This is a genomic window from Arthrobacter sp. Soil762 (genome assembly GCF_001428335.1).
Taxonomy (GTDB): Bacteria; Actinomycetota; Actinomycetes; order Actinomycetales; family Micrococcaceae; genus Arthrobacter.
Window position 1 is genome coordinate 55,395 of record NZ_LMSG01000002.1, and the last position, 57,671, is coordinate 113,065.

A 57,671-nucleotide genomic window follows, 5' to 3' on the forward strand; every position below is an offset into this window, starting at 1 on the left:
CACCTTGGTAGGGCTGAAGGACGCGCCGTCCGCGATGGCGCAGGACGCGTCCCGCCTGTATGCCAAGAACGTGGCCAACCTGCTCGCCCTGATGGTCCGGGACGGTGTTGTTGCCCCCGATTTCGACGACGACGTGATCGCGGGTGCCTGCCTCACGCACGACGGCGCGGTGCGGCACCTGCCCACGGCCGAGGCCCTAGCGGCACTTGTGCCCGCGCTGCCCGACCACGCGCCCCGGGTCCCCATCCAGAACGAGGGGGGAATCTGATGGACGGCATGAGTCTGCTGACGGTCACCGTGCTGGCGGTGTTTGTGGGCTTCGAGGTGGTTTCCAAGGTCTCCAGTACGCTGCACACTCCGCTGATGTCCGGCGCCAACGCCATCCACGGCATCATCCTGGTAGGCGCCATCATCGTGGCCGGCCAGGCCGCGGACCCGGGGATCCTGGCCGTGGCGCTGCTGGCCGTGGTGCTGGCCACCGCCAACCTGGTGGGCGGCTTTGTGGTGACGGACCGGATGCTGCACATGTTCCGTGCCCGCAAGGACGTCGCCCGCCAGGAAGCCCCGGCTAAGGAAGCCACCGGCAGGGGGGACGCAAAGTGATCCTCCTCGATCCTGTCTGGACCTCCCTCCTTTACCTCGCTGCGGCGGTGTTCTTCATTCTGGCGCTCCGCGGCCTCAGCTCGCCCCGGACGGCCCGGCGCGGCAACCTGATCGGTGCCTTCGGTGCGCTGCTCGCCGTCGTCACGGTCTTCCTTTCCGCCCGGCTGGACAACATCCCCTGGATAATCGGTGCCATCGCAGTGGGGTCCGCCGTGGCCGCGCCGGTGGCCCGGCGGGTGCAGATGACCCAGATGCCGCAGCTCGTGGCCCTGTTCAACGGCGTGGGCGGCGGCGCCGCAGCCCTGGTGGCGCTGCTGGAACTCAGCCACACGGCCGACCCCTGGGTCCGCGTCGCCATCGTGTTCACCCTGCTGGTGGGGGCCGTGTCCTTCGCGGGCTCCGGGGTCACCTTCGCCAAACTCCAGGAGCTCATGACCACCCGGCCCATCGTTTTTCCGGGCCTTCCCGTGGTGATGGCAGCGGTGCTGCTCGCCGCGGTGGGCACCGCCGTCGCCGTCGTCCTGACAGGTTCCCTGGCGTTCGCCGTCCTGCTGATGGTGCTGGGCCTGGCAGCCGGTGCATTGCTGGTGCTGCCGGTGGGCGGCGCGGACGTGCCCATCGTCATCTCGCTCCTGAACGCGTTCACCGGACTGGCCGTCGCCGCGTCCGGCGTGGTGTTGGGCAACGTGCTGCTGGTGGTGGCCGGCACGCTGGTGGGCGCCTCCGGTACCATCCTCACCCGGGCCATGGCCGCCGCGATGGGCCGCAGCGTGGCCGGCATCCTGTTCGGCGCCTTCAAGGGAGGTTCGACGGCGGGATCCACCGCCGTGAGCGAACGTCCCGTCAGGTCCTCCAGCGCGGAGGACGTCGCCGTGCTCCTGGGCTACGCGCAGCGGGTGATCATTGTCCCCGGCTACGGCCTGGCGGTGGCGCAGGGCCAGCACACCGCGGCCGAGCTGGCCCTGGCCCTCGAAGCCCGCGGCATCGAGGTGGACTTCGCCATCCATCCCGTGGCTGGCCGCATGCCCGGGCACATGAACGTGCTCCTGGCTGAGGCGAACGTGCCGTACGAATCGCTCAAGGAGATGGGCGAAATCAACTCCGAGTTCCGCATGGCCGACGTCGCTTTGGTGGTGGGCGCCAACGACGTCGTGAACCCCGCGGCGAAGACGTCCTCCGGTTCGCCGATTTACGGCATGCCCATCCTGGAGGTATCCGACGCCCGGCAGGTGATCTTCCTGAAGCGCTCCATGCGGCCAGGATTCGCGGGCATCGAGAACGAGCTCCTGTACGAGCCGCAGACCTCCCTGCTCTTTGGCGACGCCAAGGATTCCCTGGCCAAGGTGCTCGGCGCGGTGAAGGCGCTGTAGCGAAGTACGCTGTCCCCAAGGCCCAATTCCCATGTCAGCGAAGGAAACCATGACAGCCAACAGCCGCACTTCCCTCAAGCGTCCGGCCATCATCATCAATCCAGCCAAGCCGGTGGACATCGATGTGCGGGCCCTGGCGGCCAAGCATTGCTCGGAGAACGGCTGGGGAGATCCCATCTGGCTGGAGACCACCAAGGAGGACCCCGGCGTCGGCCAGGCGAGGGAGGCACTCAAGCAAGGGGCCGACGTCGTTATTGCCGCCGGCGGAGACGGCACCGTGCGGTGTGTGGCCGAGGTCCTTTCCGGCGGGGACGTGCCCATGGGGTTGCTTCCGTTCGGCACGGGAAACCTCCTGGCCCGGAATCTGGGCATGGACGTCACGGATTTTGATGGCGCCATGGCCGGGGCCCTGGCGGGCACGGAGCGGAAGATCGACGTGGTCCGGGCCGCCCGCAATGATCCGGACAAGGAGCAGGTCTTCCTGGTCATGGCCGGAGTGGGCTACGACGCCACCATCATGGCCGACACCAATGAGGACCTCAAGGACAAGGTGGGCTGGCTGGCCTACGTGGACGCCGGGATCCGGAACCTGCCGGGCAAGCCGGTGAAGGCCACCATCGTCCTCGACGGCAAAACGGTAGTGCACCGCGGGGTCCGCAGCGTGATGGTGGGGAACTGCGGCAAGGTCCAGGGCGGGCTGGAGATCTTCCCGGACGGCAAGATGGACGACGGCCTGCTGGACGTGGCCGTGCTGGCCCCGAGGGGGAAATTCGGGTGGTTCTCCGTGGTGGCCGGCATGATCGGCAAGGGGAAAGGCAAGGACACGTCCGTGGAGTACTACCAGGGCAAATCCGTGGAGGTCACCCTCGAGCACAACGATGACTACCAGCTCGACGGCGACCACGAAGGCGACGGCAAGCACGTCCTGATGACCATTGAGCCCGGCGCGCTGACCATCCGAATGTAGCCCAACTGGTAGAGCTGACTACATGCGGGGAGCGGACGCCGGCCGGTGGGACAGGATTTCGGCGAGCTCGGCGAGCCGGTGCGCGCGGGCTGACTCGGCGGGCGTAAAGGGTTCGCCGGGACGGGCGAAGGTGATGGGTCCGTGCCAGGCGGTGGGGATCTTCAGGCGCGTGCCGGCGTCGTGCTTTTCCAGGACCGCCTCCGCAGGAGTGAGGATGCGGGCGCGAAGCAGTTCGGCGACTGCCAGCGGCAGCTCGTCCGGGGCGTCGGCGATCCTGGCCGCCAGGGTCAGCGCCTTCGTCTGGCCGTCCGCCATGGCCAGGGCGGTGGTGGGCCAGACCCGCGAACGCGAGCCGCCGCCGTCGTGCAGTGCCTCCAGCAGGTGCCGTTCGCTGAGGTTCCCCGGCGCCGAGAGCACAAACTCGTCCAGAACGCCGCCGGCAACGGGGTGGACGTGGATGCTGAGGATGTTGGTATCCAGACGGGCCAGCGCCCGCGTGATTTTCTGCAGCGAACCCGGGTGGTCCTGGATTACCGTGCGCGCCCGCCACAATGCCGGTGCGCTGCCCAGCTTCCTGTGGTGCCGGAGCGCTGGCGCGTGCAGCCAGCCCCGGAGCATCCGGGCGGCGGAGGGCTCCGCCACCCAGATCACCAGCACGGTGGCCGTGAGCGTGAGGACCAGCACCTTGGCAAGATACGGCAGGTGCGTTCCCACCACGAGGGCGTGGACCAGCAGTTCGATCGGGAGCATAACGGCCACGTTGGCCAAGGTCAGGCGGGTCTTGGTGGGTTCCGGCATCAGGCCGCAGACTTCACAGCTCAAATCAGCCGCGGCAGGGTTCCTTGCGGTGGGCTTCATGCCTCAAGGATCACAGCGGGGTGTTTCGGCGGCGTTGCCCTGCTGTTCCGATTGTGGGAACAGGCTGCGGCGTAGGATCGATGTGGACGTCAGCGCGGCCGCCCGCCAGTGATGTACCGGTTGGACTGCAGGAAGGCGCCATCAGCACGTGAAGATCCTCGCTGAGATGTTCAGCATCGCTCCCGCAAACAAGGATCACCACCCGGCGCTCCGCTGTGCTGTGGGCGTGTTTATTCCGCTCCTCACCCTGGTACTGCTGGGCCGGCTGGACTTGGCGATCTTCGCCTCCTTCGGCGCATTCGCCGGGATCTACGGCCGCGGCGAGCCGCATGGTTCGCGCTTCTCCCTTCAGCTCCGCGCCGGCCTGCTGATGTTAATGGTCATTCTCCTGGCCTCGCTGGCGGCCCGCGCCGGCGGTTCCTGGGGACTGGAGGGGGTCAGCGCCACCTGGCTTCTGGTGCTGGCCACTACCGTGGTGGCGGGCGGCTGTTCCGTGGCCATCTCGTGGCTTCGGCTGCGGCCTGCCGGTTCCCTGTTCCACATCTTCGCTTTCGCGGCCATTGGCTCGATCCCGAATCAGCCGCCGCTCTGGGAAGGCATGCTGGTGGCCATCCTCACCACCGCTCTCTGCCTGCTGATCGGCTTCTCTTCGAGGGTGCTGCCCGGCCACCGCACACCCTGGGTCTGGCCGCGCCCGCTCCGCCGGACTCCGGACGAGCGGCGGACGGCCTGGCTGGAGGGACTGGGCTATTTCGTGGCAGCCGGGCTGGCCGGGTCGTTGGCCACCCTGGCCGGCCAAAGCCTGGGTTTTGGCCACAACTACTGGGCCATGGTGGCCGCGGTGGTGCCGCTGGTGGGGCACACCACGGTGCACCGGGTCCGTCGCGGCGTGCAGAGAATTATCGGCACGGTTCTTGGACTCGTGGTGCTGGCCGGGATCCTGATGCTGAACCTGGAGCCGTGGCAGACCGTACTCGTTATGGCTCTGTGCCAGTTCGGTGCTGAGTTGTTCATTGCTCGCCAGTACCTGCTTGCGCAGGTCTTCGTGACGCCGCTGGCCCTGATCTCCACGCTCCTGGTGGCGCCGGCCTCGCCCAGCAGCCTGCTCCGGGACCGGATCGTCGAGACGGTGATCGGTGCCGCCGTCGGGATCGCCGTAGTGCTGGCACCCGCGCTCTTGCGGCGGGTGCGGCGCGCGGTGCGAGCCGCCAGGCCTCAGGAGCCCAGCCGGCCGCCGGACTCTTCGAGGTAGCAGGAACCGCAGAGGGATTCGTACCAGACGTCCTGGCCGTCGATGGCCACCTGGTCGCCGTCGAACACCACCTCGTTGCCTACGCGCCGCGTGTTGAAGATGGCCTTGCGCCCGCACCGGCAAATGGTTTTGAGCTCTTCCAGCGTGTGGGCAACCTCCAGAAGCCGGCGTGATCCCGGGAACGCATGGGTCAGGAAGTCCGTCCGGATGCCGTAGGCCAGGACCGGGACGTTGTCCAGGACGGCGATGCGGAACAGGTCATCGACCTGTGCCGGGGTCAGGAACTGTGCCTCGTCCACCAGAAAGCAGGCCACCGGCTTCTGGTCCACGTGCTCCAGCAGCGCATCCGGGTCATCGCCCGCCGCATGGGCGGCGAAGAGTTCGCGCACGGGGGTGGTGGCGGAGAGCAGGAATTCCACGGACCGTGTCATGCCCAGCCGGGACACAATGTCCTTATCGCCTTTGGTGTCCACGCCAGGCTTGGCCAGCAGGACGCGCTGTCCGCGCTCCTCGTAGTTGAAGGCGGCCTGCAGGAGTCCGGTGGACTTTCCGGAGTTCATGGCGCCGTAGCGGAAGTAGAGCTTGGCCAAGAGAGTCCTTTCAAGGGGTCCGGCTATCGATCCTATGCCGTACGACGCAGGCACGCGGCTGCCGCCCGTCCCGCGGACCGTCCGCCGCCGCCGTCGGATACTGTTCCGCAGGCCGGTCAGCGCACGGTAGCTGCAGGCTCCTTGTCGTCCGAGACGTTGCCCGAAGAAGCAGCCAACGAGGAACCCGGAACCGGTGCGGCCGGGATCCGGCGGGGGCGCTTCTGCCTGATGCGGCGCCTGCTGGTCCGGCCGTAGACCAAGTACATGGTCAATCCGGTGATGACCATCAGCAGCACTGTGTACACGAATGTGTTTGCCACGCCGACCACGCCTTCAGCGCCATCGGTGTTCGCCTTGATGACCAGGCCAAGGGGCTGGACCAAGGGGTGGGCCAGGAAGATCGCGGTGTCATAGTCGTCCAGCATGCTGTTGAAGTTCAGGGCTGTAATGGCGGCGGCGGCCGGAAGCACCAGAGGCAGTAGGATGCGGCGGAAGACGTAGAGGGTCTTGGCGCCCATGATGGCCGCCGCTTCCTCCATTGACGAGTTCACCGATGCGAATGAGGCCTTGAGCATGCGGAGGGTAAACGGGATCTTGACGGTCACGAACGCGATCAGCAGGATCACTGTGGTGCCGGTGAGCACCGCTCCGCCCACCAGTGGATTGGGGTGGTCGTAGCTGATGATCAGGCCCAGCGCGAGGAGCGCCGACGGCAGGATCCACGGGATGTGGAGCAAATACTCGAACACCGTGGTGACCCAATTCTTGTACTTTTGCAGCAGCCGGGCCACAAACAGCAGCCCGCCCACCGCGATGATGGCGGCGAGGGCGCTGTAAACGACGCTGATGATGAACGGCCGCAGCCCCGACGGCTGCGTCAGGACCCGCGCGTAGTTGTCCAGGGTGAGGCTGCCGAGCGAGATCTCCCCGGTTTGGATGGCGGCGCCGTCGGCAAACGAGTACACCACGATCAGCACCACCGGCAGCGTATACACCGCGAACAGCAGATAGGCGATGGTGTGGACGGCGGCATTGGTCACCGGGTTGGTGATCTGCTGTTTCTGCAGGGCCGAGGAAACCTTGGAGACCGAGAAGTATGTGCCGCCCTTTTCCAACCGTGACATCACCGCGAGCATCAGTATGGTGGCCACGCCAAGGATGACGGCAAGGAGGGCTGCCAGATCCCGGGACGTGGGGCTGTTGGTGAAGGTCAGGATCATGGGGGTGATGGTCTGGAATTCCCTGCCACCCAGCACCTGCGGGGCACTGAGGGCACCCAGGCCGGTGAGGAAGGACAGGATGGTGACGGCGAACAGCGTGGGCTTGAGCATGGGAAGGACGACCCGGCGCAGGATGGTCCAGTCGGACGCGCCGAGGTTCTTGGCCGCTTCAATGGTCTGGTAATCCACGCCTTTGAGCGCGTTGGCCACGAACAGCATGTGGTTGGTGGTTGTGGCGAAGGTCATCACTACCAGGACTGCAAAGAAACCGGAGAACCACGCCGGGTCCATGGTGGGAAACACTTTCATCAGCAGGGACGTGACGATGCCCTTGTCCCCGTAAATGAATTTGTAGCCTGCGGCCAGCACGATCCCCCCGTAGATGAACGTGGAGGCGTAGCCCAGGAACAGGATTCGGGATCCGCGGATCCTGAAGTACTGCGTGACCAGCACGATGAAAATCCCCACCACGTTGACCGTGACGGACAGGGCCACGGCCAGCAGGAAGCTGTTGCCCAGGGACTTCATGGCCCGCTGTGAGGAGAACAGCTTTTCGGCGGCGCGGCCGGAGAAGCTGCCGTCCGGAAAGAAGGTGGCAATCAGGACGTTGAGGTTGGGCCACACCAGGAACGCGGCGATGAACCAGGTGAGGACCACGCCCACGATCAGGACGAACGGGGAGCGGACCATGCTCTTCGCGGACGGGGTGCTCATGGCAGGGACACGGCCTGGTCCTGCCTGTCGAGCGCCTTGCCGCTGTCTGGGTGGTACTGCAGGATGTGGCCGGGCTGGACGTAAAGGGTGGTCGCGGTGCCGGTCTCCGGGTGCACGCCACCGTCCTCCTTGACCAGCAGCCGGATTTCCGCGCCGTGGCTGCGCACAACGTAGCGGCTATGGAGGCCGTGGTACGTGCGTGACACCACTTTCCCGGAAAGGCCGACGGCGGTGCCTCCGTCCGCGGGCGGGGTCAGGGACGCCTTTCCACGCGGAGGTAGGAGTTTGCCGCGGGGCTGAGTCCGGCCCCGGAGATCCGGTTCACTTCGGCCATGAACTCCGGTGTGAGGGCTGAGCTGTCGCCGATGAAGTTGCAGACAAATTCCGTGGCTGCCTGGTCGTAGATGCTCTGGGGTGTGTCCACCTGCTCCACCACACCCTTGTTGAAGACGGCCACCCGGTCGCTCATGGCCAAGGCTTCATCCTGGTCATGCGTTACGTAGACCGTCGTGATCCCGAATTCACTCTGCAGGTCCTTGAGTTGCTGGCGCAACTGGTGCCGGAGCTTCGCGTCCAGGTTGGACAGCGGTTCGTCCAGCAGCAGGATCTTGGGCTTGAGCACCAGGGCGCGGGCCACTGCCACGCGCTGCTGCTGGCCGCCCGAAAGTTCCGCCACGTTCTTGTGGAGCTGTTCATCGCTGAGCTCCACGCGGCGGGCGATATCGCGCACCAGCCGGTCGCTTTCGGCTGATTTCTCCTTCCGGACGCGGAGGCCGAACGCGATGTTTTCCCACACACTCATGCTGGGGAACAGCGCATAGTTCTGGAACACCATGCCCACCTGGCGCTTGTCGCTGGGCAGTTTCGTGACGTTTTTCCCGTCCACCTGCACGGTTCCCCTGGAGGGCTCAATGAACCCTGCCAGGGTGCGCAGCGCCGTCGTTTTGCCGCAGCCGGATGGACCGAGCAGTGTGAAGAATTCCCCGGGCCTGACATGGAGGTCAAGGTTGGGGATGGCAGTGAAATCGCCGAACGTGACTTCGATGTTGTCCAAGCGGATCATGGTAAGACCTGTCTACGTGGGACTGAGGGTGGGGATGACTACTGGATGTATTCCAGCTCGATTTTCTCCACCCACGAACCCATGTTTTCCTGGACGAATTCCCAGTCAATGTCCTGCTGCTTGAGGTCGGAGAAGAAGTCCACCACGTCGGGGTTCGCCTGCGCTGCGGCACTCTTGTTCACCGGCATCGAATTGAACTGCTTGGCCCAGGCACCCTGCACGTCCGCGCTGCCGAACCAGTCGATGAACTTCTGTGCTTCTTCCTTCTGGTCTGTCCCCTTGACGAGGGCCACCTGCTCTACAGCGAGGGGGACGCCGACCGACGGCTTGACGGTCTCCACGTTGACCTTGAAGGTCTTCTCACGTTCGGCGACGATGGACGACGGCATCTGGCCCATGTCCGTTTCGTCGCTGGCGATGCGGGCAAACAGGTCCGTCTTGGGCACAGCCGGGCTGCCGTGCTGGAAGTACTGCTCCGCCTGCTTCCAGCCTTCATCGGAGATACCGAGGTCGCCGGAGTCGTCCTTGTAGCGGGTGAGGATACCGGCGAAAACCAGCTGCGCCGTGGCTGTACCCATGCCCGTGACCCGTTCGTAGCGGTCCTTGAATTCGTCTTTGGTCCAGAGGTCCGTCCAGTCTTTGGGAGCGGCATCGGCGGCCACCTTGTCCGAGTTGTAGCCCAGGAGGATCGCCTGCTTTACCAGCGGCCAATAGGCTTCGCCGTCACCGAGTGCCTGGTCAACTTCGCCCGCCCAGGCCGGTTTGTAGGCCTCAAGGGCGTCCGCGGCCTTGATCTGTGCGAAGTACATGTTGTTCAGTCCAAACGCCACATCAGCAATCGGGTTGTTCTTTTCGGCGATCAGTTTGTTGGTGGCGTCTGCTCCGCCGGCGCCTACAACTTCGACCTTGTAGCCCGCTTTCGCGGCCTCAGCGGTCAGCCACTCACCCCGGCCTTCGCCATTGGAATTGGTGTAGATCACGAGGGTTTCGCCGGAACCTCCCGCCGGTGCGGACGAGGAATCACCGGAGGCTGCAGGGGTGGGTGTTCCTCCGCCGCAACCGGCAAGCAGGGTGATGGCGAGGACGGCGGCGGCCAGGGTTTGGACTTTACGCACGATCAGGACTCATTTCTTCACTGGAACGAACCGGAGCATATTCCGGCAACTCTATAACCGGGCCGGTCAGATGAGGGCTATAAATGCTATCGATTTGATAAACAGCCCGGCTGACTAGTCTTGTCCGGTCAAGGGAACATCCAGCGCACGGTTCATTAACTGGCCGTGAACGTTGAGGGACCTGCTCCTGATGTGTCAGTGACGGAAGACCGACACGTCCTGCCTCAGTCCTGAATGAGGGTTTCCGTCAGGTGATGCGTGGGAATCCGGTCCCGCTCATAGGTGATTTCGGTGTAGCCGTGGGGCTCGGGCTTGCCGGCCGGGCTGAGGTTCACAAAGACGATCTCTTCGATGGTGAGGATGCTTTGGCGCGTGATCATGTTGCGGACTTCGGCGCGCATGGTCAATGACGTCCGTCCGAAGCGCGTCGCCGTCAGGCCCATTTCCACAAGGTCTCCCTGCACCGCGGAGCTCACGAAGTTGATCTCCGAGATGTACTTCGTGACCGCACGGCCGTTGCCAAGCTGGAGGATGGCGTAGATTGCGGCTTCCTCATCGATCCATTTCAGCAGGCTGCCGCCGAAAAGGGTCCCGTTGGCGTTCAGGTCCTCCGGCCGGATCCATTTGCGGGTGCGGAAGGTGATGTCAGTGGATTCCATATGGCGAGGTTAGCGTGCCGCGGCGCAGGTTACGTGGTGGCAGTTGTTGTGTAACGGGCCGGCGCCCGGATTTGGCTCAGGCCATGGCCGTGTGGGCGGCGCTGTGCGAGTCAATCGACTTGGCGTAGCAGTACGAGTGCTCCACTCCCACGTAAGCGCCAAAGTTGGGGACGGAATCGAAGCCGGAGTTCTCGTAGAAGTTCCGGCCGTCCGGCTGGGCCGACCCTGCTTCGGCCTTGATGCGTGTGATGCCCTGCTTGTGCGCCTCCGCTTCGAGGGCCGCCAGGATGGAGCTGGCCACGCCAGAGCCGCGCGTATACGGGAGCACGTAGAGCCGCTTGATTTCGGCCGTGGCGCTGTCCAGGAGCCTGAGTCCGCCGCAGCCCACGGGCTGTCCCGAGCCTTTGTCGTACGCCACCAGGAACACAGCACAGTCAGCGCCCGACGGCGGGGTCCCCGGTTCGTGGTCAGGGGTACCGAAGCGGGCGTCCAGTTCCGCCTGCTGGGCCCTGCGCAGGTCGGCACCCACAGGGTTGGCCCAGGTGACCTGCCTGATGTTGAGCCGTGGGTTGGTCTGCATCGCTGCCTCGTTTCGCCGGAAGGGTGATGCAGATCAAGCCTACGAAGCCCCGGTTACCGTGGTGTTTCCTTGGCGTAAGCGTCCGGAGAACTACGGGCTACCGGCGGACCAGGGTCCGCAGCAGCTTCAGGGCGACGGAGATCGAAGCGATGTCCACGTTCCCTGGTTTGGTCACTTCGGCAAACGTGTCCTTGATCCGGGCCAGCTGCTCCTGGTACCCGCGTTCCCAGGCCACGATCCGCTCCACGGCATCAACTCCTGCGGCTTGCTGCGGAGTGGACGTCATGACGGACGTGGTCATGTCGGCGACGGCCGCATAGACATCGTCGCGCAGCGCCGCCCGGGCCAGGGCTTCCCAGCGTGTCGCCCGGGGCAGGTCCGTGATTCGCAGCAGCAGCCTGATCGCGCTGATGCGCTCCAGGATCGCGCAGTACACGTCAATGACTGCGGTGACGGGTTCGGAGACCTGTTCGGAGATTATGGATGCGTCCAGGATCATGAAGCTTTCCAGCAGGTCCGAGGCCCGTTTGCTGAGCTTCGGCGGCAGCCCGGCGCTGTCCCAGTGCGTCAGCCGCTCCTGCACAAGGTCCAAATCGGCACCCCTCAGGTAGCCCGAGATGCTGCCCTGCAGGGCGTCCAACGCGGGTGTGATCCGCGCCAGCGCTCCAGCGATCGGTTGGTCCCGGTGGTCGTGGGTCACGTACCAGCGGGTGCCCCGGTCCAGAAGCCGGCGCATGTGCAGGACCACGCCGGCGCTTTCCTTGATGGCGAAACCCGGCGGAAGGCCCGCGATGGTCGCCACCATTGAATCCAGCTTGTAGGCCTCACGCAGGACCACGAAGGCCCTGGCCACTGCGGCAGCGCTGGCCGTGGTTTCCTCGATGGCTCGGAATGCGAAGGTGATTCCGCCGATGTTGATCATGTCGTTGGCCACCATGGTGCCCACGATCTCGCGGCGCAGAGGATGCCTGTCCAGCTCGTCGCCGAAGCGTTCCACGATCTGGCGCGGGAAGTAGCTGCGCAGCGTCTGCCTGAACCAGGGGTCATCGGCCAGGTCGCTGGCGTTCAGTTCCCGGGCCAGCTCGATCTTGGCGTACGCGGCCAGCACGGAGAGTTCCGGAGAGGTCAGCCCTTCCCCGCGCTGCAGGCGGGCATGCAGCGCCTCCGTGCTTGGCAGCCCCTCAAGGTTCCGGTCCAGGTCCGTGGTGGATTCCAACCAGTCCATGGTCCGTTCGAAGCCGGGACTCCAGTTCAGCACCAGCTGCCGCTCGGCCACGAGGAGCGCGTTTTGCTCGGTGTTGTCCTTCAGGACGAGCCGGGCCACCTCATCGGTGAGTGAATGCAGGAACCCGGCCCGCTCCTCCCGGCGCATCAGTCCTGCCGCGATCATCGCATCGACGAAGATCTTGATGTTGACCTCGTGGTCCGAGCAGTCCACCCCGGCGGAGTTGTCGATTGCATCGGTGTTCAGGATGACGCCGCCCAGCGCGGCCTCGATCCTTCCCCGCTGGGTGATGCCGAGGTTCCCGCCTTCGGCAATAACCCGGACCCGCAGCTCGTTTCCGTTGATGCGGATGGCGTCGTTGGCCTTGTCGCCCACCTCCGCATGCGTCTCGGTTGAGGCCTTGATGTAGGTGCCGATGCCGCCGTTGTAGATCAGGTCCACCGGCGCGCGGAGGATGGCCTGTAGGAGTTCCTGCGGCGACATGCTGCTCCGGCCCTTTTCGAGGCCCAGCGCGATCCGGACCGTATCGCTGATCGGGACGGCCTTCGCCTGCCGGGAGTAGACGCCGCCGCCCGCACTGATGGCCCGGGCGTCATAGTCGTCCCACGAGGAACGGGGCAGCTCGAACAGCCGCCGGCGTTCGGCGAAGGAGGCGTCCGGATCGGGGTTGGGGTCAAGGAAGATGTGCCGGTGGTCAAAGGCTGCGAGCAGCAGGATGTGATGGGAGAGCAGCATCCCGTTGCCGAACACGTCGCCACTCATGTCGCCGATGCCCGCCACCGTGAATTCCTCGCGCTGCGTGTCCAGGCCCAGTTCGCTGAAATGCTGCTTCACAGACTCCCACGCACCGCGTGCCGTGATGCCCATTTCCTTGTGGTCGTAGCCCACGGACCCGCCGGAAGCGAAGGCGTCGTCGAGCCAGAAGCCGTACTTATGGGCCACCTCGTTGGCGGTGTCTGAAAATGCTGCCGTCCCCTTGTCGGCCGCCACCACCAGGTAGTAATCGTCGCCGTCGTGCCGGACAACATTCTTGGGGGCCACCACCGTGCTGCCGCTTCCGGAACCGAGCAGGTTGTCTGTGAGGTCAAGCATTCCCCGGATGAAGATCCGGTAGCTCTCCTGTCCCTCCGTAAGCCACGCGGTCCGGTCGGCTGCAGGATCCGGAAGCTGCTTGGGGTAGAAACCGCCCTTGGCCCCGGTCGGCACAATCACCGAGTTCTTGACGTTCTGTGCCTTGACCAGCCCCAGGATTTCGGTCCTGAAATCCTCGCTGCGGTCCGACCAGCGCAACCCGCCGCGGGCCAGCATCCCGAACCGCAGATGCACCCCTTCGACCCTCGGCGAATAGACCCAGATCTCGAACTTCGGCCGGGGAAACGGCGCATTGGGGATGGCCGCCGGGCTGAGCTTAAAGCTCAGGTAGGGCCTGTCCAGGAAATAGTTCGTTCTAAGTGTGGCCTCGATCAGGTTCATGAACGTGCGGAGCAGCCGGTCGGCGTCGAGGCTGGGGATTTCCTCGATCGCGGCCATCAGTTCCTTCCTGGCGGCGGTCGTGTCGCGGAGGCGCCTGGTCCAGTCAATGCCGGTAACGAATTTGGCGTGGAACAGCGCAAGGAGTGCGTGCGTGGCCCGGGTGTTGGACAGCAGGGTGTCCGCCATGAAGCCATAGGAATTCAGGGTGCCCAGCTGCTGCAGGTACTTGGCGTAGCTGCGGAGGACCACGGCCTGGCGCCAGCTGACCCCCTCCCTGATCACCAGGGCATCGAAGCCGTCCGATTCGATGTCCCCGCGCATGGCCGCGCAGAACGAATCCGCCAGCAGCATACTGGTTTCCAGGGGATCGATGCCGGGCGGGTACTTCAGCCCGAGGTCGTAGAGGAAGAGATCCTGGCCGCTGGCGCGCCGAACCTCAAAGGGGCGCTGGTCCAGCACCTCAAGCCCCAGGTTGTGGAGGAATGGCAGGAACCGGGTGAGACTCTGGGCGTTGGTCAGGTAGAGGCGCATCCGCGCGTCCTCTGCCGGCGGCCGCGTGGCTTCTGGCCGGACATACACGGTCAACAACGGGTCGTACAGTGCCCGCCCGCCCGTCCCGTCAAGGTCGAATTCCTCGAAGGCGGCGATGTCGCGGACCGCGTCCTCGGTGTCGTGGTCGGCACGGTAGCCGGGCGGAAACGCGCCCGACCAAAGTGCCGAGAGCCGCGCCGCCTCCTCTGCGGTGAACCGGTCACGGAGGGACTCGTCCAGGCCCTCCGTCCACGACCGGCTTGCCGCCACTACACGCCGCTCCAGCTCCAGGGGGTCGACGTCGGGTGCTGGCGTCCCGGGGCCCAGCAGGATCCGGAAGAACACCCGGGCCATGGGGGAGTCGCCCAGCCGGACCTCGAACTCGATGGACGGGGATTTGAAGGCGTGCCTGAGTTCCTGCTCGATCCTGAGCCGGACCGCAGTGTTGTAGCGGCGCCGGGGAAGGAAAACCAGGGCGGACATAAAGCGGCCGATGCTGTCCGGCCGCAGGAAAAGCCGCGTTTGGCGGCGCTGCTGCAGGCGCAGGATCTCCGTGGCCAGCTGGGCCAGATCGTGCTGTTCCATATGGAACAGCTCGTCGAGTGGAAACGACTCCAGCACCGCCAGCAGTTCCTTGCCCTGCTGCGAGGCAGTCGTGAAACCAAGGTGTTCCTGCACGGCCAGGACCTTGTCCCGGACCACCGGAATGCGGCGTACGGACTGGCCTGTGGCGCCCGGGGCGAGCAGGCCCACAAAGCGCCGCTCTCCGGCCACGGCTCCGCCAACGTCGAAGATCCGAAGGCGGATCTCGTCCAGGTAGGCGGGCCGGGGGACCGAGGAACGAAGATCCGATGTGGCGAGCGTGAGTGCCCGCGGGCTGAGGAGGTTTGCCTCCCCTGGCCCCTCTGTGTGAGAAGCGCCGGAGGCCGGGCCGGTCCCGCCTTCCGGACGGTCCTCCCGGAGCAGCCCCAGCCCCGCGCCCGCCCGCACCCGCAAGGCATCCCGACCGCCCGCCGTCGTGCGTTCATATTCGCTGTACCCGAGGAACACGAAGTTGCCGTTGTCCAGCCAGAGCAGCAGTTCCCGGAGCTGATCCGCGGCCGGGACGGTGCCGCTGGGAAATCCATCAACGGAGCCGACGGCGGCCGTCACCTGGGCATGGATGGCTGGGAGGTCTTCGGCGACTGCCTGCACATCGGCGAGCACCTCGCGGAGGTTCGCAATGACTTCCTCGGCGCCCGAATCCCCAGGCAGCCTGCCGATTTCCACGGCCACCCAGGTCTCTGTGGTCCGCTCCTGGTCCCCACCCAGCTCGTCCGGGCGGACGTCCGGGATTTCCGCGTGGCCCGCGTTCGCCGCTGTCAGCCCAGCCCGCGAAGGCCCATGCGCGACGTCCAGCAACGCATGCGTTTCAGGGTCCCGCCGCACCCGGAACGTGGGGTGCACGAGCAACCGGATCGACGCACTCTCCCTGGTCAGCTCGGCTGTCACCGAGTGAACCAGATGGGGCATGTCATTGGCGACAGCCATCACGATGCTCGCATCGGTTTCATTCAGGACCCCGACGACGGACTGTCCGGGAGCGCGGATGCCCGCTAATTCCGCGTGGTACCGAGCCCGCCGGCCCAGAGTCTCCGGACTGTAGTCCAGGAGGTCCTCCGCCGCGACGTGCTCGTAGTAGTCCGTCAGGAAGGATTCGTTGGTCTCGAACTGACCGGCAGCCCGGTCCCGGGCGGCCGGCGCGGTTTCGCGTGACATTCCACTGCGCCTCCACGGCAAGGGCTGGCACCACGCTTCGTGGTCCTCTGGGGAAGCCTCATGCCTGACTTCATCATGGACGCCCCGCCATACGGCGTCCAGTGTTTCCCAGCGGCTACGCGGCTCCGCCCATGGGGTCCTCGGCGGTCGGATCCGCGAGAGCGAGGCCGCCCACCGGGCTCCCGTCCCAGTGGATCAGCTTCCAACCGGCGCCGGGGCCCCCTTCCAGGGCCACGATGCCCGTGTTGGACAGGACGTGGCGGGCTGCGAACTCATGGTCGGCGCCGGCGGCGCGGAGCCCGGTCCAGGTGCGGATGGCCGCGCCGTGACTCACCACGGCCGCGACGGCGGAGCCACCATTGTTGGCCGCGCGCTCGGCAATCCGGTTGATGGCGGCGTCGTACCGTTTGAAAAACTCGTGGCCGTCCGGGCCCGCCGGCATCCGGCGGTCCAGGTCACCGGCTGCCCATGCGAACACTGTCCCCATGTAGCGCATGTGCGACTCGTGGTCGGTCAGTTTCTCCAGCGCCCCTGCTTCGATCTCGTGCAGCCCATCCAGGACTTCAACCTCAAGTCCTTGGAACCGGGACAATGGCGCGGCCGTGATCTGGGTCCGCAGTAGCGTTGATGCGTACAGGGCGCCTATCCGCTCATTGGCCAGAGACCGTGCCATGGCCTCGGCCTGGCGTTCTCCCAGCTCGGTCAGCCCCGGCCCCGGGTGGGCGGTGTCCAGCTGGCCGAGTACGTTGCCGGGGGTCTGTCCGTGGCGGATGAGGAGCAGCTTCATGACTCCAGTTTCGCATCCGGCGGCGAAATCCGGCGTTTGCCTACCGGGGTCGCGGCGCGCGTTCCTGCCCAGTTGCTGGTACCCGCTTGTGGCAAGCCACCGCGTTTCGCCCGGAGACGCCCGATCCTGATCGAGCAACTGGGCGGGAACAAACAAGCGCCGGGCCCCTCAGGAGCCCGGCGCCGCCGTCGTAGTTCTTGTGCCCGCGGGCGTGATTACTTGAGGTGGTCCACCAGCTGGTCAGCGATGCCGGTGTACTTGCCCGGCGTGAGGGCGAGCAGCCGCGCCTCGGCCTCGGGGGAGAGGCCCAGGCTCTGCACGAATTCCTGCATGCGGGCGGCATCCACACGCTGGCCGCGGGTGAGGTCCTTGAGCCGCTCGTACGGGTTTTCCATGCCTTCGACGCCGGCAATCGCCTCGGCGCGCATGACCATCTGGATGGCCTCGCCCAGGACTTCCCAGTTGGTGTCCAGGTCCCCGGCGAGCACGTCTTCGGCAACATCGAGGCGGTCAAGGCCCTTGGCCACGTTGGAGATCGCCAGCAGGGAGTGGCCGAACGCCACGCCGATGTTGCGCTGGCTGGAGGAGTCGGTGAGGTCGCGCTGCCAGCGGGAGGTCACCAGCGTGGAGCCCAGCACGTCCAGGAGGCCGGAGGAAATTTCCAGGTTCGCCTCGGCGTTCTCGAACCGGATGGGGTTGACCTTGTGCGGCATGGTGGAGGATCCCGTGGCGCCGGCCACGGGGATCTGGGCGAAGTAGCCGATGGAGATGTAGCTCCACATGTCCGTGCAGACGTTGTGCAGGATCCGGTTGAACCGCGCGACGTCGGCGTAGAGCTCGGCCTGCCAGTCGTGGCTTTCGATCTGGGTGGTCAGCGGGTTCCAGGTCAGGCCCAGGCCCTCGACGAAGGACTTGGCCACCTGCTGCCAGTCAGCGCCGGGGACAGAGGCCACGTGGGCTGCGTACGTGCCGGTGGCGCCGTTGATCTTGCCCAGGTATTCGGTCTTCGCGATCCGGTCCAGCTGGCGGGTCAGGCGGTGCGCAATGACTGCCAGTTCCTTGCCCAGGGTGGTGGGCGTGGCCGGCTGGCCGTGCGTGCGGGACAGCATGGGGACTGCGCGGTTGACCTCGGCCATCTTGCTGATCTGGGCAACGAGGGCGCGTGCGGCGGGCAGCCATACGTCCTCCACAGCACCCTTGACGCCCAGGGCGTAGGAGAGGTTGTTGATGTCCTCGGACGTGCAGCCGAAGTGGACCATGGCGGTCAGGTTCTCGATGCCGATGGCGGGCAGCCGGCGGCCGATGTAGTACTCTACAGCCTTCACGTCATGGACGGTGACGGCTTCGATTTCGGCGAGCTCGGACACCGAGGCGGAGTTGAATTCGGTGACGATCGCGCGGAGCTCTTCCTGCTGTTCCGCGGTGAGCTGACCTGCGCCGGGAAGGACATTGTTGCTGGTCAGGTGGATGAGCCACTCGACTTCCACGGCCACGCGGTCACGGTTCAGGGCTGCCTCGGACAGGTAGTCAACGAGGGGCGCAACGGCGGACTGGTAACGGCCGTCCAGCGGACCCAGGGCGATCTGGTCCGGTGACGCGGCGAGGGCCAGGCGTCCGGAGGGCGTGCGGGTATCAGCTGTGGCGGCAGTTTCAGGCATGTGCTGATTCTTTCATGAACTCTTCACTGCCGCTTAAGCCGTCCGTCTGATGTGCACAACGGCGTGACTTGTCCACATGGCCGACGGCGGTGCTTCCGTCACGTGGGCGGCATTCCGTAGCGTCAGGGTTCAGGACTTGGCGACTCGCGGTGGCAAGGGGAGAGGGAATGAGCAGCGACCTGATGATAAGTGACTTGGCGGCGCTAATAGCGCGTGGCAATGAGGTTCAGCACCTGGCTGGGCGGGTTGCTGTGTGTGCGAGGCGCGTAGAGGCGGTTCTTGCCAGTTTCAGGCAGATCCAGCTCCTGGATTGGCAGTCACCGGCCGGGAGGGCGTACCGGAACTCCGTAGCCTTGCAGGAGGTTGCGCTGGGACGGGCGCTCGGGCGGCTCGAGGATGCCCGGCTCGCAGTGAACCGCCACGCGCAGGTAGTTGGGCCGCCCTCAGGCGGCAGCCAGGCGGGGCAGTACCGATGGCCGAGGTGACGCCATCTGGCGGCGCCGGGCCCATCCAACTGAGCAGACCTGCCGACGACGGCGGAATGGAAGTCAGAGGCGGCATTGGCGGCATCACCTTCCAGCTTGAGGAACTCATGGGCGGAGCGGAGAAGCTCGATGATCTTGCCGACGAGCTGACCGCAGTGGAGACCGAAGTGCAGCGGATTCACGATGGCATACGCATGTCCCAGACGGATGCCTGGTCCGTGGGGACAGAGGCCGAAATTTCCTTGGGCGAGGCCCAGCGGAGCGTGCAGGCCGTCCGCGCAGAGCTGCAGGGAATCAGCAGCCAGGTGCGGGCCAGCAAGCAGGACTACGAGGCGGCGGAGGTACTGACCAACTTCTTCGCAGACATGGGCATACCCTCGCTCAAGGACTTTGAACACGTGCGCATGGACGTCGCGGGCATGCTCCCGGACCTTCGCGGCACCGATCTTATGTTGCGCAACGCTGCGAGGGCACGGCACGACATTCTGAGCCTTGCGGAATCCCTGGTCCCCGCGCTCAAGCCCCGCCCTGTTGCTGTTGAGCGCTTGGAAACGCTACCTATTGAGTTCGACGGCTCCCTCGCTTCGCTCTTGGAGCGGGTACGGATCATCGACGAAAGGGGCCGCGGTTACATTGAGGTCCTCGAAACGGATAGCGGGGGACAGAAGGCCTACGTGGTAGTAATTCCCGGAACGCAGACGGGAGGAGAAATGGGCGGGACCAACCCGTTCGATGAAGCAGGCATCGTTGAAGGGGTTGGCCACGGCTCTGCGGATGTCAACGCGGCCGTGCTGGAGGCTTTGCGGGGCGTCGGCGCCGAAAAAGGGGCGCCCGTCGTGGCCGTGGGCTACAGCCAAGGGGGAATCCATGCCATGAATCTTGCCGCCGACGAATTCTTCCTCAACGAGTACGACTTGAAATATGTGCTCACGGCCGGCTCCCCGGTGGGTAGCATCGTTCCAACCGCCGACGTCGATGCCCTGCATCTGGAACACCGGCAGGATTGGGTGCCCGGTACTGACGGGACAGCGAACCCGGACACCCGGAATCGCGTCACGGTGACCCTCATCGACCAGGTGGACACGCCAGAGGGCAGGGACTTCGGACTGGGTCCGGGGCACCAGATCACTCATTACCAGGAAGCCGCCCGCCAAGTCGCTGCCAGTGATGATCCCTCTCTCATGGCGTCAACCGCTGTTCTTGGCGGAGTGCTGGGAGCAGGCGGCACCGCGACGGCAACGCGTTTTGCTTTGAGCCGTTCGAAGCGCCCCACGCCACAGCCCCCTCCGAGGCCGTCGGAGATTGACCGGACGAGGTAATCCGCCCGTCAGCGCTTGCCGGCCCCTGTCAGCCGCCCGGCAACCAGAGAAATGAGCGTGATGATGATGGCCGCGAGGACGGCCGTCCAGAAGAACGAATCGATGGTGAAGTTCACCGGCGTGTAGCTGCTGAGCCAGGACGTCAGATACAGCATGGCGGCGTTGATGACGATGGTGAACAGGCCCAGCGTGAGGATGGTGATGGGCAAGGACAGGAAGCTGACCAGGGGGCGGACAAACGCGTTCACCACACCGAAGATCAACCCGATGAACAGGTACGCGAGAATGATGCCGACGGTCTCCGTACCCTGCGTTACGCCCGTGTTGGCCACCGCCGCGGTAGTGGCCGAAGTGGAGATATCCAGGCCCGGCAGTATCCAGCTGGCAATCCAGAGGGCCAGCCCGTTGATGAGGACTCGAACAATAAAAGAGCGCATACGCCCATGCTGTCACACTGCCCCTGGGCCCCGCCTGTTCGCCCGCCCAATCCGTGCCGTTCAGGCGAAGTAGGCTAGTTTGCATGACTTCATCAGAGATGGTGCCTGGCGAAATCCGGCCGCGCCCCGTGGTTGGCCGGCTTCCTCGCTACGCCGCAGGAAAGCCTCCCGTCGCCGTGGACGGGCTGGCCAGCTACAAGCTCTCCTCCAACGAGAACCCCCTGCCCCCTCTTCCGGCGGTGCTGGAGGCGATTTCCAACCAGACGGACTTCAACCGCTACCCGGACCCCCTCAGCAGCAAGCTTCGTGCTGCGCTCGCCGAGTTCCTGGCGGTGCCGGCCGAGGATATTGTCACCGGAGCCGGAAGCCTTGGCGCCCTGAACCAGTTGCTGTCCACGTTCGCGGGCCAGAACGACGACGGCAAAGCCGACGAAGTGATCTATGCGTGGCGGTCCTTCGAGGCCTACCCCATCAGCGTGGGCCTGGCGGGCGCGGAAAGCGTCCGCATCCCGCTGACGGCAGACGGACGCCATGACCTGGACGCCATGGCTGCAGCCGTCACGGTCCGCACCAGGGTCATCCTGCTCTGCACCCCGAACAACCCCACAGGCCCCATTCTGACCACTGCCGAAACGGAGCGGTTCATCCGGGCGGTCCCCTCCGACGTTGTGGTTGTTATTGATGAGGCCTACCAGGAGTTCGTCCGCGCCAACGACGCCGTGGACGGCATCGCGATGTACCGCAAATACCCGAACGTTGTGGTGCTCCGGACGTTCTCCAAGGCACACGGACTGGCGGGCCTGCGCGTGGGCTACAGCATCTCGAACCCCGGGCTGACGCAGTACCTGCGTGTCGCGGCCACTCCCTTCGCCGTGTCACAGATCGCTGAGAAAGCAGCCATTGTCTCGCTGCAGAATTACCCGCTGGTTGTAGAAAGGGTACAAAGCATCGTGGACGAACGAACCCGCGTAACCAGCGGGCTGCGTGAGCTCGGCTGGTTTGTGCCCGAGGCGGAGGGTAACTTCATCTGGTTGAACCTGGGCGAAAACAGCTCGGAATTTGCCGACCTGGCGGGCACACAGGCGCTTTCGGTGCGAGCCTTCGGCAGCGAAGGCGTGCGGGTCAGCATCGGCGAGGCAGAGGCCAACAGCCGGTTCCTCGATCTCTGTGCAAACTATACAAAGGCGCCACGACGTTCCTAGCGCTTAACATGCATCAGGAGCGGCACCTACTGAAGATAAAGTAAGGACCAGTAAGCCAATATATATGCCAACACGGGAATGCATTCCTCTAGCGGCATATATCCCAGCGACATTGCAATGCATCCGCATGCGGCAAGCAAGGAGACGGTATGGGCGCCACACATCTGCCCTCCACCGAGTTCGATGAGACAGCGGCAGACGACCAACTCGAGGCCGAGGCCGAGGCCCAACTGGGCAGTCCGGCCGAGCCTATGGTGCAGCTGCTGGCCCCTGACGGGACCCTGGGGACGGATCCGGTCTTCTCCGCGTATGCGGATCGGCTGGACGGTGAAAAGCTGCGAGGCTTCTACGCTGACATGGCCAAGATCCGCCGCTTTGATGTGGAGGCAACCGCACTCCAGCGCCAAGGTCAGCTGGCCCTGTGGGTCCCGCTGACCGGCCAGGAGGCCGCGCAGATCGGCTCCGGGCGGGCCAGTCAGCCGCAGGACTACATCTTCCCCACCTACCGCGAGCACGGTGTGGCGCTTACCCGCAATGTGGACCTCGCGGAGCTCCTACGCCAGTTCCGCGGGGTTTCGAACGGCGGCTGGAACCCGAAGGACACCAACTTCCATCTCTACACCCTTGTCCTCGCCGCGCAGACGCCGCATGCCGTCGGCTACGCAATGGGGATCCAGCGGGACCAGAAGGCTGCCGCCGCAGTCGCCGCTGATGGGGCGCAGGACCGGCCGGCCGAGCCCAAGGCCGCGGTGATGGTCTACTTCGGTGACGGGGCCAGTTCCGAGGGCGATGTCCACGAATCCATGGTGTTCGCCGCCTCCTACAACGCGCCGGTGGTGTTCTTCTGCCAGAACAACCACTGGGCCATCTCCGTTCCCAGTTCGGTGCAGACCCGCATTCCGCTGTCCAACCGTGCTAAGGGTTACGGTTTCCCGGGAATCCGGGTGGACGGCAACGATGCAATCGCCGTCCACGCCGTGACCGAGTGGGCGCTCGAACATGCCCGCGAGGGCAAGGGGCCGGTGCTGATCGAGGCGTTCACCTACCGCGTCGGTGCGCACACCACGGCTGATGACCCCACGAAGTACCGGGAATCCGCCGAGGAAACCCTATGGCGGGCCAAGGATCCGCTTGACCGTCTGGAAAAGTACCTCCGTGCCCAGGGTCTGGCCGATGACGCGTTCTTTGACCAGGTCAAGGCCGACGGCGACGAACTCGCCGCCTACGTCCGCAAGACCACCTACGACCTCGAGACCCCGGACATCCGGACCGCCTTCGCCAACACCTATGTCGAGGCCCACCCCCTGGTGGCCGAGGAATTGGCCTGGTTTGAGGAGTACAGCGCAGGCTTCGCCGAAACGCCGGAGCACAACAGCGCTGAACCTGGCAGCCCGGACCCGGACGACGCAGCGACAGGAGTGGCCCGCTGATGACCACCATGACCATAGCCAAGGCCATTAACGAGGGCCTGCGCGCCACCTTGGACAACAATCCGCGGACCCTGCTCATGGGCGAGGACATCGGGGCCCTGGGTGGCGTCTACCGCGTCACGGACGGACTCCTCGCGGAGTTCGGCGCGGACCGCGTGGTGGACACACCGCTCGCGGAGTCGGGCATCATCGGCACGGCCATCGGCCTGGCCCTGCGCGGCTACCTGCCCGTCTGCGAGATCCAGTTCGACGGGTTTGTGTTCCCCGGTTTCAACCAGATCACCACCCAGCTGGCCAAGATGCACGCCCGCAGCAACGGCAACCTCACCGTTCCCGTCGTTGTGCGGATCCCTTACGGCGGCGGTATCGGCTCCATTGAGCACCATTCGGAATCTCCGGAGGCGCTGTTCGCCCACACCGCAGGCCTGCGCATCATCACACCGTCCAACGCCCACGACGCATACTGGATGATCCGGCAGGCCGTGGAGTGCCAGGACCCCGTGATCGTCTTCGAACCAAAGCGCCGCTACTGGCTCAAGGGCGATGTTGATACCGAGTCGCCTGGCGCGTCGGCCGATCCCTTCAAAGCGCATGTGCTTCGCGAGGGCACGGACGCCACAGTGGTGGCCTACGGACCGCTCGTGCCGGTGGCCCTTGCCGCTGCCGACGCCGCCGCCGAGGACGGCCACAGCATCGAGGTCATCGACCTGCGGTCCATTTCGCCGATCGACTTCGATACCGTCACGGCGTCGGCCAAGAAGACAGGCCGGCTCGTGGTGGCGCATGAGGCACCGACGTTCGGCGGCATCGGCGGCGAGATTGCTGCCCGGATCAGCGAACGGGCATTCCTCTCACTGGAGGCTCCCGTGATCCGGGTGGGCGGCTTCCACATGCCGTACCCGGTGGCCAAGGTCGAGGAAGACTACCTCCCCGACATCGACCGCATCCTCGAGGCGCTGGACCGCGCCCTGGCCTACTAGGCGCAGGCACGCTTCCCGCTCACGCTTGCCGCGAAAGAGGACATCATGACTCTGAACAAATTCAACCTGCCCGACGTGGGCGAAGGCCTTACCGAGGCGGAAATCGTCGCCTGGAAGGTCAAGCCGGGGGACACCGTTGCCATCAACGACGTCCTGTGCGAGATCGAGACCGCCAAGTCGCTCGTTGAGCTGCCGTCCCCCTTCGCCGGCACCGTCACCGAACTGCTGGTCCCCGAGGGCGTGACCATCGACGTCGGAACCGCCATCATCAGCGTCTCTGACGCCGTCTCCGGTGACCCGACGCCGGCCGATGTCCCGGCCCCTGCAACTCCGGTCCAGCCGTTGTACGGCAAGCTTCCCGCGGACGACGACGGCACTTCAGGCAGTGCCCTGGCCGGCGGTCCCCTGGTGGGATCGGGCCCCAAGGCCGACGCCGTCAAGCGCCGTCCCCGGAAGGCGGCACCCGCCGCCCAGGCCGGGTCAGCCCCGGTCCCGGCGATTTCGACAAGGTCAATCACCGAAAACCCGCTGGTCGAGCCTGTCGAGACCCAGACGAGCTCAACCAGCGGAATGGTCGATAACCGGCCCACTCTCGGCGGAACGATCACAGGCCTCGTGAACCGGGTCCTGGCCAAGCCGCCCGTCCGCAAGATCGCCCGGGACCTGGGGATCGATCTCGCCGATGTGGTGGCCACCGGCTCCCGCGGCGAAGTCACGCGCGAGGACCTGGTCAGCTACCAGTCCCAGCGCGATGCAGAGCTGGACCAGGCCGAGGGCTTCTGGGGCAAGGCAGGCAAGCCCCAGGACCAGCGGATTGAACGGATTCCCGTCAAGGGCGTCCGCAAGGCGACGGCCAAGGCGATGGTGGAGTCGGCTTTCTCCGCGCCGCACGTGAGCATCTTTGTTGATGTTGATGCCAGCCGCACCATGGAATTCGTCAAGCGGCTGAAGGCTTCACGCGACTTTGAGGGAATCAAAGTCTCCCCGCTGCTGATCCTTGCCAAGGCCGTCATTTGGGCTGCAGCCAGGAACCCCAGCGTCAATGCCACCTGGGTGGACAACGTGAGCGGGACCGATGCCGCGGAGATCCAGGTCAAGCACTACATGAACCTCGGCATCGCCGCAGCCACCCCGCGGGGACTAATGGTTCCGAACATCAAGGACGCGCAGGACCTCTCGCTCAAGGAGCTGGCGCTGGCCCTGAACAACCTGGCCACCACAGCCCGGGCGGGCAAGACTCAGCCCGCCGAAATGCAGGGCGGAACGCTCACCATCACCAACATCGGTGCGCTTGGCATTGATACCGGAACGCCGATCATCAACCCGGGTGAAGTGGCCATTGTTGCCTTCGGAACCATCAAGCAGAAGCCCTGGGTCCTGGACGGAGAGGTCATCCCGCGCTGGATCACCACCCTCGGCGGCTCCTTTGACCACCGGGTGGTGGACGGTGACCTGTCCGCCCGCTTTATGGCCGACGTCGCCGCGATCCTTGAGGAGCCAGCGCTCCTGCTGGACTAGGACGCCGGGACTAAGAACATCAACACTGTGAACCAATCCGCCATTTTGTCCAGGAACCGCACGGCCAGGTGGCTCACAGAGGGGTTCCAACCGCCGGTGGTGGTGACGCTTCAGCTGCTTATCAGCCCTGTGGTGGAGGCCGGATTCCCAGGCACCATCGGCTATGGAGCCTTGGCTGCGCTGTTTGTGTGCGTACTGCCGCTCGTTGTGCTCCTGGGGCTCGTAAGGCTGGGCAAGGTCACGGACCACCACGTCAGCAACCGCAAACAGCGGGCACCCGTACTGCTCATGGCACTGGCGTCCGTGACCGCCGGCCTGGTGGTGCTGCAAGCCGCCGGTGCGCCGCGAAGCGTGATGGTTATGGTGTTGGCCATCGTCGGCGGCATCGTTGTGCTGGCCGCCGTGAGCCCCTTCTGGAAGATCAGCGGCCACGCGGCGGCGGTGTCGTCGGCCGCAGTTATTTCCGTCCTGATGCTCGGTCCGGCCTGGCTGCCGTTACTCCTGTTGGTTCCCGCCGTCGGCTGGTCCCGGGTGGTGCTCCGCGCGCACACCTTGGCGCAGGTGGTGGCCGGGTCGCTGTTCGGCGGACTGGTGATGGCCGGCCTGTGGTGGCTTTTGCGCGGCTGGCTCCTCTAGCGGAAGCCTGGCGTCAGTAGCCGTAGGCGGAGTAGGCCGTCATCATCTCGACCATCTCGGGATTACCCGCCATGGCGCCAGCCAAGGCAGGCAATGTGGCGAACATCAGGCCGCACAGAACCAGGGCAATGCCTGAGAGGGCCGCGAAGAATTTCCAGTCGCTGCGCAGCACGCTCTCCAGGGTCTCCGGCAGAAGCAGCCCCGGCGCGATGAGGTTGGGGGCGCTGTCCACGGAGCCGTCATCCAGCAGCGCAATGACGCGACCGTTGCCGCGGTCCACCCGCATGGAGCAGATGTGGTTGCCGTGGCGGGCCAGGAGGATGTCGTGGCCTACAAGTTGGCGGCGCTGAAGAGTAAGCAAGGGGGCCCTTTGGCTGGAGTGGAGAGTGGTTGTCCGCTCCGTTGAGGGCACTTCCATTTCATGGCCTGCAGTGTGCCGAAACCGGCCTTAAAAGGGGTGAGAACGGACACCATGCACCGCTGCGGTGCGGCTGGTGCATGGTGTCCCGTTGTCAGTTAGTCGGCGTCGTAGGTGTTGGCGATGTAGACGTCGCACGTGGCATTGTGAGCCACGCTGTTGGCCACGCTTCCCAGGACCCGGCCGATGCCGCGCATCCGCCGGTTGCCCACCACGATCATTCTGGCGTCCAGGCGCTCGGCTTCCTTGATGAGCGCTTCGGCAGGCTTGCCGCGGGCGGCCGAGTAGGTCACCTTGATGGAGCCGGCCAGGGCCTCGGCCACTGTCTTCGCAACATGCTCGGCACCGTCGGCGTCGGAAACAATCCACTGGTCGCTGCCAGAGCCGAAGACCTCGGTACGGTCGCTGTCGAAGGCTGAGACGACGTGCAGCGAGGCGCCCACGGCGGCGGCGAGATCCCGTGCCGATTCGGCGGCCTTCTTGGCGGTGCCGCTGCCGTCAACGCCGACAACAATAATTCCGCTCATGCTTTGTACTCCTTGTTCAGTATCAATCGTGGCCTCACTCAGTCCGGCCAACGTTACAGCGCTGCCAGGGCTTCGCGCAGTACCGGGGCCAAACGGCGGACACCTTCCTTGATGGCGTTGGGCGGCACCGCGCTGAACGCCAGCCGCAGCTTATTGGAGGGCGAATCGGACGGTGTGAAGGCAGCCCCGGGGATAAAAACGACGCCGGCGTCGATCGCCTTCTGCAGCAGGGGATAGGTATCCACGCCTGCCGGCAGCGTGACCCAGACGAAGAAGCCGCCTTCCGGGCTGGTCCAGCTGGTGCCGGCTGGCATGTGTTCGTCCAGGGCGGCCAGCATTGCCGTGCATCGTTCGGCGTAGAGTCCGCGGTAGGTCTCGATCTGGCCCTTCCAGTCATAGTCGCTGAGGTAGGCGGACACCAGCATCTGGTTCAGCGTCGGAGGGCACAGCGTGACAGATTCGGATGCCAGGTAGTAGCGCCGCTGGAGGTGCTCCGGGACCAAGGCCCAGCCGATGCGAAGACCAGGGGCGAAGATCTTGGAGAACGATCCCATGTAGATGACATCGGCCGGGTTGGCCGCGCGGAGCGGTTCCAGAGGCGTCCCGTTGTACCGGAGCAACCCATACGGGTTGTCTTCCAGCACGAGAATATTCGCGTTCCGGCATATATCAACAATCCGCTGGCGGCGTTCCCCGGCCAGGGTGATTCCTGAGGGGTTGTTGAAGTTGGGGATGGTGTAGAGGAACTTAATGTTCTTCCCGGCTGTCTGGAGGGCGGCGATCCGGGCCTCCAACAGCTCAGGCACCAGGCCGTCGTCGTCCATCTCCACGGTGGCCACCTCCACCTGGTACGCCTCAAACGTATTGAGGGCGCCCACGTAGGTGGGGTTCTCGACCAGCACCACGTCGCCGGGGTTGCAGAAGACCTTGGTGGCCACATCCTGGGCCGACTGGGAGCCTGCGGTGATCACCACATTCTGCGGGACCGCGTCCAGGATTCCTTCTGCCGCCATCACCTCGCAGATCTGGGTGCGCAGTTCTTCCGTGCCCTGCCCGCCGCCGTACTGCAGGGCCGTGAGCCCTTCGTTGGCGATGATGCTTGCCGCCGTGGCGGCCAGCCGCTCAAGCGGAAGGGATTGCAGGTACGGACTGCCCCCGGCAAGGGACACCAGTCCGGGGCGCATCGAGATGTCGAAAACGTCCCGCACTGCTGACTGCTTAATATTGGCTGCGCGCTCCGAAAACAGCGCCTCGTGGGGATGGGCGGCGCGGTGGGCGGACGTGGCCGCGCGCTCGATGGCATCAATGGCTTCGGCCGGTAACTGCACTGCGCCGGCATCAAGTGTTTCGTGGCTCACATCTTCAGGATACAGCCGGCAGTTGCCGATAAGGCAACATCTGTTGATCAATTGCGCTACTGGAGGCGTAGCGCCTCGGCGAGCCTCACGCCGTTGACGTAGACCTCGGCGCGGATGGCGCCCACCGAGGCGACGGCAGTCTGCGTGAGTTGGGCCTCGATGCGCGGGATGTCGCACACCCCCGCCGGACGGATCGAGCCGGACAGGTAGACCGTCACGGCCGTGCCGTCGAAAGTGCCGGACAGGAACGTGAGGCTTGAGCCTGACAGGGAGTTGTATAGGCCGGGGGCAGGTTCTGCAGGGCTGTCCAGCAGGGCGCGCATGGCGTTGGCCAACGGTTCCGTGGAGCCCGCCACGGTGCGGCGGACGCCGGCCAGGCTGTCGTTGCAGCCAAAGCGCACACCTCCGGCCCCGCCGTCGTCGAGCAGTACGTAGTAGGCAGTCACCGTCTGGGATCCGCTGGACTGGCCAGGGGCCGGCCGGGCCGGCGGCGGCGCCGAGGGCTCCGGGGCCGGTGAGGGGATCGCCCCGCCGGCCGTAGTGGTACCGGGTGCCCCGCCGGCTCCGGGCGCGGCGTTTCCGGGCGATGCCGTCCCTGACGCCGGACCGGTGCCCGGTGCCCGTTCGGGTGTTCCGAGCGTCCCGCCGGAGGCGTGGCCCGGGGGCGCGGGGGATGAAGCGGCGGACGGGCCGGTGGTTTCAGCGGGCACAGCGGTGGCCGGCGGAGGTGCCTGCGGCTGGGGAATTGGAACCAAGGGCGGGTGGGCGCGGTCAGAGTGTTCAATGGTGGTTGCGCCGGGCGCGACGCTGCTCCCGGCAGACGGGTTGGGGGTGGGGGCGCAGCATCCCAGCCACAGCGGAAGCGTAAGTGCTGCCGCCGTCGCCATCAGCTTTCCGGCGCTCCGCCTGCCTGCCATGTCCGCACCGCGTTCCATCCCCGAATGCTTTCCGTGCATTAAACGTTACGGCGGTCCCTCAGCCCTGAAAATGCCCGCGAGGTACCGGTTGGAACAAGACTTGGTCACGCGCGCGGCGGCTGGGTCCATTCCTGCTCACGGTGCGATAACAAATGCCCCGGCCACCTTGTGGTGCCCGGGGCATTTGGTTGCTTGGCGCTGCTGCGTGCGGCGGCCTTACGCTGCCGGCTGGACGGCGGCGATTGCGTCGAAGACGCCCTTGATCTGCTCCACTACCTCGGCATCGTCCTTCGGGTGCAGCTCGGCAAAGCGGACCATGGAGCCGGGGACGGCAAGCTTGACGTCCTCGAGTACCTGGGCGCCGGCGATGCCCACTGCCTTGCGGGCCTCGTCCTGTGCCCACACGCCACCGAACTGGCCAAATGCGGTACCGACGACGGCGGTGGGCTTGCCGGAGAGGGCACCGGCACCGAAGGGGCGGGACAGCCAGTCGATGGCGTTCTTCAGCGAGGCGGGCACGGTGCCGTTGTGCTCCGGGGTCACCAGGAGAATGGTGTCGGCGTCGTTGGCTGCTGCGCGGAGGGCGGCGGCCGCGGCGGGAACCTGGCCCTCGACGTCGATGTCCTCGTTGTAGAACGGGATGTTGCCCAGGCTTTCGTGGATGACCACGTCAACCTGCTCGGGGGCGTTTAGCTGGATGGCTTCGGCGAGCTTCTGGTTGGTGGATTCGGCGCGGAGGCTGCCAACAAGGGTAAGGACGGTGCTCTTCTTCGACATACGGACTCCTTTAGTGGGCCGCGGCGGGACCGCTGGCCGGTGGAAGGGTGGAGGCTTGGTGCCTTCATGGACTAAACGGACCGTAGTCCGATTATTATTCCCGGGTCTAGGATATGGACTGTGAGCTTTATCCCGCTGCTGCCCGGTTCGCTCTCCGGCCCGCCCGCTGAGCGCAGTGATGCTGCCCGGAACCGTGAGCGGCTGTTGGGCGCGGCGCGGGAACTGATTGCCGAGTGTGGCCCGGACGCCCTGACCATGGACAGGCTGGCCGAGCGGGCCGGCGTGGGCAAGGGCACCGTCTTCCGCCGATTCGGCAGCCGCGCCGGGCTGATGATGACGTTGCTGAGCGATTCCGAGGCCGCATTCCAGGCCCGCTTTATGTTCGGCCCGCCGCCCTTGGGGCCGGGCGCCCCGGGCCTGGAGCGGCTGATCGCCTTCGGTGCGGAGCGGATCGCGTATGTGATGGAGCATGGGGACCTTGCGAGGGCCGCCGAGGCTTCGGCCCGCAGCCGGTACGAGGTCCCGGCAGCCAAGCTGTGGCAGCGCCACATCGAGCTCCTCCTCCGGGAGGAGGGCATGGATGCGGATCCGCTGCTGATGGCCATGTCCCTGACCGCAACACTGGATCCGGACCGGATCCTGCACGCCGTCCGCGTCCACGGCCTGGCGCCCGAGCGGCTGACGGACTCCTGGCGGGAACTTGTCACGCGGGTGGTCCGCGGGCGGTAGAGTACGCCTGAATCCCACGGCTCGTCCAGTCAAATCAATTCCACGGAATTATTCAATAACAATATGATACGGAGTGCGCGGATTCCGCTCAGGTGCCCGCATTGCGGGCGCTACTCTGTGGTAGTTTCCTCTGGAATGTGACCCGCAACATAGTCCACCCGGACTTGCTCTGCGCTGGTCGCGGGAGGCCGGCTACACGCTGGTGGGGACCCGGTGGCGGCGAGACCCGTTGCTGGCCGGGAAAACGGAAGGATCTGGAACGTGGATGTAGTGAAGGCAGGAACTCCGTTGCCGGCCCAGGGGCATCCCTTGGAGTGTTCTTCAAGAATCCCGGCGGCAACGAACCTGAAGTAGCTGCCACATGATCAGGTACCTCGCCAAGCGCGGCATCACCTACGTCTTCATGATTTTCCTGACCACGTCAGCCGGCTATTTCCTGGCGGTCAGCTCCCTCAAGCCAGCCCTCCTCGAACAGGAACGGATTCCCCGTCCCACCCCCGAGCAGGTCGCCAATTCCATGCGCCTGAAGGGTCTGGATCCGGACCTCAGCCCATGGGAGCGCTACGTTGAGTGGCTCAACGGGATCGTGACCCGCTGGGACTGGGGACGCAGCCCCAACGGCGCCTTCATCAACGCTGAATTCGGGGACCGTGTGTGGATCTCCACGCGGCTCTTCCTCGCATCCATCATCCTGACGCTGGTCATCGGCGTCGCCCTCGGGGTCTACTCGGCTGCCCGGCAGTACAAGTTCCAGGACCGGGTGATCACGTCCTATAGCTATCTCGCTTACATCGTGCCCGCCCCCATTGCCTACTTCCTGGTTCAGCTCGGTGCCATCAACATCAACGAAACCGTCGGGGAGCGCATCTTCTTCGTGACAGGCATCTCCACGCCCGGCATGCAACCCGGGTGGGCGCAGTTTGTGGACATGGTGGCCCACTATGCAGTTCCTACCATCGCCATCACGCTCGTCGGCTGGGGTTCGTACCAGATCGCGCAGCGCCAGTACCTGCTGGACAACGTCAATGCGGACTTCGTCCGGACGGCACGGGCCAAGGGGCTCACACGGAACCAGGCCATCACCCGGCACGCCCTCCGGGTTTCCTTCATCCCGGTCGCCCAAAGCATCGCCTTCACTATACCGGCCATCTTCGCCGGTGGCTTCTTCGCCGAGAAGATCTTCGCCTGGCCCGGAGTGGGGTCCTGGAGCATTGACGCCATCTCGCTGCAGGATGTGAATGCGGCCACGGCCACCCTCGCCTACGGCTCGGTCATCTTCGCCCTGGGCGCCATCCTCGCCGACTTCGCCACCACGCTTGTTGACCCGAGAGTGAGGGTGCAGTAGCCATGACCAACCTCAACGCCGTTGATCCGGCAGCCGTGGCGCAGGACGCGCACCTCGAAAATGCCGACGTGGTGATCGCCAAGTCCACCATCATTTTCCGCCGCTTTATGCGGAACAAGACTGCCGTCGCCGGGCTGGCGGTTTTCCTGGGCCTGACCCTCTTCTCCTTCGTCGGGGGGTTCTTCACTCCTTGGGACAAGGAGACCATCGACCCGTTCAATATCGGCATGCCGCCTTCCGGCGACCACTTCCTGGGCACGTCGCAGGCCGGAATCGACCTCTACGCCATGACTGTCGAAGGCACCAGGATCTCCATCATGATCGGCCTGATTGTGGGCCTGGTGTCCGTCCTGGTTGCCGCGGTCTACGGCTGCACCATGGCCTATTTCGGCGGCAAAGTGGACAAGGTGATGCTCTTCGTCCTGGAGGCCCTCATCATGATGCCTGCCCTGCTGGTGGTGGCGGTGGCCACCAGCGGCGGAGGGGACGGCCTGAAGAAGAACCTCCCCAGCTGGCTCCTGCTGATCATCGTGCTTCTGGTGTTCAGCTGGATGGGGACCGCGCGGCTTATCCGCTCGATGTCCATGTCGCTGATGCAGCGGGACTTCGTCAAGGCAGCCCAGTACATGGGCGTCCCGCCGAGGCGCATCGTGTGGCGGCACCTGGTCCCCAACATCGGGTCGCTGCTGGTCCTGGACATCACCCGCGGCGTCACCGGCGCCATCCTGGCCGAAGTGGCCTTCTCCTTCATCGGCATCGGCATCAAGGTGCCGGACATCAGCCTCGGTGTGCTGATTGGCGGCGCCACGTCCCAGGTCCAGACCTTCCCCTGGATGTTCTGGGTCCCGCTCACCGTGATGTTCCTGCTCACGGGATCCCTGGCCATGATGAACGATGGCCTCCGTGACGCCTTCGACCCGAGCTCCAGTTCTGTTGGCCGGGCCAAAAAGAACAGCGCAGAGAAGAAGAGCAAATGAGCACCTTCCTTGAGCCGGCCGACCCGGCCCCCACAGCAGCCGAGCGGCTCCACATTGCCGGTCTCCACTCGCCGTCGGACGCTGTCCTGTCCGTCCGGGACCTGAACGTCAGCTTCAACTCCGAAAACGGGGCTGTGCACGCCGTTCGGGGCGTCAACTTCGACCTGATGCCCGGCAAAACGCTGGGAATCGTGGGGGAGTCCGGGTCCGGTAAATCGGTCACATCGCTGGCCATCATGGGCCTGCTGCCCGCCACTGCCGAGATCTCCGGCTCGGTCAGGCTCAAGGGCAAGGAACTGCTGGGCCTCAGCGACAAAGCCATGTGTGCCTACCGCGGCAACGACATCGCCATGGTGTTCCAGGACCCGCTGTCCTCCCTCACCCCGGTGTACACGGTGGGAACGCAGATCACCGAGGCCCTCACCATCCACAACCCCGGCATGAGCAAGGCGGCGAAGGAAACCCGCGCCGTCGAACTCCTGGCGATGGTGGGCATTCCCAGCCCCAGGAACAGGCTCAGGGCTTTTCCGCACGAGTTCTCCGGCGGCATGCGTCAGCGCGTGATGATCGCCATCGCCATTGCCAACAACCCGCGCGTACTGATCGCGGATGAGCCGACGACGGCACTGGACGTCACCATCCAGGCCCAGGTGCTTGAGGTGCTGCATACGGCGCAGGAGGAAACGGGCGCCGCCGTCGTGATGATCACGCACGATCTGGGCGTGGTGGCGGGCATCGCCGACGACATTATGGTGATGTACGCCGGTAAGCCGGTGGAAACCGGCAGCGTGGATGACATCTACTACGATCCCCGGATGCCCTACACGATGGGCCTGCTCGGGGCGGTGCCCCGCGTGGACGTCGCGGAGAAATCCTCGCTGGTCCCCATCGACGGCATCCCGCCGAACCTCCTGCACACCCCCACCGGCTGCTCCTTCGCACCGCGGTGCCCGCTGGTGACCGATGCCTGCCTGGACGGCGAGCCCGCTTTGAGCCCGGTTCCGGGAACTGGTTACCACCAGGCGGCCTGCATCAAATCCGGTTCCCTCGGCGGGGACGTGGATGTCCATGAGATCTTTTCCGCCCCGCCGGTCCCGGTCTCCCGCTTTGACCTCATCCCCCGCGGGGACCGTTCAACCGTGCTGGAACTCAAGGATGTCCGCAAACACTTTCCGCTGACCAAGGGTGCCCTGCTCAAGCGGCGCATCGGCACCGTGAAGGCCGTGGACGGCCTGAGCTTCGACATCCGCGAAGGCGAGTGCTTCTCCATTGTGGGCGAGTCCGGTTCGGGCAAAACCACCACCCTGCTGGAAATCATGGAGTTCCACAAGGACCAGGACGGCGAGGTGATCATCGGCGGCATCAGCAACAAGCAGGCCGCCGACGCCAAGACCAAAAGCGCCATGCGCCGGGAAATGCAGATGGTTTTCCAGGATCCCACCGGCGCCCTGGACCCCCGCTTCACCGTCTACGAGGTCCTGGCCGAGCCGCTCCAGAACGCCGGACTCAGCAAGCGGGCCATCAAGAAACGCATCATGGAACTGATGAATCTGGTGGGCCTGCAGCCGGACCACGTCAACCGGTTCCCCAACCAGTTCTCCGGCGGTCAGCGGCAGCGCGTCGGTATCGCCCGGGCACTGGCCGTGAACCCCAAACTCGTGGTCCTGGACGAGCCCGTGTCCGCACTGGATGTCTCGGTCCAGGCCGGCGTCATCAACCTCCTGGACAAGCTCCGCGCCGAGCTGGGCCTCAGCTACCTCATGGTGGCCCACGATCTCTCCGTGGTCCGCCACATCTCCAACCGGGTGGCGGTGATGTACCTGGGGAAGATCGTGGAGATCGGGGAGGTGGACAGGGTTTTCGACAACCCCCGCCACCCGTACACGCGCGCTCTGCTGTCCGCGATCCCTGTCCCGGACCCGCAATTCGAGCGCACTCGGGAGCGGATCATCCTTCAAGGCGACCTGCCGTCTCCGCTGGATGCCCCGAAGGGCTGCAACTTCGCCACCCGCTGCCCCGTCTTTGCGGCGCTTCCCGCTGCGAAACAGGAGCATTGCCTGACCTTGGAGCCCCCGCTCGAGGCCGTGCAGCCTTCCGCTGCCGTGGAGATTTTGGAGGCCGGCCCGGCGCCCACACCGGATCAGCGGTTCGCCTGCTTCTTCCCGGATGGTGAACTGGACGAGCACATGCTGGTGGTCCACGAAACGGCGGAACCCCATGCACCCTAGTTTTTTCGACCCATCACAAGCACCACCCGCACCTATGAAGGGAAAACCATGAGGAATCTGACCAAGATCGGCGGCGCAGCGGCCATTGCCGCAGCCCTGACGCTGACGGCCTGCGGCGGTGGCGGAACACCCACCGGACCGGAAACCGCGAAGGGGCAGGGAACGGGCAGTGACCTGGCCAAGCTCATCAGCATCAACGAAAAGCCGGCCGCTGATCTTGAGCCTGGTGGCAAGGTCACCCTGCCGCTGGGCAGCATCGGGCCGGATTTCAACGGGTTCTCCAACAACGGCAACAGCTCGGATAACTCCGCGATGATGGCCCCGATCAACCCGGTGGCCGTGAACAGTGGCGGCATCGGCGGTTGCTGGAAGGTCGACTTCGTCGGCAAGGCAACGCCGAACAAGGACTTCTGCGAGTCGGTGGAGAGCAAGGTTGTGGACGGCAAGCAGACCGTCACCATCAAGGTCAACGACAAGGCCACGTACAACGACGGCACCCCGATCGACATCAAGGCCTTCCAGAACACCTGGAACATTCTGAAGAGCCCGGATGCCGGCTACGACATCGTGAGCTCGGGGGCCTACGAATTCGTTGAGTCCGTCGAGGCTGGCAGCAGCGACAAAGAAATTATCGTCAAGACCACCCAGCCGGTTTACCCCGTGGATTCGCTCTTCTTCGGCCTGATCCACCCGGCCGTGAATACACCTGCGCTCTTCAACGAAGGCTTCGTGGGCGAAATGCATCCGGAATGGATGGCCGGCCCCTTCAAGGTGGACCAGTACGACGCCGCAGCCAAGACCGTCACCATGGTTCCCAACGACAAGTGGTGGGGCACCAAGCCGGTCCTGGAAAGCGTCGTCTTCCGCCAGTTGGAAACCAGCGCCCAGATCGCCGCTTTCAAGAACGGCGAGATCGACGCCATGTCCGCGAACACCATCGCCCTGTACAAGCAGCTTGAGGGCACCAAGGACTCCGAGGTCCGCCGTGGCCAGCGCCTCTTCGCCGGTGGCATGAACATCAACGCCCAGAAGATCACCGACGTCGCGGTCCGCGAGGCCATCTTCGCCGCCGTTGACCGCGAAGCCCTCCGCAAGGTCCGCTTCAATGGCCTGAACTGGGAAGAGCCCAGCTCCGGTTCCATGATGGTCCTGCCGTTCTCGGACTACTACCAGGACAACTACCCGGTGAAGGAAACCGGCGCGGACGTTGCCAAGAAGGTCCTGACCGACGCCGGCTACGCGCCCAACGCCGCCGGCATCATGGAGAAGGACGGCAAGCCCGCCGCCTTCAAGATCAGCAACTTCGGTGACGACCCCACCACCCTTGCCTTTACCCAGACCCTGCAGAAGCAGCTCCAGGCCGGCGGCATGGATGTTGGCATTGACCAGCGCGCCTCCGCCGACTTCGGCAAGGTCATCGGCGGCCGCGACTTCGACATGAGCGTCTCCGGCTACACCGTTGGCCCGGATTCCACCGATGCCGTCAAGCAGTACTACGACTCCAAGGTCAACGAAAACGGTCTTGGCGATGCCGAGCTGGACAAGAAGATCGCCGATCTTGCCTCCATCGAGGACAACGCCGAGCGCAACAAGGCAGCCATGGACGTTGAAAAGGAGCACATGGCCAAGTACTTCTCCATGGGTGTTGTGATGAACGGCCCGCAGATCTCCTTCGTCCGCACAGGCCTGGCCAACTACGGTCCGTCCCTGTTCCAGAGCCTCTCGCAGGTTCCGGACTGGTCCACCCTGGGCTGGATCAAAAAGTAACACCCTCCCTGCAACGCTCTCTCACTTAACGCAGGTTTTTGGCCAACGCTCTCTCACTTCCGGCAAGTCATCCGCGGGAAGTGAGAGAGCGTTTGGCGTTAATGCACACTAAGTGAGAGAGCGTACGGGTACCGTTTCCCCTATGACCTGGACTGAACCCGAACACCGTATCCGCACCGCCGTCGTCGGCTATGGCCTGTCAGGGAGCGTTTTCCACGCGCCGCTCATCGCGGCGGACCCCCGCTACGCGCTGGACGTCATCGCCACGTCCGACGCCGGCCGGCAGGCTGCCGCGATGCAGCGGTACCCCGGCACCAAGACAGTGCCCGACGGCGATGCGGTCCTTGCGCTCGCCAGTGACCTTGACCTTGTGGTGCTGGGAACCCCGCCGGCCACCCACTTCCCGCTGGCGAAGGCCGCCCTGGAAGCCGGCCTCGACGTCGTCGTCGACAAGCCGTTCGCGGTCCGATCTGCCGAGGGGCAGGAACTGATCGCCCTCGCGAAGCGGCTGGGCCGGGTGCTCACGGTCTTCCAGAACCGGCGTTGGGACGGCGATTTCCTCACGGTCCGGAAATTGCTGGCCGGCGAAGCCTTGGGTGCCGTGACCCGCTTTGAGTCCAGCTTCGAGCGCTGGTCCCCGGACATCTCCAAGGCGTGGAAAGCCAGCGCCACGGCGGCGGACGGCGGCGGCGTGCTGTTCGACCTGGGCACGCACCTTATCGACCAGGCGCTTTTGCTGTTCGGTCCAGCCGCCGTGGCCCACGCGGAACTGCAGGCGCGGCGTCCGCACGAGAAGGTGGACGACGACGTTTTCCTGGTGCTCAACCACGGGTCCGGGGTGACCAGCCACCTGAGCATGAACATGCTTTGCGCCCAGCAGGGCCCGCGCTTCCGCATTCTCGGATCCACTGGCGCGTTCACCAAGCACGGGATCGACCCGCAGGAACCGTACATAGTTGCCGGCGGCGGCCCGCTGGACACTGAATACGGCGTTGAGGCACCGGAATGGGCAGGATCCCTGGGCCGCGATGGCCACCTCGATCCGCTGCCCACGGAACGAGGTGCCTACCCCGAGTTCTACCGGCTCCTGGCAGCCAAGATCGACGACGGCGGCGCCACCTCCAAGCTGCCTCTCCCGGTAGACCCGGCAGACGCCGTCGAGGTGCTGAAGATTATCGAATCAGCCCGGGCTTACGGAACCGCCGGCTATTGAAATTGCGTGAGGTGAGTCACTAATGTCACTTGTTGCGGGTGATACCGAATTGTTGGGCAGGTGTAGCCCGGAAGGATCCGAGGCAATCAGCCGTCAGGATCGTGATCGATTGACTCTTGCCAGCGGCACCTGCGATCGCGTGGTGCCCGCCGGCAGAATTGGAGCACACCATGCAAAGATTCACCAAGCTTGTGGCGCCAATCGGGGCACTAGCCCTCGCCATTGGCCTTTCGACCGCCGCGGCTCCTGCGGCGTTGTCGGCCAATGGGCAGTCTGTCCAAACCGGAATGCAGGCAAATGCCCAAGCCGGAACCCAGACCTATATTGTCCTGTACAAGGCCAACGGCGTTTCCCGCGCTTCGCTTGCGGCAGTGCAGGGCGCCGGCGGCACGGTGGTGCAGGCTTATCCGCAGATCGGTGTGGCAATCGTAAAGTCGGACCGCGGCGGCTTTGATGCGGCCCTGCGCGCAGCAGACTCTTCTATTCAGGGGGCCGCTTCCACAGCCGGCTTCGCCGTGGCTGTCGAAGACGACAACTCCGGTGCGGCTGTGGCGGCCATAGCACTCGGCGCCCCGGCACCCGGCGATGACAACCTGGCCGCACTCCAATGGGATATGGACCAGATCCAGGCCCCGGCCGCCCGGGCGATCAATGGTGGCAGCACCTCGGTGGTAGTGGGCGACATCGACACCGGACTGGACTACACGCACCCGGACCTTGCCCCGAACGTTGATTTCTCCAGGAGCGTTTCCTGCGTTGGCGGCGTCCCGAACACGGATCCGGCGGCCTGGATGGATAACAACGGCCACGGCACCCACACGGCGGGAACCATCGCCGCCGCCAAGAACGGCATCGGCATGGTGGGCGTTGCGCCGAACGTGAAGATTGCCGGGATCAAGGCCGGCGACGACGACGGATTCTTCTACCCCGAGGCCGTGGTCTGCGCCTTCATGTGGGCAGGATCGAACGGTATCCAGGTCACCAACAACAGCTACTTTGCCGATCCCTGGCTCTTCAACTGCAAGAATGACCCCACCCAGCGGGCCATCTGGGAAGCCGAGCGCCGGGCCATCCGCTTCGCCCAGCAAAACGGCACCACAATTGTGGCCTCGGCAGGCAATCAGTCAGACGACCTGGCTCATCCCACCCAGGATGTCACCAGCCCGGATAACACCACCCCGGTCACGCGCGACATCACCAACGCCTGCGCCGTGGTTCCGGTGGAAGTTCCCGGCGTGATCGGCGTGAGCGCCAACGGCAACAAGCTGATCAAATCGTTCTACTCCAGCTACGGTGTGGGCGCCGTCAGCGTGATCGCGCCTGGTGGAGACTCGATCCTGCAGCAGACGGCGGCCGCCACTAACGGCCGCGTGCTCTCCGCTTGGCCGCCCGCCGCACCGTGCGCCCGCAGGGTGATCGACCCGAGCGGCGCCACGTACTGCTACCTGCAAGGCACATCGATGGCCGGACCTCACGTTGCCGGTGTCGCGGCGCTGGTGGTCAGCACCGGAGTCAGCAACCCGGGCACCGTGGCATCGCGGATCAACACCACCGCCGACAAGATGGACTGCCCGGCTGACATGAGTGTGTACGCCCCGTTCCCTGCAACGGACAACGGCGCACCTCAGGTGTGCCAGGGGGGTGCCGGCTACAACGGGTTCAACGGCCACGGCCAGGTGAACGCCCTCCGCGCGATCGGCGGCTGACGCGGGCGCCTGACGCACAACCACTGATGCACAACGAGTAAAGTACGACGGCGGGTCCCCGGTTTCGCTTGGAAGCCGGGGACCCGCCGTCGTACTCGATTATTTTGAATCGGCTGCTCCACAAGCGCCGCTTCCGGTCCCCATTAGGGCGCTTGTGGAGCAATCGATGGGGTTGTTATGCAGAAACCAGCTCGTGCCAATCCGAAACGAGGGGCAGGTTGTGCGCCTCGGAGACCGAGCGGTGAGCAACCTTGCCGCCGGCGATGTTGAGGCCGGCGGCGAGGGACGGGTCGCGGTCGAAGGCGGCCTTGACGCCCAGGTTGGCCAGGGCCACGGCGTAGCGCAGGGTGACGTTGGTCAGCGCGTAGGTGGACGTGTTGGGTACGGCGCCCGGCATGTTGGCAACGCAGTAGAAGATCGTGTTGTGGACCTTGTACGTCGGTTCCTGGTGCGTGGTGGGGTGCGTGTCCTCGAAGCAGCCGCCCTGGTCCACCGCGATGTCCACGAGCACGGAGCCGGGCTTCATGCGGGAGACGAGCTCGTTGGTGACCAGCTTGGGGGCCTTGGCGCCCGGAATCAGCACGGAGCCGATGACGAGGTCGGCGTCGACGACGGACTTCTCGATCTCGTAGGAGTTGGAGGCAACCGTCTTGAGCCGGCCCTGGTACTGGGCGTCGAGCTCGCGGAGGCGGTTGATGTTGATGTCCAGGATGGTGACGTCGGCGCCCAGGCCCAGGGCCATCGCGGCGGCATTGGTGCCGGCAACACCGGCGCCCAGGACAACCACCTTGGCCGGGCGGACGCCCGGTACGCCGCCGAGCAACACGCCCTTGCCGCCAGCGGGTGCCATCAGGGAAGTGGCGCCGACCTGCACGGACAGTCGGCCGGCAACCTCGGACATGGGGGCCAGCAGCGGCAGCGTCCGGCCTTCCTGCACGGTCTCGTACGCGATGGCGGTGACGCCGGAGTTGATGAGCGCCTGCGTGAGTTCCGGTTCGGCGGCGAGGTGGAGGTAGGTGAAGAGGATCAGGCCCTTGCGGAAGCGGTGGTACTCGGCTTTGATGGGTTCCTTGACCTTCATGACCATGTCTGCGCGGGCCCAGACGTCATCGGCCTCGGCAACGATTTCGGCGCCGGCGATGGCGTATTCCTCGTCCGTGATCCCTGAGCCCAAGCCTGCGCCGCGTTCCACCAGGACCGTGTGGCCGTGGGTGCGGAACTCGTGAACGCCAGCAGCGGTGATGGCGACGCGGAATTCGTTGTTCTTGATCTCTTTGGGGACACCGATGATCATTTGTGGCTCCATATTCTCAGGCCGCGTAGGCCCGAAATTGCGGGGAAGGTTGTGATTCCAGAATAAATCCGGCTGTGACCCAGCTGACAGGAAAGCGGGGTCCGGGGCACGCATACTTAGCGTCATTCCGGGAATTTTTGCTCTCGTTGGTCGACAAACGTTCAGCGTGAGAGCGTCAGGTGTCGCCTGCTGTTCGTTCGCCCGGATGCCTGCCGGAGCAGTAGGGTTACCCCATGCAGCATGACGTGGAACAACTGGTGGAGCAGGTGGCGCAGAAGCTTGGCCGGGGACTGTCGCTGGAGGACCTGGACGGCCTGTTGCTGGCTTACAGCTCCAACCAGTCCCACGCGGACCGGGTCCGGGTGAACTTTTTGTTGAGCAAGCGGGTCCCGGCCGATGTCAGCGCCTGGCAGCTTTCCCATGGCATCGCCACGGCGGTCCGCCCGGTAGCGATTCCCGCCAACCAGGAACTGGGGATGCTGGGCCGGGTGTGTGTTCCGTTGATGGTGCGCGGTTTCCGCGTCGGCTACCTCTGGGTGCAGCAGGACTCGGCAGAGGAAAGTCCGACGGCGATCCTCTCCCAGTTGCCGGACGTGACCCCGGAGATTGAGCTGCTTTCCGGCCTGCTGCTGGACTCCAACACCGCCGAGTCCGAGTTCCGGCGGGGCCGCGAACGCGAGTTCCTGGCCGCCTGTTCCGGCGAGGCCAACGCGGTGGCCGCCGTGGCGGGCTGGAAGGAAATCCAGGGCAAGGGGCCGTGGCAGATGGTTACCGTGCTCGACGCCGATGGCTGGGCCGGCGGCCCGGATCCCATTGCTTCCACGCTGATCCACCGCTCAGCCGCCCTGCAGGCCACGGTGGGGGTGGACGTGGCGCTGTTCAGCGCCGGCACGGAAACCCATTCGGTGGTGCTGTTCCGTGAGTCGGTGGGCCGGGCAAACCATGCCCAGGTGCTGGTCCACTACCAGCTGGAGCTGGCCAAACGTTCGGGCCGGCCCGTGCACCGCATCATCCTGGGCATCAGCGAGGGTTTTGCCAAGCCGCGCGAGCTTGCCGAGGCATACCGGCAGTCCAAGCAGGCGGCTCAGGCGGCGGCTGTGGACCCCCAGCTGGGCGAACTGGTGGACTGCCGCGCCACCGGTGTGTACCAGCTGCTGGCGTCGGCGGGCGGGGGAGCCGGCGCCTGGGCTGACTCCGGGTCCGTATATGTGCGGATGCTGGAGGACCACGACCGCAACGATGAGCTGCTCCCCGTACTGGAGCTCATCTACGATAATGACGGATCAGTCCAGGACGTGGCCACCAAACTCCACCTGCACCGCAGCAGCATCTACAACAGGCTGGGCCGCATCCGGCAGCTCCTGGGCGTGGACCCGCTGAAGGGGATGCCCCGGCTGGAACTCCACGCCGCACTGAAGATGCGGCGCTGGGCGGCGCGTCCGCGGATCTAGCCCGCGCGCCGGGACTCAACGCCCGGGACCCGCCCACCCCTGAGCCAGCTCACGACGGGGCTAGGTCTGCTCTGGCTGCTCTGGCTGGTCAAGCTTCTTCTGCCGGTCCAGCCAGGCCATGATGGCGGCCAGCCTGATCCGGCGGTGCGTGCCGCGGTATTCCACGGGGATCTCGCCGCGATCGGTCATGTTGCGCAGGTACGTGTGGGAAATCCCGGCGAGTTCGGCCGCCTGGGACGTGGTGAGCATTTCCTCCACGCTGCTGACGGTCACCGCTTCGCCGCGGCCCAGCCGAGCGAGCAGGTCCACGACGGCGTCCCTCGCCTGGGGCGTCAGCCGGTGGACCGTGCCGTCCACGAACACGGTGATGTCGTTGCTGTCCCGGAGGGAACGCGCGAGGTTCAGGGCGTCGTCGGCGGGCAGGCCAGCCGTTACGCGTGGAGCTATCAGTGCCATGCCAGAAGCCTAACCCGGGCACTTCCTGGGCCGAGCCGGTTCGGGACGCCCCCGGGCTCAGGCGTGCGCTGACAGCGGAGGATTCTGCTCAGTCATTCCGATCCACGCGAAGGCAAGCCCCGGACCGGCGCGGCCGCTTCTCCGGAACGCGCGAATGACGGAGCAGAATCCGACGCCTGCACCGCACTCCAGCCACGGCAGGCGCAGCGGCAGCTTCCCGGCGTCCGTCGCCTCCGGGCGCCGCTGGAACCCGGCTTCGATCACGGACATGGCCGTCGCCTCGCTGCCATGAGCGTCGCCCTGTCGTGCCGCGTTCAACAGGTCCCGGTCGAGGCGCCCCGCCGAGCGTCGATCCGGCAGGGAACCATCGAAACGGCGAAGCAGACGCTATTCGGCGTCGAGGTCCGTTTCCAGGAGCTTGACCAGCGAATCCAGGGCCGCGTCGGCGCCGTCACCTTCAGCCCGGAGCACCACAACATCGCCCTTGGCGGCGCCCAGGGTCATCAGCGACAGGATGCTCGAAGCGTCCAGTGCGTCGTCCTCCGGGTCGCCCTGCATGGCAATCGTGACCTCAACTCCCACGTCTCCGGCGGCTTCCGCAAACAGCGCGGCGGGGCGCGCGTGAAGGCCGGAGCGGCTGGCGATGGTGGCGATGCGTTCGGGCATTGTTCCTCCTGGTGGTGCTTCTTTGTGGCTAGCGGCGGGCGGTGGGTCGAAGGCGGGCGGTTGGTCCGAACCGGCCGGTCAGAGGCCGAGTTCTTCGAGGACGGGCAGCTTTTCCCGTACCCAGGCCTTGGCTTCGGTGGCGCTGGGCGCGGACAGGGCCAGCTTGGCCAGCTGCTGCGCCTCGGCCAGCGTAACGGTCTTCAGCACCGCGGCCACGGCGGCCAAGGACCGCGCGGTCATGGACAGGGTGTTGACGCCCAGCCCGGTAAGTACGACGGCGAGGGCCGGGTCAGCGGCCGCCTCACCGCAGACGCCCACGGGCTTGTTGTGGCCTTCCGCGCGGGAGCCTTCCACTGTCAATCCCACGAGGCGCAGCACGGCAGGCTGCCACGGGGTGTTGAGGTTGGCCAGCGGGCCCAGCTGGCGGTCGGCCGCCATGGCGTACTGGGTGAGGTCGTTGGTGCCAAGGCTCGCGAAACCCACCTCGCGCAGGATGGCCTCGGCGGTGAGTGCGGCGGAGGGGACTTCAACCATCACGCCGGGCGTCTTGATGCCGGCGTCGGCGCACATAGAGGCGAAGCGGGCCGCCTCTTCCGCCGTCGAGATCATTGGGGCCATGACCCAGACGTCCGCTTTGGACTGCTTCTCGGCCAAGGCGATGGCTTCGAGCTGGCGGTCCAGCACGCCCGGTGTGGTGAAGTCCGTGCGGTAGCCGCGGACGCCCAGGGCAGGGTTGGGCTCCGTGGAGTCGGTCAGGAACGGCAGCGGCTTGTCGGCGCCGGCGTCGAGCGTACGCAGAACCACTTTCTTTCCCGGGAACGCATCAAAAACGCTCTTGTAGGCCGCGGCCTGTTCCTCCACGCTGGGCTCGGAGTCCCGTTCGAGGAAGCAGAATTCGGTGCGGAAAAGGCCCACGCCCTGGGCGCCCAGCTTGGCGGCCGCCTCGGCGTCCTTGCCGCCGCCCACATTGGCGAGCAGCGGCACCAGGTGGCCGTCCGCCGTCGTGCCCGTGCCACTGAACTCGGCCAGTAGGGAAGCTGTGGCCGCCCACGCATCCGCTGCGGCACGCAGTGAGGTGTCGGGATCGGCGGTGATGCTGCCCGCGGCGCCGTCAACATAGACTTCCGTGCCGTCAGGGAGTTCGTCCACCCCTACAGCAGCCACGACGGCCGGCAGGCCAAGCGAACGCGCAATGATGGCGGTGTGGGACTGCGGGCCGCCGCCGGCTGTAACGAGGGCCAGGACCTTGTTCGGGTCCAAGGTTGCGGTGTCGGCCGGTGCAAGGTCCTCGGCAACCAGGATGAAGGGCGTGCTGGAGGTAGGGATGCCGGGCGCAGGGACGCCGCGGAGTTCCGCCACGATCCGGGCGCGGACGTCCAGGACGTCGGTGGCGCGTTCGGCCATGTAGCCGCCCAGGTTATGGAGCATCTCCGCGACGGAGGAACCGGATTCCCAGATGGCCCGCTCGCTCGAGAGGCCGCGGGCAATGAGCTTGGCCGCGCCCTTGATCAGCATGGTGTCCTTGGCCATCAGCGCTGTGGCCTCCAGGACGGCCTTGCCGTCTCCGGTGGCGTGCGCGGCCCGGGCCTTAAGTTCGTCGTGGACGGACTGAGACGCTGCCTTGAGCCCGGCCGTGGCTTCTTCGGCGGACGTACTGCCGGCCAGCTGCTCGCCTGCGGGGGGTTCGCTGATCGGTTTGGGCATCTGCCGGATGGTTCCGATGATGCGGCCGGGGCTGACGCCAACTCCTGGGAAGGTCTGCACTGAAGGTCCTCATTCTCTGCCGGTAGCCAGGCCCGCCAAGGTTATCCCGGCGCCATGCCGGGGCCGCCGCGACCACTATGTGCGAGGGCGGAAACGTGCCTGAAAAAATTGTATGTGATTCAGTTCATATAGCAATGCTATAGGTGATAGGGTAGCGGCTATGAGTTTGGATGGCCAGCTTCCCCCCAAAATGCGTCTGTTGCGTGCAGCGGCCGAATTGCTGGCAAAGTCCGCGGGAGCATCCGTCTCCACCCGCCAGATCACGCAGCTGGCAGGGGTTACGGCGCCCACGCTGTACCACCACTTCGGTGACAAGGAGGGTCTCTTCGACGCCGTCGTCGCCGCAGGTTTTGAAGAGTATGTTGCGGGCGAAAGGGACTTTGCCCCGTCCGGAAATCCGCTGGAAGACATCCGGCGGATGTGGGATAACCACGTCCAGTTCGGGCTCAAGCAGCCGGAACTGTACCTGGTGATGTTCGGCAATATCCGCCCGGAAAGCCGCCCCGCCATCGTTGCCGATGCTGAGGCGCTCATGGAGGAGATGCTGAACAAAGCGGCGGCAGCGGGCCAGCTGAATGTCCAGCCGCGCGAAGCAGCCAGGTCCATCCTGGCCGCCAACGTGGGTGTGACCTTGATGCTGATTGCGGAACCCGCCGCCGAACGGAACCTTGAACTGTCCATCATGACCCGGGACGCCATGATCTTTGCGGTGGCTGCGGCAGAAGCCGAAGGGGCCGCCCCGGAAGACTCCGGGAAGTCCTCGGTGGTGGTGGCAGCGATTGCCTTGAATGCCGCGCTTCAGGCATCGCACTCAGACCAGCTCTCAAGCTCGGAACTCAAACTGTTCCTCGAATGGCTTCACCGAATCTCCACCAGCACGTCGTCGTAAGTATCGGACCCATCCTGCGCTGCAGCAGGAAAGACGGTTAGGAAAGCACATGGCAACAGAGACAGTTGCGAAACCCCGCACCAGCCTGCGGGTTCACGTCCAGAAGTTCGGGACGTTCCTGTCCGGAATGATCATGCCCAACATCGGCGCGTTCATCGCGTGGGGCCTCATCACGGCCCTGTTCATTGAGAAGGGCTGGATCCCGGTCCCTGCCCTCGGCGGCTTCGGCACCAACGACGAGGGAGTGCCCAATGTGGGCCTCGTTGGCCCCATGATCACCTACTTGCTGCCGCTGCTGATCGCCTACACCGGCGGCCGGATGGTCTACGACGTCCGAGGCGGCGTGGTGGGAGCCATCGGCACCATGGGCGTCATTGTGGGCGCCGGCATCCCGATGTTCATCGGCGCCATGATCATGGGCCCCCTGGGTGGCTGGACCATGAAGAAGATCGACCTCCTGTGGGAGGGCAAGATCCGCCCCGGCTTCGAAATGCTGGTCAACAACTTCTCGGCCGGAATCTGGGGCGCGCTGCTGGCGATGCTGGGCTTCTACGGCATCTCCCCGCTGGTCCAGGCCTTCAGCACGGCCGCCGGCAATGTGGTCCAGTTCCTGGTCAACAACGGCCTGCTGCCGCTCACCAGCATTTTCATCGAGCCCGCAAAGGTGCTGTTCCTGAACAACGCCATCAACCACGGCGTGCTGACCCCGCTGGGCATCCAGCAGTCGCTGGAGCAGGGCAAGTCCATTTTGTTCCTGCTCGAAGCCAACCCTGGCCCCGGCATGGGCATCCTGCTCGCGTACATGTTCTTCGGGAAGGGCCTGGCCAAGGGTTCGGCCTCCGGCGCAGCGATCATCCACTTCTTCGGCGGCATCCACGAAATCTATTTCCCGTACGTCCTGATGCGCCCGCTGCTGATCCTGGCCGCGATCGCCGGCGGCATGACGGGTATCGCCACCCTGGCCATCACCGGCTCCGGCCTCGTTGCGCCGGCGGCGCCTGGTTCGATCATCGCCGTGCTCGCCCAGACCTCCCGTGACAGCTACGTCGGGGTGATCCTCGCGGTGGTGCTCGCCATGACGGTCTCCTTCCTGGTGGCCTCGGTGATCCTGAAGACCACCAAGCACAGCGACGAGGTGGACCTGAGCGATGCCACGTCCAAGATGGAAGCGATGAAGGGCAAAAAGAGCTCCGTCTCCTCGGTGCTGACCGGCGCCGGTGCTGGGGTGGGCACGGCTGTCCTGGCTGGCCCCATCAAGAACATCGTGTTCGCGTGCGACGCCGGCATGGGCTCCAGTGCCATGGGCGCCTCCGTGCTGCGGAACAAGATCAAGGCAGCCGGGTTCCCGGACGTCAAGGTCACCAATGCCGCGATCGCCAACCTCAGTGACACCTACGACGTGGTGATCACGCACCAGGACCTGACCGAACGCACCAAGCCCGTCACGTCCAGCGCCGCGCACTTCTCGGTGGATAACTTCATGAACAGCCCGCGGTACGACGAGATTGTGGAGCTGGTCAAGGAACGCAACACCGAAGGCGCAACGCCCGACGCCGGTGCTGCCGCCGCCGGTGCCGCTGCCGCCGCCGGCCACGGCGCGCACGTTGCCAGTGCCCCGATGGACACGGCACCCGACACCGGTGCAGCACCGGCCGCCGTCGTGCCTTCCGACATCCTGGTGGCTGACAGCGTCATCCTCAACGGCACCGCCACCACCCGCGATGCCGCCATCGACGAAGCAGGCCACCTGCTCCTGGCCCGCGGCGCCGTGGACGAGGGCTACCTCGCGGCCATGCACGAGCGCGAGGAATCCGTGTCCACCTACATGGGCAGCTTCCTGGCCATCCCGCACGGCACCAACGCCGCCAAGGACCACATCCTGAAATCCGCGGTGTCCGTGATCCGCTACCCGGACGGCATCGACTGGAACGGCAAGCAGGTCAAGTTCGTGGTGGGCGTGGCCGGCATCAACAACGAACACCTCCACATCCTGTCCTCCATCGCGAAGGTCTTCACCAACAAGGCCCAGGTGGCCCAGCTGGAAGCCGCCACGTCCGTTGAGGAAGTCCTGGAATTGTTCGGAAAGGTGAACGCATAGTGAAGGCGGTACATTTCGGAGCCGGGAACATCGGCCGCGGCTTTGTGGGGCTGCTGCTGCACCAGGCCGGTTATGAGGTGGTGTTCGCGGACGTAGCGGACGCGCTCATCGACCAGCTGGCGGCAGCAGACAGCTACAACGTCCATGAGGTGGGGGAGAGCCCCACCGTCCGGACGGTGGACAACTTCCGCGCGCTGAACTCCGGCACGCAGGAAGCGGCGCTGGTGCGGGAAATCGCGACGGCGGACATCGTCACCACCGCTGTGGGGCCGCACATCCTGAAGTTCGTCGCGCCCGCCATCGCCAAGGGCATCGCCGCGCGGGCTGCCGGGCTGGCGCCGCTGCAGGTCATGGCCTGCGAGAACGCCATCAACGCCACGGACATCCTGCGGGCCGAAGTCGCCGCCCTCTGGGACGACGCCGCCGGGTCCCTGGACGCCGCGGCGGTATTTGCGAACACCGCCGTGGACCGGATTGTGCCCAACCAGGCGCCCGGGCAGGGCCTGGACGTGACCGTGGAGACGTTCTACGAGTGGGTCATCGACCGGACGGCGTTTGGCGATGCTGCGCCGGTCATCCCGGGCGCAACCTTTGTGGACGAGCTCTCGCCCTACATCGAGCGGAAGCTCTTCACGGTGAATACGGGTCACGCCTCCGCTGCGTACTTCGGCTTTGAAGCCGGGCTGGAAAAGATCTCCGAGGCCATGGCCGACCAGGACGTTGCAGAGGATGTCCGGGCCGTTCTGGAGGAGACCAAGCAGCTCCTCGTGGCCAAGCACGGCTTCAACAACGACGAGCAGGAAGCCTACGTCCAGAAGATCCTGGTCCGGTTCTCCAACCCCCACCTGCCGGACACCGTGAACCGGGTGGGCCGCGCCCCGATGCGCAAGCTCAGCCGGCACGAACGGTTCATTGGCCCCGCGGCTGAACTGGCCGAACGCGGGATCGTGCCCGAGGCGCTCCTGGGTGCCATCGCCGCGGCCCTGCGCTTCACCGACCCCGCCGACACCGAGGCCACCGAGCTCGCGCAGATCCTGGCGTCTTCTTCGGCGGCAGACGCCACAGCCCGGATCACCGGACTGGCTCCGGAGCACCCCCTGTTCGCAGCTGTGTCCACGCTGGTGGAAGAACGCCAGGCAGAAGGGGCGAAGGCCCCGGCCTGACCCTCTCTCACTTCCTGCGGATTTTTCCGGAACCCTCTCGCAGATCCTGCGGGGTTTTTGGCCAACGCTCTCTCACCTGGATGAGAGAGCGTTGGCGTTTAAGGCACCGAAAGTGAGAGAGGGTCTGGGGGGAATAGGTTCGCAAGCCTTGTGGAATGCTGGGGAGATGACCACGAACCCCGGCGCCCTGACCGCCTTGCTGACCGCCGACATCGACGGCGGGACCTTCCGCCTCAGGCACGCCGTATCCGCGGACCTGCCCGCCATGGGGTGGGCGATCAAGGAATCCAGGCGCCGCGGCTGCACGCTGCTGCAGCTGACGACGCACAAGACGCGGACGGCAGCCCACCGGTTCTACGAGCGGCTCGGCTTTGACGCCAGCCATGAGGGCATGAAGCTTACACTCGGACTCGGCGTCAGGCCTTCTTGGAACCCTTGGGCACAAACAGCGTCTCGGCCTGCTCCAGGGACATGCCGTTGGTCTCCGGCACCTTGAACATCACAAAGAAGAACGACGCCGCCGCGAACAGCGCGTACATGGCGTAGGTCAGCGGCAGGGAAGCGGCGGCCATCACCGGGAAGCTGAGCGTGATGGCAAAGTTGGCCACCCATTGCGCGGCAGCGGCCAGGCCCAGGGCGCGGGCACGGATCCGGGACGGGAAGATCTCACCCAGGAGGACCCAGACCAGCGGGCCCCAGGACGCGCCGAAGCTGACCACAAAGATGTTGGCCGCCACGAGGGCCACCGAACCCCAGGCACCCGGGAGGGAGATCTCGGAGCCTGAACCGACCGCGGCGGAGAACGCCAGCGCCATGGTGCCCAGCGAGACCGCCATGCCGATGGAGCCGGCCAACAGGATGGGGCGGCGGCCGATCCGGTCGACCAGGGCGATGGCCACGAGGGTCACCAGGATGTTGGTGATGGAGGTTGCCACGGAAATGGTGAGCGAATCCTTTTCCTGGAACCCGACCGCCTTCCACAGGGTGGTGGAGTAGTAGAAGATCACGTTGATGCCCACGAACTGCTGCAGGACGGAGAGGATGATGCCGATCCAGACCACTGCCTGAAGGCCGAACGTCTTGCCCCGGAGCGAGCCCTTCTGGCCGGACAGCTTGTCCTCTTCGATCGCGTCCTGGATCTCGCGCATGTGCCGGTCGGTGTCCTCGGACGGGGCGATGGAGTCGAAGACCTTGCGGGCTTCGTCTTCCTTGCCCTGGAACACCAGGAACCGCGGGGATTCCGGGAGGGTGTAGGCGATCCAGCCGTAGACCACGGCGGGAAGCGCTGCGGCGAGGAACATCCAGCGCCAGGCTTCCAGGCCCAGCCAGAACGCCTGGTCCGCGCCGCCGGCGGTGGTGGCGAAGAGCGCGTCGGACAGGAGTGCGGCAAAGATACCGGTGGTGATGGCCAGTTGCTGCAGCGACGCCAGCCGGCCACGGACCTGCCGCGGGGAAATCTCGGAAATGTAGGCCGGTGCGATCACCGAGGCCAGGCCGATGCCCAAACCGCCCACCAGGCGCCAGAAGATCAGGTCCCAGACGCCGAAGGCGAAGCCGGTTCCGATGGCGCTGACCAGGAACAGCAGCGCGCCGAGCTTCATGGCGGGGATGCGGCCGTAGCGGTCGGCGACTTTGCCGGCGAGGAACGCGCCTGCCGCGCAGCCCAGCAGGGCGATGGCCACGGCAAAGCCGGTGACGGCCTCGGACAGCGCGAACTCGTCCTTGATGGCGTCCACTGCACCGTTCACCACGGAGGAGTCGAAGCCGAACAGGAAGCCGCCCACCGCGCCTGCGAGTGCCAGCCAGATCACCCGCTGCGGGATCTTGGCGGTGGTCTGCTCCTTGACGGTGGGCATGGTGCTCCCTGGGTTTGGGGTTGGGTGGATGCGAGTGCGGACGTCGTCGGCTGCGGTACCGGCTCACAGGCCGGCGCACACGCGCTAAACAGTGTGGCACGTCACCGCCCGCCGTTCCACTTGCGACTTGTACCCTCCGAAACAGAAAGACGACGACGGCGGGGTGTATCGCCGTCGTCGTCGCCTGTTTCAGAACCGGGGACCCTAGTGGGCCGCTACCGCAGCTGTGTCTCCCCGCGGGGCAACTTTCGGGTCCGTCAGCTTCTTGTTCGGCAGGGCGAAGCTGATCAGGAACGCGATCCCGGTGAGGACGGCCGCGGTGATCATCACGGTGTCGATCGCGTACGCGAAGCCCTCGGTAATGGGGCGGGTGAGCACGCTGTTGGCCGTGTGGAGCCAGCTGGTGTCATTGAGCGATTCGTTCGATGCCCCGTTCTGGAAGAACTCGTAGAGCTTGGCGTTGGCGGGGTCCGCCGCCACGGCCGGGTCGCGCAGTACGGCCTGGTAGTCGGCACTGGACATGGTGGACTTCATCGTGTCCGCGATCCGGCTCGCGGCCAGGCTGAACAGCATGGAGATGAACACGGCCGTGCCCACGGCGCCGCCCATGGAGCGGAAGAACGCGGCGGAGGACGTGCCCACGCCCATGTCCTTCGGGGGCACGGAGACCTGCATGGCCAGGGTGAGCGGCTGCATGCAGAAACCCAGGCCCATGCCGAAGAACACGGCGATCACGCCGGGAACCCACAGCCCGGTGTCCACGCCCAGGGACAGTCCCATGACCAGCGCGGCGGCGGTGAGGACGCCAGTACCCACAATGGGGAAGATCCGGTACGTGCCCGACGCCGAAATGGTGCGGCCCGCGGTGATGGAACCGGTCAGGATGCCGAGCGTGAAGGTGATCATCATCAGGCCGGCTTCGGTGGGCGTGAGCCCCTTGACCAGCTGCAGGTACATGGGCAGCATGGCGATGGCGCCGAACATGCCGATGCCGATGATGAAGTTCAGCAGCGAGGACAGGCCAAAAGTAGCGTTCCGGAAGAGGCGCAGCGGGATCAGGGCGTAGTCGCCGGCGCGTTCTTCGGCCAGCAGGAACCAGATGATGCCCACCGCGCCCAGGCCGTAGCAGAGGAAGGAGTTCAGCGACGTAAAGCCCCAGCTGCGGCCCTGTTCCGCCACCAGGAGGAGCGGGACGATGGCGAGCGTGATGGCGGCTGCGCCGAAATAGTCGATTTTCTGCTTCACGTGCTTGGCCGGCAGGTGCAGGAACATAAACACCACGGCCAGGGCCGCCAGGCCGATGGGCAGGTTGATGAAGAACACCCAGCGCCAGCCGTCAAAGCCCAGGATGTTGGCCGACCCTGCGAACGCGCCGCCCACCACCGGGCCGAGCACGGAGGAGATGCCGAACACGGACATGAAGTAGCCCTGGTATTTGGAACGGTCCTTCAGGGACACGATGTCGCCGATGATGGTCAGCGCGAGGGCCAGCAGCCCGCCGGCGCCCAGGCCCTGGACGCCGCGGGCGATGGCCAGTTCGGTCATAGAGTGCACTGAGCCGGCGTAAAGCGAGCCGACCAGGAAGATGACGATGGCGATCAGGTACAGCGGACGGCGGCCGAAAATGTCGCTGAGCTTGCCGTACAGCGGCGTGCTGACCGTGGACGTGATGAGGTAGGCGGTGGTGGCCCACGCCTGGAGGGACAGCCCGTCCAGGTCATTGGCGATGGTGTAGATGGAGGTGGACACGATGGTCTGGTCCAGGGATGCCAGGAACATGCCCAGCATGAGCCCCACCATCACGGTGACGATCTGACGCTGTGTCAGAGTTTCGCCGGCGGCACGCACAGCGGTTGTTTTGGACATGGCTACTCCAGGAAAGAAAAAGGGATCACGCTCGATAGTTGCTTTCAGTAACTATGTTAGTTCGCGTTTCATTCCCGCTGCCAGAAATTTCTTCCGGAACCGACGCTCCCGCCCGGGCCCCCGCCCGAACTGGAGGACCCAAATCAGCGCTCCACGAGGATGCCGTCCGGATCGCACCAGACGGTGGCGCCGGGACGGAAGGTCACGCCGTCGAGCACTACGTCCACGTCAACCTCACCGGCGCCGGCCTTGGCGCTCTTGCGCGGGTTGCTGCCCAGCGCCTTGACGCCCAGATCCAGTTGGGCGATCGCCTCGCGGTCGCGGATGGCGCCGTTAATCACGACGCCGGCCCAACCGTTCGCCACGGCGCTCTCGGCGATCATGTCCCCCATCAGGGCTGTGCCCAGCGAACCGCCGCCGTCCACCACCAGCACGGAGCCATTGCCGGGGGTGGCCAGGGTGGACTTGACCAGGGCGTTGTCCTGGAAGCAGCGGATGGTCCGCACCGGGCCGCTGAAGTGTGAACGGCCGCCGAGGGACTGGAACTGGAGTGATACGGAGGCCAGTTCCTCGCCGCGCTCGTCGTACAGATCGGCGGTGTTGACGGGGCTGGTGGTGTTGCCTGCAGCAGATGCGGTCATTGGATCTCCAGGTGTTCGGTGTCGTGGGGGCTGCGCACTGTCCTTCGCCGCACAATGCGCGCTCCGTATGACAAGCGGGGCGATGCAGCCCACGATAGTCTGATTTTCAGAATCACCAACCGTTCCAGGGGGAACAGCATGAGCCTGTCCGACACACCCGCAGTACCGGATCCCAGCGCTGCGTCGGTTCCCGGAACGGACCCGGAAAGCTCGACGGCGGCGCTCGCCGAGCCGACAACAAAGGTCACCGCGCGCTGGGTGACCGGGTTGGTGCTGGTCAACGTCGGCATCAACGCCGCCTTCTTTGGCCCCATCAACGTCTTCATCGGACAGCAGGCCATCGGCATTGACGAGGGCAACAAGGAAGCCATTTTGTCCCTCGTGACGGGGTGTGGCGCCGCCGTTTCGCTGGTGGCCAACCCGCTCTTTGGGGCCCTGTCCGACCGGACTGTCTCCGGTTTCGGCCGGCGTGCACCGTGGGTCCTGGCGGGTGCCATCCTGGGCACCGCTGCCTTGCTGGCGATGTCCGGTGCCACGGCCGTGGCCCTCATGGTCCTCTTCTGGTGCCTGGTCCAGCTGGGTGCCAACGCAGCCTACGCGGCCATCACCGCCGCCGTCCCGGACCGGGTTCCGGTCCTGCAGCGCGGTGGCGTGGGCGGCCTGGCGGCGATGGGCCAGACGGTGGGCATCCTCCTCGGCGCGGTGTTCGGGGCCGTGGTCTCGGGAAACTTCGTGGTGGGGTACACCATGTGTGCGGCCGCCCTGCTTTTCTCCGTGGTGCCGTATCTCTTCCACCGGAACGATCCGCCGCTCCCGCGGGAAGCCCGGCCGCCGTTTACCTGGACCGGGTTCATGCGCGGCTTCTGGATCAGCCCGGCCCGCCACCCGGACTTCGCCTGGGCCTGGCTCACGCGTTTCCTGGTCAACGTCTGCAACCAGATGACCATTGTGTATCTGCTCTTTTTCCTCCGGGATGTCCTCAAGCACCAGGATCCGGCCCTGGGGGTCCTGACCTTGACCGGCATTTACGCGCTGATGGTGATGATCACCGCCGTGATTGCGGGGCCGTGGAGCGACCGGCTGGGCCGGCGGAAGCCGTTTGTGATCGGGTCCTCCGCCCTCATTGCCGTCGCGGGCCTGACAATGGCCTTCTTCCCCGTGTGGACCGGCGCCCTTATTGGAGCCGGCATCCTGGGCGTTGGGTTCGGAGCCTACCTTGCCGTTGACTTCGCGCTGCTGACGCAGGTCCTTCCCCTGGCCGCAGACAGGGGCAAGGACATGGGCATCATCAACGTGGCGAACTCCCTTCCGCAGGTGTTCGCGCCTGGCCTCGCATTCCTCGCCGTTACCTACTTCGGGGGGTACCTCACGCTGTTCACCACGGCCGCCGTCATCGGCCTGCTGGGCGCTGTGTTCGTGGTCAAGATCCGAGGGGTCGACTGATTCCGGCTTTTGCTTGTGCCGCGTATAGTTGAGGCGGACTGCAGGCACACGGGATGGGGACTCTCCCTGCCGCTGCACCATAACAACACAACCCCGGAATCCTGATGCCCGAGACCCTTTCAGCCCATCCGTCCATGGCCGCCCGGCCCTCCACGCCGCGTCAGCGGCTGCGCTACACGCGCGTCCTTGAGTCTGCCGCAGGGTTTGCCCGCAAAGGGCTGGAGTCCGTGGACCTCGCGGAAATTTCGGAAAAGTCCGGCGTGCCGTTGGGCACCGTCTACCGCTATTTCCCCACGGCCAACCACCTGATGCTGTCCCTCTACCGCCAGCAGCTGGACGAGCTTCAGGGCAGGGCCCGCACGTCAGCGGCCAGCTTCGGTGGCCGCGCCCTCACCGGGGTGGTGATGGAGATCTTCCATATGCGGGTGATGCAGCCGGCAGTCGAACAGTGCCTGACCCGCTGCGTGTACCTCAAGGACAAGGACACCACGGCACTCCTGCATGAAATCGATGCCCTGAGCGAAGCGGCTGTAGCCACCGCCTCCGACGACGCCGTAGCGGCCCGCGTGCTCCTGCTGACCGTCACTGGTCTGGTCCAGTCCGTCCGCAACCGCCGGCTTTCGCTCTTTGAGGCCGAAGAGGACCTGAAAAAGGCCTGCACCTTGCTTGCTCCGGTGGCTGCCGGGGCCCGTGCGGCCCACCGATCGGCGTAACTGGTCTAGACCAGTAAGCCAATAAATACGTCTTTATGCCGTGACGTGGCTCACAAAACGGCCTGATCAAACGATTTGGCACGGTCCCGGAGCGTCGAATGCACTTTCCGGGGCGTGGGCGCTGCTTATTATGGCAGGACCGGAGTGGCCGGCAACCCGCATCTGCAAGGGCTTCACCCCGGGCCCGCCACCTCTGGGCCCAAGAAGCGACGAATTCCACCTTGAGCCTCCCTGTGCTTGAGCCTTTCTGCGCCGTGCGCCCACGGCTAGCCCCAGGAGACAACGACGTGTCCATTGACGTAATCGCACCCACCGACAATTCAGCAGCCACCGCCCTGACCGAAGCCGAGATCTTCGACGCCCACCAGGGCGGGAAGCTCTCGGTGACCAGCACGGTCCCGCTGTCCAACAAGCGCGACCTGTCCATCGCCTACACCCCCGGGGTGGCCGAGGTCAGCCGTGCCATCCACAACAACCCGGAACTCGCCAAGACCCTCACCTGGGCGCAGCGCCTGGTGGTTGTGGTCAGCGACGGCACCGCAGTGCTGGGCCTGGGCAACATCGGGGCCGCCGCTTCACTGCCCGTGATGGAGGGCAAGTCCGCCCTGTTCAAGACCTTCGGCGAGCTGGATTCCATTCCCCTGGTCCTGAACACCACGGACGTTGACGAGATCGTGGAAACCCTGGTCCGTCTCCGCCCCAGCTTCGGCGCGGTCAACCTCGAGGACATCTCGGCCCCCCGTTGCTTCGAGCTCGAAGAGAAGCTCATCGAAGCCCTGGACTGCCCGGTCATGCACGATGACCAGCACGGCACCGCCGTGGTGGCCCTCGCCGCCTTGACGAACGCCGCCAAGGTCACCGGCCGCGAACTCGCAGACCTCCGCGTAGTGGTCTCCGGCGCCGGAGCCGCCGGCATCGCTGTGGCCGAAATCCTGCTCGCCGCCGGCATCACGGATGTTGTCCTGCTCGACTCCAAGGG

General features: G+C 65.5%; 48 protein-coding genes and 2 pseudogenes (2 of these 50 cut by a window edge). 26 read left to right on the forward strand and 24 right to left on the reverse strand.

What is annotated here, in order from left to right:
- The 4 genes in view from ASG77_RS04850 to ASG77_RS04865 are tightly spaced (at most 49 nt apart) and all read left to right on the forward strand, a layout consistent with a single transcriptional unit that may run on beyond the window.
- Window positions 1–268 carry the end of a Re/Si-specific NAD(P)(+) transhydrogenase subunit alpha gene (locus ASG77_RS04850; RefSeq protein ID WP_056341824.1) on the forward strand. Its footprint begins 932 nt before the window's first position, so the window shows 268 of its 1,200 coding nt (coding positions 933–1,200); its start codon lies off the left edge, out of view; it ends in the stop codon at window positions 266–268.
- A complete protein-coding gene (locus ASG77_RS04855) occupies window positions 268–603 on the forward strand; it encodes an NAD(P) transhydrogenase subunit alpha (protein ID WP_056341826.1) in 336 nt (111 codons plus the stop codon). Before ASG77_RS04850 ends, ASG77_RS04855 begins: the two co-directional genes overlap by 1 nt.
- Complete coding sequence (locus ASG77_RS04860) at window positions 600–1,973, forward strand: NAD(P)(+) transhydrogenase (Re/Si-specific) subunit beta (protein ID WP_056341830.1); 1,374 nt, start codon at window positions 600–602, stop codon at window positions 1,971–1,973. Before ASG77_RS04855 ends, ASG77_RS04860 begins: the two co-directional genes overlap by 4 nt.
- 49 nt (window positions 1,974–2,022) lie before the next feature.
- Window positions 2,023–2,940, forward strand: coding sequence for a diacylglycerol/lipid kinase family protein (locus ASG77_RS04865; RefSeq protein ID WP_056341834.1), 918 nt, complete (start codon window positions 2,023–2,025; stop codon window positions 2,938–2,940).
- Window positions 2,941–2,958: 18 nt separating this feature from the next.
- Here the strand turns inward: ASG77_RS04865 and ASG77_RS04870 are convergent, their stop codons facing one another.
- Complete coding sequence (locus tag ASG77_RS04870) at window positions 2,959–3,798, reverse strand: ACT domain-containing protein (protein WP_056341836.1); 840 nt, start codon at window positions 3,796–3,798, stop codon at window positions 2,959–2,961.
- Between the two features lie 148 nt (window positions 3,799–3,946).
- Between ASG77_RS04870 and ASG77_RS04875 the strand changes: the two genes are divergently transcribed.
- Complete coding sequence (locus ASG77_RS04875) at window positions 3,947–5,050, forward strand: FUSC family protein (protein WP_056341840.1); 1,104 nt, start codon at window positions 3,947–3,949, stop codon at window positions 5,048–5,050.
- Here the strand turns inward: ASG77_RS04875 and ASG77_RS04880 are convergent.
- From ASG77_RS04880 to purB, 9 genes and pseudogenes are all read right to left on the reverse strand, one after another.
- Entirely contained in the window at window positions 5,014–5,640 is a 627-nt protein-coding gene (locus ASG77_RS04880) for a thymidine kinase (protein WP_056341843.1), read from the reverse strand. The genes ASG77_RS04875 and ASG77_RS04880 overlap by 37 nt on opposite strands.
- 116 nt (window positions 5,641–5,756) lie before the next feature.
- Window positions 5,757–7,574: an ABC transporter permease gene (locus ASG77_RS04885; RefSeq protein WP_056341846.1), complete on the reverse strand. Its 1,818-nt coding sequence runs from the start codon at window positions 7,572–7,574 to the stop codon at window positions 5,757–5,759.
- Window positions 7,571–8,637: pseudogene (locus tag ASG77_RS04890) on the reverse strand (ABC transporter ATP-binding protein). Before ASG77_RS04890 ends, ASG77_RS04885 begins: the two are co-directional and overlap by 4 nt.
- Window positions 8,638–8,675: 38 nt before the next feature.
- A complete protein-coding gene (locus ASG77_RS04895; protein WP_056341849.1) occupies window positions 8,676–9,752 on the reverse strand; it encodes an extracellular solute-binding protein in 1,077 nt (358 codons plus the stop codon).
- A gap of 224 nt (window positions 9,753–9,976) precedes the next feature.
- Window positions 9,977–10,411 (reverse strand): acyl-CoA thioesterase, encoded by a 435-nt coding sequence (locus tag ASG77_RS04900; protein WP_082575848.1) that lies wholly within the window; start codon window positions 10,409–10,411, stop codon window positions 9,977–9,979.
- Between the two features lie 76 nt (window positions 10,412–10,487).
- The gene (locus ASG77_RS04905) at window positions 10,488–10,991 is read right to left on the reverse strand and encodes a GNAT family N-acetyltransferase (RefSeq protein ID WP_056341852.1); all 504 of its coding nucleotides are present in this window, start codon (window positions 10,989–10,991) and stop codon (window positions 10,488–10,490) included.
- A 97-nt stretch (window positions 10,992–11,088) separates the two neighbouring features.
- On the reverse strand, window positions 11,089–15,978 hold the full coding sequence (locus ASG77_RS04910; protein ID WP_056341855.1) for an NAD-glutamate dehydrogenase: 4,890 nt from the start codon (window positions 15,976–15,978) through the stop codon (window positions 11,089–11,091).
- 115 nt (window positions 15,979–16,093) lie between these two features.
- Entirely contained in the window at window positions 16,094–16,765 is a 672-nt protein-coding gene (locus ASG77_RS04915; protein WP_056341858.1) for a histidine phosphatase family protein, read from the reverse strand.
- 215 nt (window positions 16,766–16,980) lie between these two features.
- Window positions 16,981–18,423 carry an adenylosuccinate lyase gene (purB, locus tag ASG77_RS04920; RefSeq protein ID WP_056341862.1) on the reverse strand — a complete coding sequence of 481 codons (1,443 nt, stop codon included), beginning with the start codon at window positions 18,421–18,423 and terminating at the stop codon, window positions 16,981–16,983.
- A 472-nt stretch (window positions 18,424–18,895) separates the two neighbouring features.
- Here purB and ASG77_RS04930 point away from each other — a divergent pair, with 472 nt between their 5' ends.
- Window positions 18,896–20,227 carry a hypothetical protein gene (locus tag ASG77_RS04930; protein WP_056341869.1) on the forward strand — a complete coding sequence of 444 codons (1,332 nt, stop codon included), beginning with the start codon at window positions 18,896–18,898 and terminating at the stop codon, window positions 20,225–20,227.
- A gap of 8 nt (window positions 20,228–20,235) precedes the next feature.
- Here the strand turns inward: ASG77_RS04930 and ASG77_RS04935 are convergent, their stop codons facing one another.
- Window positions 20,236–20,664 (reverse strand): phage holin family protein, encoded by a 429-nt coding sequence (locus ASG77_RS04935; protein ID WP_056341872.1) that lies wholly within the window; start codon window positions 20,662–20,664, stop codon window positions 20,236–20,238.
- Window positions 20,665–20,747: 83 nt separating this feature from the next.
- Between ASG77_RS04935 and ASG77_RS04940 the strand changes: the two genes are divergently transcribed.
- From ASG77_RS04940 to ASG77_RS04960, 5 genes are all read left to right on the forward strand, one after another.
- On the forward strand, window positions 20,748–21,866 hold the full coding sequence (locus ASG77_RS04940; protein WP_082575849.1) for a histidinol-phosphate transaminase: 1,119 nt from the start codon (window positions 20,748–20,750) through the stop codon (window positions 21,864–21,866).
- Window positions 21,867–22,015: 149 nt separating this feature from the next.
- Window positions 22,016–23,296: a thiamine pyrophosphate-dependent dehydrogenase E1 component subunit alpha gene (locus tag ASG77_RS04945; RefSeq protein ID WP_056341878.1), complete on the forward strand. Its 1,281-nt coding sequence runs from the start codon at window positions 22,016–22,018 to the stop codon at window positions 23,294–23,296.
- Window positions 23,296–24,276 carry an alpha-ketoacid dehydrogenase subunit beta gene (locus ASG77_RS04950; RefSeq protein ID WP_056341881.1) on the forward strand — a complete coding sequence of 327 codons (981 nt, stop codon included), beginning with the start codon at window positions 23,296–23,298 and terminating at the stop codon, window positions 24,274–24,276. Before ASG77_RS04945 ends, ASG77_RS04950 begins: the two co-directional genes overlap by 1 nt.
- 45 nt (window positions 24,277–24,321) lie before the next feature.
- Window positions 24,322–25,794 (forward strand): dihydrolipoamide acetyltransferase family protein, encoded by a 1,473-nt coding sequence (locus ASG77_RS04955; RefSeq protein ID WP_056341883.1) that lies wholly within the window; start codon window positions 24,322–24,324, stop codon window positions 25,792–25,794.
- Window positions 25,795–25,821: 27 nt separating this feature from the next.
- A complete protein-coding gene (locus tag ASG77_RS04960; protein ID WP_200950660.1) occupies window positions 25,822–26,430 on the forward strand; it encodes a phosphatase PAP2 family protein in 609 nt (202 codons plus the stop codon).
- A 13-nt stretch (window positions 26,431–26,443) separates the two neighbouring features.
- Here the strand turns inward: ASG77_RS04960 and ASG77_RS04965 are convergent, their stop codons facing one another.
- The 5 genes from ASG77_RS04965 to ASG77_RS04985 form a co-directional block, all read right to left on the reverse strand.
- On the reverse strand, window positions 26,444–26,791 hold the full coding sequence (locus ASG77_RS04965) for a hypothetical protein (RefSeq protein WP_056341887.1): 348 nt from the start codon (window positions 26,789–26,791) through the stop codon (window positions 26,444–26,446).
- Window positions 26,792–26,946: 155 nt separating this feature from the next.
- Window positions 26,947–27,375 (reverse strand): universal stress protein, encoded by a 429-nt coding sequence (locus ASG77_RS04970; RefSeq protein WP_056341890.1) that lies wholly within the window; start codon window positions 27,373–27,375, stop codon window positions 26,947–26,949.
- A gap of 53 nt (window positions 27,376–27,428) precedes the next feature.
- Window positions 27,429–28,733: an aminotransferase-like domain-containing protein gene (locus tag ASG77_RS04975; protein ID WP_056341894.1), complete on the reverse strand. Its 1,305-nt coding sequence runs from the start codon at window positions 28,731–28,733 to the stop codon at window positions 27,429–27,431.
- Window positions 28,734–28,789: 56 nt separating this feature from the next.
- The gene (locus ASG77_RS22445) at window positions 28,790–29,668 is read right to left on the reverse strand and encodes a hypothetical protein (RefSeq protein ID WP_235564328.1); all 879 of its coding nucleotides are present in this window, start codon (window positions 29,666–29,668) and stop codon (window positions 28,790–28,792) included.
- 198 nt (window positions 29,669–29,866) lie between these two features.
- Window positions 29,867–30,427 carry an NAD(P)H-dependent oxidoreductase gene (locus ASG77_RS04985; RefSeq protein WP_056341895.1) on the reverse strand — a complete coding sequence of 187 codons (561 nt, stop codon included), beginning with the start codon at window positions 30,425–30,427 and terminating at the stop codon, window positions 29,867–29,869.
- Window positions 30,428–30,547: 120 nt separating this feature from the next.
- Between ASG77_RS04985 and ASG77_RS04990 the strand changes: the two genes are divergently transcribed.
- The 7 genes from ASG77_RS04990 to ASG77_RS05020 all read left to right on the forward strand — a co-directional run bounded on the left by ASG77_RS04990 (window position 30,548) and on the right by ASG77_RS05020 (window position 40,392).
- The gene (locus tag ASG77_RS04990) at window positions 30,548–31,156 is read left to right on the forward strand and encodes a TetR/AcrR family transcriptional regulator (protein ID WP_056341897.1); all 609 of its coding nucleotides are present in this window, start codon (window positions 30,548–30,550) and stop codon (window positions 31,154–31,156) included.
- A gap of 361 nt (window positions 31,157–31,517) precedes the next feature.
- On the forward strand, window positions 31,518–32,501 hold the full coding sequence (locus tag ASG77_RS04995) for an ABC transporter permease (RefSeq protein ID WP_056341899.1): 984 nt from the start codon (window positions 31,518–31,520) through the stop codon (window positions 32,499–32,501).
- A gap of 2 nt (window positions 32,502–32,503) precedes the next feature.
- Entirely contained in the window at window positions 32,504–33,478 is a 975-nt protein-coding gene (locus ASG77_RS05000) for an ABC transporter permease (RefSeq protein ID WP_056341900.1), read from the forward strand.
- Window positions 33,475–35,706 carry an ABC transporter ATP-binding protein gene (locus ASG77_RS05005; RefSeq protein ID WP_056341905.1) on the forward strand — a complete coding sequence of 744 codons (2,232 nt, stop codon included), beginning with the start codon at window positions 33,475–33,477 and terminating at the stop codon, window positions 35,704–35,706. Before ASG77_RS05000 ends, ASG77_RS05005 begins: the two co-directional genes overlap by 4 nt.
- Window positions 35,707–35,754: 48 nt before the next feature.
- A complete protein-coding gene (locus tag ASG77_RS05010) occupies window positions 35,755–37,473 on the forward strand; it encodes an ABC transporter family substrate-binding protein (RefSeq protein WP_056341909.1) in 1,719 nt (572 codons plus the stop codon).
- 142 nt (window positions 37,474–37,615) lie between these two features.
- Window positions 37,616–38,686 carry a Gfo/Idh/MocA family protein gene (locus tag ASG77_RS05015; protein ID WP_056341914.1) on the forward strand — a complete coding sequence of 357 codons (1,071 nt, stop codon included), beginning with the start codon at window positions 37,616–37,618 and terminating at the stop codon, window positions 38,684–38,686.
- A 170-nt stretch (window positions 38,687–38,856) separates the two neighbouring features.
- Window positions 38,857–40,392: a S8 family peptidase gene (locus ASG77_RS05020; protein ID WP_056341917.1), complete on the forward strand. Its 1,536-nt coding sequence runs from the start codon at window positions 38,857–38,859 to the stop codon at window positions 40,390–40,392.
- Window positions 40,393–40,567: 175 nt separating this feature from the next.
- On the opposite strand, the gene ald is transcribed toward ASG77_RS05020, so the two are convergent.
- Window positions 40,568–41,686: an alanine dehydrogenase gene (gene ald / locus ASG77_RS05025; RefSeq protein WP_056341919.1), complete on the reverse strand. Its 1,119-nt coding sequence runs from the start codon at window positions 41,684–41,686 to the stop codon at window positions 40,568–40,570.
- 233 nt (window positions 41,687–41,919) lie between these two features.
- On the opposite strand from ald, the gene ASG77_RS05030 reads away from it, so the two are divergent.
- Entirely contained in the window at window positions 41,920–43,137 is a 1,218-nt protein-coding gene (locus tag ASG77_RS05030) for a PucR family transcriptional regulator (protein WP_056341921.1), read from the forward strand.
- 60 nt (window positions 43,138–43,197) lie between these two features.
- On the opposite strand, the gene ASG77_RS05035 is transcribed toward ASG77_RS05030, so the two are convergent.
- The 4 genes from ASG77_RS05035 to ptsP form a co-directional block, all read right to left on the reverse strand.
- Complete coding sequence (locus ASG77_RS05035) at window positions 43,198–43,593, reverse strand: helix-turn-helix domain-containing protein (protein ID WP_056341923.1); 396 nt, start codon at window positions 43,591–43,593, stop codon at window positions 43,198–43,200.
- A gap of 57 nt (window positions 43,594–43,650) precedes the next feature.
- Window positions 43,651–43,863: a hypothetical protein gene (locus tag ASG77_RS05040; RefSeq protein ID WP_056341925.1), complete on the reverse strand. Its 213-nt coding sequence runs from the start codon at window positions 43,861–43,863 to the stop codon at window positions 43,651–43,653.
- Window positions 43,864–43,980: 117 nt separating this feature from the next.
- Complete coding sequence (locus ASG77_RS05045) at window positions 43,981–44,259, reverse strand: HPr family phosphocarrier protein (RefSeq protein WP_056341927.1); 279 nt, start codon at window positions 44,257–44,259, stop codon at window positions 43,981–43,983.
- A gap of 78 nt (window positions 44,260–44,337) precedes the next feature.
- Window positions 44,338–46,023, reverse strand: a complete 1,686-nt coding sequence (gene ptsP, locus ASG77_RS05050; protein ID WP_056341929.1) for a phosphoenolpyruvate--protein phosphotransferase — start codon at window positions 46,021–46,023, stop codon at window positions 44,338–44,340.
- A gap of 160 nt (window positions 46,024–46,183) precedes the next feature.
- Between ptsP and ASG77_RS05055 the strand changes: the two genes are divergently transcribed.
- From ASG77_RS05055 to ASG77_RS22450, 4 genes and pseudogenes are all read left to right on the forward strand, one after another.
- On the forward strand, window positions 46,184–46,912 hold the full coding sequence (locus ASG77_RS05055) for a TetR/AcrR family transcriptional regulator (RefSeq protein WP_056341931.1): 729 nt from the start codon (window positions 46,184–46,186) through the stop codon (window positions 46,910–46,912).
- A gap of 49 nt (window positions 46,913–46,961) precedes the next feature.
- A complete protein-coding gene (locus tag ASG77_RS05060) occupies window positions 46,962–49,010 on the forward strand; it encodes a PTS mannitol transporter subunit IICBA (protein WP_056341934.1) in 2,049 nt (682 codons plus the stop codon).
- Entirely contained in the window at window positions 49,010–50,173 is a 1,164-nt protein-coding gene (locus tag ASG77_RS05065; protein ID WP_056341937.1) for a mannitol-1-phosphate 5-dehydrogenase, read from the forward strand. The genes ASG77_RS05060 and ASG77_RS05065 overlap by 1 nt, the downstream gene beginning before the upstream one ends.
- Before the next feature lie 271 nt (window positions 50,174–50,444).
- Window positions 50,445–50,579 (forward strand): annotated as a pseudogene (locus ASG77_RS22450) (GNAT family N-acetyltransferase); the annotation flags it as partial.
- A gap of 10 nt (window positions 50,580–50,589) precedes the next feature.
- Here ASG77_RS22450 and ASG77_RS05070 read toward each other — a convergent pair.
- From ASG77_RS05070 to rraA, 3 genes are all read right to left on the reverse strand, one after another.
- Window positions 50,590–52,029, reverse strand: coding sequence for a sugar porter family MFS transporter (locus ASG77_RS05070; RefSeq protein ID WP_056341940.1), 1,440 nt, complete (start codon window positions 52,027–52,029; stop codon window positions 50,590–50,592).
- A gap of 204 nt (window positions 52,030–52,233) precedes the next feature.
- On the reverse strand, window positions 52,234–53,895 hold the full coding sequence (locus ASG77_RS05075; RefSeq protein ID WP_056341943.1) for an MDR family MFS transporter: 1,662 nt from the start codon (window positions 53,893–53,895) through the stop codon (window positions 52,234–52,236).
- 143 nt (window positions 53,896–54,038) lie between these two features.
- Window positions 54,039–54,536, reverse strand: coding sequence for a ribonuclease E activity regulator RraA (gene rraA, locus ASG77_RS05080; protein WP_056341946.1), 498 nt, complete (start codon window positions 54,534–54,536; stop codon window positions 54,039–54,041).
- A gap of 138 nt (window positions 54,537–54,674) precedes the next feature.
- Between rraA and ASG77_RS05085 the strand changes: the two genes are divergently transcribed.
- The 3 genes from ASG77_RS05085 to ASG77_RS05095 all read left to right on the forward strand — a co-directional run.
- The gene (locus ASG77_RS05085) at window positions 54,675–55,979 is read left to right on the forward strand and encodes an MFS transporter (protein WP_056341949.1); all 1,305 of its coding nucleotides are present in this window, start codon (window positions 54,675–54,677) and stop codon (window positions 55,977–55,979) included.
- A 104-nt stretch (window positions 55,980–56,083) separates the two neighbouring features.
- The gene (locus tag ASG77_RS05090; RefSeq protein ID WP_056341952.1) at window positions 56,084–56,692 is read left to right on the forward strand and encodes a TetR/AcrR family transcriptional regulator; all 609 of its coding nucleotides are present in this window, start codon (window positions 56,084–56,086) and stop codon (window positions 56,690–56,692) included.
- Between the two features lie 287 nt (window positions 56,693–56,979).
- Window positions 56,980–57,671: the 5' portion of an NAD(P)-dependent malic enzyme gene (locus ASG77_RS05095; RefSeq protein WP_056341956.1), read on the forward strand. It continues 508 nt past the right edge of the window; the window shows 692 of its 1,200 coding nt (coding positions 1–692); its start codon is at window positions 56,980–56,982; its stop codon lies beyond the right edge, outside the window.

Coding starts and splice junctions, on each gene's coding strand:
- ASG77_RS04855 (WP_056341826.1), top strand. CDS start 268: ATGGACGGCATGAGTCTGCTGACGGTCACCGTGCTGGCGGTGTTTGTG.
- ASG77_RS04865 (WP_056341834.1), top strand. CDS start 2,023: ATGACAGCCAACAGCCGCACTTCCCTCAAGCGTCCGGCCATCATCATC.
- ASG77_RS04870 (WP_056341836.1), bottom strand. CDS start 3,798: ATGAAGCCCACCGCAAGGAACCCTGCCGCGGCTGATTTGAGCTGTGAA.
- ASG77_RS04885 (WP_056341846.1), bottom strand. CDS start 7,574: ATGAGCACCCCGTCCGCGAAGAGCATGGTCCGCTCCCCGTTCGTCCTG.
- ASG77_RS04900 (WP_082575848.1), bottom strand. CDS start 10,411: ATGGAATCCACTGACATCACCTTCCGCACCCGCAAATGGATCCGGCCG.
- ASG77_RS04905 (WP_056341852.1), bottom strand. CDS start 10,991: ATGCAGACCAACCCACGGCTCAACATCAGGCAGGTCACCTGGGCCAAC.
- ASG77_RS04910 (WP_056341855.1), bottom strand. CDS start 15,978: ATGTCACGCGAAACCGCGCCGGCCGCCCGGGACCGGGCTGCCGGTCAG.
- ASG77_RS04915 (WP_056341858.1), bottom strand. CDS start 16,765: ATGAAGCTGCTCCTCATCCGCCACGGACAGACCCCCGGCAACGTACTC.
- purB (WP_056341862.1), bottom strand. CDS start 18,423: ATGCCTGAAACTGCCGCCACAGCTGATACCCGCACGCCCTCCGGACGC.
- ASG77_RS04930 (WP_056341869.1), top strand. CDS start 18,896: ATGGCCGAGGTGACGCCATCTGGCGGCGCCGGGCCCATCCAACTGAGC.
- ASG77_RS04935 (WP_056341872.1), bottom strand. CDS start 20,664: ATGCGCTCTTTTATTGTTCGAGTCCTCATCAACGGGCTGGCCCTCTGG.
- ASG77_RS04940 (WP_082575849.1), top strand. CDS start 20,748: ATGACTTCATCAGAGATGGTGCCTGGCGAAATCCGGCCGCGCCCCGTG.
- ASG77_RS04945 (WP_056341878.1), top strand. CDS start 22,016: ATGGGCGCCACACATCTGCCCTCCACCGAGTTCGATGAGACAGCGGCA.
- ASG77_RS04950 (WP_056341881.1), top strand. CDS start 23,296: ATGACCACCATGACCATAGCCAAGGCCATTAACGAGGGCCTGCGCGCC.
- ASG77_RS04955 (WP_056341883.1), top strand. CDS start 24,322: ATGACTCTGAACAAATTCAACCTGCCCGACGTGGGCGAAGGCCTTACC.
- ASG77_RS04970 (WP_056341890.1), bottom strand. CDS start 27,375: ATGAGCGGAATTATTGTTGTCGGCGTTGACGGCAGCGGCACCGCCAAG.
- ASG77_RS22445 (WP_235564328.1), bottom strand. CDS start 29,668: ATGGAACGCGGTGCGGACATGGCAGGCAGGCGGAGCGCCGGAAAGCTG.
- ASG77_RS04985 (WP_056341895.1), bottom strand. CDS start 30,427: ATGTCGAAGAAGAGCACCGTCCTTACCCTTGTTGGCAGCCTCCGCGCC.
- ASG77_RS04995 (WP_056341899.1), top strand. CDS start 31,518: ATGATCAGGTACCTCGCCAAGCGCGGCATCACCTACGTCTTCATGATT.
- ASG77_RS05000 (WP_056341900.1), top strand. CDS start 32,504: ATGACCAACCTCAACGCCGTTGATCCGGCAGCCGTGGCGCAGGACGCG.
- ASG77_RS05005 (WP_056341905.1), top strand. CDS start 33,475: ATGAGCACCTTCCTTGAGCCGGCCGACCCGGCCCCCACAGCAGCCGAG.
- ASG77_RS05010 (WP_056341909.1), top strand. CDS start 35,755: ATGAGGAATCTGACCAAGATCGGCGGCGCAGCGGCCATTGCCGCAGCC.
- ASG77_RS05015 (WP_056341914.1), top strand. CDS start 37,616: ATGACCTGGACTGAACCCGAACACCGTATCCGCACCGCCGTCGTCGGC.
- ASG77_RS05020 (WP_056341917.1), top strand. CDS start 38,857: ATGCAAAGATTCACCAAGCTTGTGGCGCCAATCGGGGCACTAGCCCTC.
- ald (WP_056341919.1), bottom strand. CDS start 41,686: ATGATCATCGGTGTCCCCAAAGAGATCAAGAACAACGAATTCCGCGTC.
- ASG77_RS05030 (WP_056341921.1), top strand. CDS start 41,920: ATGCAGCATGACGTGGAACAACTGGTGGAGCAGGTGGCGCAGAAGCTT.
- ASG77_RS05035 (WP_056341923.1), bottom strand. CDS start 43,593: ATGGCACTGATAGCTCCACGCGTAACGGCTGGCCTGCCCGCCGACGAC.
- ASG77_RS05040 (WP_056341925.1), bottom strand. CDS start 43,863: ATGTCCGTGATCGAAGCCGGGTTCCAGCGGCGCCCGGAGGCGACGGAC.
- ASG77_RS05045 (WP_056341927.1), bottom strand. CDS start 44,259: ATGCCCGAACGCATCGCCACCATCGCCAGCCGCTCCGGCCTTCACGCG.
- ASG77_RS05055 (WP_056341931.1), top strand. CDS start 46,184: ATGAGTTTGGATGGCCAGCTTCCCCCCAAAATGCGTCTGTTGCGTGCA.
- ASG77_RS05060 (WP_056341934.1), top strand. CDS start 46,962: ATGGCAACAGAGACAGTTGCGAAACCCCGCACCAGCCTGCGGGTTCAC.
- ASG77_RS05070 (WP_056341940.1), bottom strand. CDS start 52,029: ATGCCCACCGTCAAGGAGCAGACCACCGCCAAGATCCCGCAGCGGGTG.
- ASG77_RS05075 (WP_056341943.1), bottom strand. CDS start 53,895: ATGTCCAAAACAACCGCTGTGCGTGCCGCCGGCGAAACTCTGACACAG.
- rraA (WP_056341946.1), bottom strand. CDS start 54,536: ATGACCGCATCTGCTGCAGGCAACACCACCAGCCCCGTCAACACCGCC.
- ASG77_RS05085 (WP_056341949.1), top strand. CDS start 54,675: ATGAGCCTGTCCGACACACCCGCAGTACCGGATCCCAGCGCTGCGTCG.
- ASG77_RS05090 (WP_056341952.1), top strand. CDS start 56,084: ATGCCCGAGACCCTTTCAGCCCATCCGTCCATGGCCGCCCGGCCCTCC.